35 protein-coding genes and 1 tRNA gene are annotated in these 57,671 nt (G+C 41.4%); 10 read left to right on the forward strand and 26 right to left on the reverse strand.

The window, feature by feature from the left end:
* Positions 1 to 45: 45 nt before the first annotated feature.
* From ACFG4S_RS04985 to ACFG4S_RS05000, 4 genes are all read right to left on the reverse strand, one after another.
* Positions 46 to 1,350 carry a response regulator gene (locus ACFG4S_RS04985; protein WP_392533743.1) on the reverse strand — a complete coding sequence of 435 codons (1,305 nt, stop codon included), beginning with the start codon at positions 1,348 to 1,350 and terminating at the stop codon, positions 46 to 48.
* Positions 1,347 to 4,157 carry a CHASE2 domain-containing protein gene (locus ACFG4S_RS04990; RefSeq protein ID WP_392533744.1) on the reverse strand — a complete coding sequence of 937 codons (2,811 nt, stop codon included), beginning with the start codon at positions 4,155 to 4,157 and terminating at the stop codon, positions 1,347 to 1,349. The genes ACFG4S_RS04985 and ACFG4S_RS04990 overlap by 4 nt, the downstream gene beginning before the upstream one ends.
* Positions 4,158 to 4,548: 391 nt before the next feature.
* Positions 4,549 to 5,469, reverse strand: coding sequence for a DUF928 domain-containing protein (locus ACFG4S_RS04995; RefSeq protein WP_392533745.1), 921 nt, complete (start codon positions 5,467 to 5,469; stop codon positions 4,549 to 4,551).
* A gap of 187 nt (positions 5,470 to 5,656) precedes the next feature.
* Positions 5,657 to 8,203, reverse strand: a complete 2,547-nt coding sequence (locus ACFG4S_RS05000; protein ID WP_392533746.1) for a CHAT domain-containing protein — start codon at positions 8,201 to 8,203, stop codon at positions 5,657 to 5,659.
* A 155-nt stretch (positions 8,204 to 8,358) separates the two neighbouring features.
* Here ACFG4S_RS05000 and ACFG4S_RS05005 point away from each other — a divergent pair, with 155 nt between their 5' ends.
* Entirely contained in the window at positions 8,359 to 9,075 is a 717-nt protein-coding gene (locus ACFG4S_RS05005) for a Uma2 family endonuclease (RefSeq protein WP_392533747.1), read from the forward strand.
* A gap of 11 nt (positions 9,076 to 9,086) precedes the next feature.
* On the opposite strand, the gene ACFG4S_RS05010 is transcribed toward ACFG4S_RS05005, so the two are convergent.
* On the reverse strand, positions 9,087 to 11,507 hold the full coding sequence (locus ACFG4S_RS05010) for a filamentous hemagglutinin N-terminal domain-containing protein (protein ID WP_392535910.1): 2,421 nt from the start codon (positions 11,505 to 11,507) through the stop codon (positions 9,087 to 9,089).
* Positions 11,508 to 11,885: 378 nt separating this feature from the next.
* Positions 11,886 to 13,952, reverse strand: a complete 2,067-nt coding sequence (locus ACFG4S_RS05015; RefSeq protein WP_392533748.1) for a tetratricopeptide repeat protein — start codon at positions 13,950 to 13,952, stop codon at positions 11,886 to 11,888.
* A 476-nt stretch (positions 13,953 to 14,428) separates the two neighbouring features.
* Here ACFG4S_RS05015 and ACFG4S_RS05020 point away from each other — a divergent pair, with 476 nt between their 5' ends.
* Entirely contained in the window at positions 14,429 to 15,307 is an 879-nt protein-coding gene (locus ACFG4S_RS05020; RefSeq protein ID WP_392533749.1) for a hypothetical protein, read from the forward strand.
* Positions 15,308 to 15,396: 89 nt separating this feature from the next.
* Here the strand turns inward: ACFG4S_RS05020 and ACFG4S_RS05025 are convergent, their stop codons facing one another.
* From ACFG4S_RS05025 to ACFG4S_RS05040, 4 genes are all read right to left on the reverse strand, one after another.
* On the reverse strand, positions 15,397 to 20,796 hold the full coding sequence (locus ACFG4S_RS05025) for an AAA family ATPase (protein ID WP_392533750.1): 5,400 nt from the start codon (positions 20,794 to 20,796) through the stop codon (positions 15,397 to 15,399).
* Positions 20,797 to 20,851: 55 nt separating this feature from the next.
* The gene (locus tag ACFG4S_RS05030) at positions 20,852 to 26,737 is read right to left on the reverse strand and encodes an AAA family ATPase (RefSeq protein WP_392533751.1); all 5,886 of its coding nucleotides are present in this window, start codon (positions 26,735 to 26,737) and stop codon (positions 20,852 to 20,854) included.
* A gap of 744 nt (positions 26,738 to 27,481) precedes the next feature.
* Positions 27,482 to 33,778 (reverse strand): AAA family ATPase, encoded by a 6,297-nt coding sequence (locus tag ACFG4S_RS05035; protein ID WP_392533752.1) that lies wholly within the window; start codon positions 33,776 to 33,778, stop codon positions 27,482 to 27,484.
* Positions 33,779 to 33,933: 155 nt separating this feature from the next.
* Positions 33,934 to 34,665, reverse strand: a complete 732-nt coding sequence (locus ACFG4S_RS05040) for an MBL fold metallo-hydrolase (RefSeq protein ID WP_392533753.1) — start codon at positions 34,663 to 34,665, stop codon at positions 33,934 to 33,936.
* A gap of 244 nt (positions 34,666 to 34,909) precedes the next feature.
* Here ACFG4S_RS05040 and ACFG4S_RS05045 point away from each other — a divergent pair, with 244 nt between their 5' ends.
* Positions 34,910 to 36,430, forward strand: coding sequence for a site-2 protease family protein (locus tag ACFG4S_RS05045; RefSeq protein WP_392535911.1), 1,521 nt, complete (start codon positions 34,910 to 34,912; stop codon positions 36,428 to 36,430).
* Positions 36,431 to 36,764: 334 nt separating this feature from the next.
* Here the strand turns inward: ACFG4S_RS05045 and ACFG4S_RS05050 are convergent, their stop codons facing one another.
* Together ACFG4S_RS05050 and ACFG4S_RS05055 are read right to left on the reverse strand one after the other, a co-directional pair.
* Entirely contained in the window at positions 36,765 to 37,331 is a 567-nt protein-coding gene (locus tag ACFG4S_RS05050; RefSeq protein WP_392533754.1) for a phycobiliprotein lyase, read from the reverse strand.
* Between the two features lie 75 nt (positions 37,332 to 37,406).
* Entirely contained in the window at positions 37,407 to 38,087 is a 681-nt protein-coding gene (locus ACFG4S_RS05055) for a HEAT repeat domain-containing protein (RefSeq protein ID WP_392533755.1), read from the reverse strand.
* Between the two features lie 549 nt (positions 38,088 to 38,636).
* Here ACFG4S_RS05055 and xerC point away from each other — a divergent pair.
* On the forward strand, positions 38,637 to 39,806 hold the full coding sequence (gene xerC, locus ACFG4S_RS05060; RefSeq protein WP_392533756.1) for a tyrosine recombinase XerC: 1,170 nt from the start codon (positions 38,637 to 38,639) through the stop codon (positions 39,804 to 39,806).
* 101 nt (positions 39,807 to 39,907) lie between these two features.
* Here xerC and ACFG4S_RS05065 read toward each other — a convergent pair whose 3' ends face one another.
* The 6 genes from ACFG4S_RS05065 to ACFG4S_RS05090 are packed head-to-tail and all read right to left on the reverse strand — an operon-like array spanning position 39,908 to position 45,152.
* Positions 39,908 to 40,849 (reverse strand): hypothetical protein, encoded by a 942-nt coding sequence (locus ACFG4S_RS05065; RefSeq protein WP_392533757.1) that lies wholly within the window; start codon positions 40,847 to 40,849, stop codon positions 39,908 to 39,910.
* Between the two features lie 2 nt (positions 40,850 to 40,851).
* A complete protein-coding gene (locus ACFG4S_RS05070) occupies positions 40,852 to 43,095 on the reverse strand; it encodes a hypothetical protein (protein WP_392533758.1) in 2,244 nt (747 codons plus the stop codon).
* Positions 43,085 to 43,675, reverse strand: coding sequence for a hypothetical protein (locus tag ACFG4S_RS05075; RefSeq protein WP_392533759.1), 591 nt, complete (start codon positions 43,673 to 43,675; stop codon positions 43,085 to 43,087). Before ACFG4S_RS05075 ends, ACFG4S_RS05070 begins: the two co-directional genes overlap by 11 nt.
* A gap of 7 nt (positions 43,676 to 43,682) precedes the next feature.
* Positions 43,683 to 44,474: a LamG-like jellyroll fold domain-containing protein gene (locus ACFG4S_RS05080; protein ID WP_392533760.1), complete on the reverse strand. Its 792-nt coding sequence runs from the start codon at positions 44,472 to 44,474 to the stop codon at positions 43,683 to 43,685.
* Positions 44,458 to 44,826, reverse strand: coding sequence for a hypothetical protein (locus ACFG4S_RS05085; RefSeq protein ID WP_392533761.1), 369 nt, complete (start codon positions 44,824 to 44,826; stop codon positions 44,458 to 44,460). The genes ACFG4S_RS05080 and ACFG4S_RS05085 overlap by 17 nt, the downstream gene beginning before the upstream one ends.
* Positions 44,826 to 45,152, reverse strand: coding sequence for a hypothetical protein (locus ACFG4S_RS05090; RefSeq protein WP_392533762.1), 327 nt, complete (start codon positions 45,150 to 45,152; stop codon positions 44,826 to 44,828). Before ACFG4S_RS05090 ends, ACFG4S_RS05085 begins: the two co-directional genes overlap by 1 nt.
* A 451-nt stretch (positions 45,153 to 45,603) precedes the next feature.
* On the opposite strand from ACFG4S_RS05090, the gene ACFG4S_RS05095 reads away from it, so the two are divergent.
* The 4 genes from ACFG4S_RS05095 to ACFG4S_RS05110 all read left to right on the forward strand — a co-directional run bounded on the left by ACFG4S_RS05095 (position 45,604) and on the right by ACFG4S_RS05110 (position 47,288).
* Positions 45,604 to 45,942, forward strand: coding sequence for a hypothetical protein (locus tag ACFG4S_RS05095; protein ID WP_392533763.1), 339 nt, complete (start codon positions 45,604 to 45,606; stop codon positions 45,940 to 45,942).
* Between the two features lie 74 nt (positions 45,943 to 46,016).
* On the forward strand, positions 46,017 to 46,391 hold the full coding sequence (locus ACFG4S_RS05100; RefSeq protein ID WP_392533764.1) for a hypothetical protein: 375 nt from the start codon (positions 46,017 to 46,019) through the stop codon (positions 46,389 to 46,391).
* A 5-nt stretch (positions 46,392 to 46,396) separates the two neighbouring features.
* Positions 46,397 to 46,801: a hypothetical protein gene (locus ACFG4S_RS05105; protein WP_392533765.1), complete on the forward strand. Its 405-nt coding sequence runs from the start codon at positions 46,397 to 46,399 to the stop codon at positions 46,799 to 46,801.
* A 292-nt stretch (positions 46,802 to 47,093) separates the two neighbouring features.
* On the forward strand, positions 47,094 to 47,288 hold the full coding sequence (locus ACFG4S_RS05110) for a hypothetical protein (RefSeq protein WP_392533766.1): 195 nt from the start codon (positions 47,094 to 47,096) through the stop codon (positions 47,286 to 47,288).
* 57 nt (positions 47,289 to 47,345) lie between these two features.
* Here ACFG4S_RS05110 and ACFG4S_RS05115 read toward each other — a convergent pair whose 3' ends face one another.
* From ACFG4S_RS05115 to ACFG4S_RS05130, 4 genes are all read right to left on the reverse strand, one after another.
* Positions 47,346 to 48,725 carry a DHHA1 domain-containing protein gene (locus ACFG4S_RS05115; protein WP_392533767.1) on the reverse strand — a complete coding sequence of 460 codons (1,380 nt, stop codon included), beginning with the start codon at positions 48,723 to 48,725 and terminating at the stop codon, positions 47,346 to 47,348.
* Between the two features lie 36 nt (positions 48,726 to 48,761).
* Entirely contained in the window at positions 48,762 to 49,499 is a 738-nt protein-coding gene (locus tag ACFG4S_RS05120; RefSeq protein ID WP_392533768.1) for a hypothetical protein, read from the reverse strand.
* Between the two features lie 107 nt (positions 49,500 to 49,606).
* Positions 49,607 to 50,527: a hypothetical protein gene (locus ACFG4S_RS05125; RefSeq protein ID WP_392533769.1), complete on the reverse strand. Its 921-nt coding sequence runs from the start codon at positions 50,525 to 50,527 to the stop codon at positions 49,607 to 49,609.
* 118 nt (positions 50,528 to 50,645) lie between these two features.
* A complete protein-coding gene (locus ACFG4S_RS05130) occupies positions 50,646 to 51,236 on the reverse strand; it encodes a hypothetical protein (RefSeq protein WP_392533770.1) in 591 nt (196 codons plus the stop codon).
* A 698-nt stretch (positions 51,237 to 51,934) separates the two neighbouring features.
* Between ACFG4S_RS05130 and ACFG4S_RS05135 the strand changes: the two genes are divergently transcribed.
* The gene (locus ACFG4S_RS05135) at positions 51,935 to 52,141 is read left to right on the forward strand and encodes a helix-turn-helix domain-containing protein (protein ID WP_392533771.1); all 207 of its coding nucleotides are present in this window, start codon (positions 51,935 to 51,937) and stop codon (positions 52,139 to 52,141) included.
* Between the two features lie 319 nt (positions 52,142 to 52,460).
* On the opposite strand, the gene ACFG4S_RS05140 is transcribed toward ACFG4S_RS05135, so the two are convergent.
* From ACFG4S_RS05140 to ACFG4S_RS05155, 4 genes are all read right to left on the reverse strand, one after another.
* A tRNA-Phe gene (locus ACFG4S_RS05140) sits at positions 52,461 to 52,533 on the reverse strand.
* A gap of 77 nt (positions 52,534 to 52,610) precedes the next feature.
* Positions 52,611 to 53,480, reverse strand: a complete 870-nt coding sequence (locus tag ACFG4S_RS05145; RefSeq protein WP_392533772.1) for a metal ABC transporter permease — start codon at positions 53,478 to 53,480, stop codon at positions 52,611 to 52,613.
* Positions 53,481 to 53,585: 105 nt separating this feature from the next.
* A complete protein-coding gene (locus ACFG4S_RS05150) occupies positions 53,586 to 54,365 on the reverse strand; it encodes a metal ABC transporter ATP-binding protein (protein WP_392533773.1) in 780 nt (259 codons plus the stop codon).
* A 106-nt stretch (positions 54,366 to 54,471) separates the two neighbouring features.
* Positions 54,472 to 55,479 carry a metal ABC transporter substrate-binding protein gene (locus tag ACFG4S_RS05155; protein WP_392533774.1) on the reverse strand — a complete coding sequence of 336 codons (1,008 nt, stop codon included), beginning with the start codon at positions 55,477 to 55,479 and terminating at the stop codon, positions 54,472 to 54,474.
* A gap of 332 nt (positions 55,480 to 55,811) precedes the next feature.
* Between ACFG4S_RS05155 and ACFG4S_RS05160 the strand changes: the two genes are divergently transcribed.
* Complete coding sequence (locus ACFG4S_RS05160) at positions 55,812 to 57,419, forward strand: iron uptake porin (protein ID WP_392533775.1); 1,608 nt, start codon at positions 55,812 to 55,814, stop codon at positions 57,417 to 57,419.
* Positions 57,420 to 57,671 lie beyond the last annotated feature (252 nt).

The following is a 57,671-nucleotide window of genomic DNA, read 5'->3' on the forward strand; positions in this document are numbered from 1 at the left end:
GACTTTATTTGTCTACAATAACCTCTAAAATCAAATTATAATTTTTTATTTATCTCCAATCGGCAGAGAAATAATAAACTTTGTTCCCTCACCTGGACTAGACAAACAATCTATTTGTCCATCGTGCTTATCCATAATAATTTGTTTAGCGATCGCTAATCCTAAGCCTGTACCTTTATTTATTTCTTTGGTGGTGAATAAATGGTCAAAAATCTTCTCCTTGATTTCTTTACTCATGCCTATACCATTATCGGCAATTATAATCTTTACCTGTTTTTCTACTACAAAAGTTGTGATTGTAATTTGGTTTGAATTATCTGTAATTTCCTGAAAACTACGACTATTACTAGACTCGTCTAAGGCATCAATGGCATTTGCCAGAATATTCATAAATACTTGATTTAATTGCCCAGGAAAACACATTATTTGAGGTATATTTCCGTATTCTGTAAATATCTCAATTTCCGGACGTTCTTCGTTTGCTTTCAAGCGATGCTTGAGAATTAAAATTGTGCTATCAATGCCTTCATGTAAATCAAATGGCTGTTTGTAGTCTCGATCCGCCCTAGAAAAAGTTCTTAAACTATTACTAATATTTTTCATGCGATCGCAAGCCATTGTCATCGATTCAATCATTTTTGGTAGATCTTCTATGCTATAATCTAAATCAATTTGCTCCGCATGGTTGATAATTTCTGCACTGGGGTTTGGTAAGCTTTCTTGATAAAGTCTTAAGTGTTCAATAATATCGGCAATATTTGGTTTTGCTTGCTTGAGAGTAGCAAAGATAAACCCAAGAGGATTATTCATTTCGTGAGCTATTCCTGCTACTAAATTACCTAGCGCTGACATTTTCTCGCTCTGAATCATCTGCAATTGTGTTTGCTGTAATTTCTGTAGAGATTGGGTCAATTCTGCGGTACGCTGTTCTACTTTTTCTTCTAAAGTGCGGGTCAGATGGGATAGTTTCAGGTGTAGTTTTAATCTAGCAATGACTTCTTCTTGTTGGAAAGGTTTGGTAATGTAATCAACAGCACCAATTTCCAATCCTTTGACTTTATCCAAAGCATCAGATAAGGCGGTCATAAAAATAACTGGAATATTTTGAGTAATTGAATTAGCTTTTAACCGCTGACAAGTTTCAAAGCCATCAATACCAGGCATCATCACATCTAGGATAATTAAATCGGGGCAAGCATATTCTGCTTGTTCAATGGCTGACTCTCCATCGGTTGCCATCAGTGCTTTCCAGCCATATCCCTGAATTGCTTCTGATAGCACTTTGAGATTATTTGGATTATCATCTACTAAAAGAATATGCATTGGTTGTGTGAGACAATCTTGTATCATTTCAGTGTTTGTTCAGCGAGTAAGGATTTAATGAATTTCCGTATTTTTGCAGTTTGAAAACTGGTAGTAAGTTTAGTTAACTCTCTAACAAAGGGAATTAGTTGTTTGTTTTGGTCTACTTGGGTTTTTAATATTTCTTCGATCGCTAATATATCTCCCATCATTGCTAGGTGATACAGTTGTTGCAAAACATCCTGAGATGGCAAAATTAATTCATCATTGGTAACAGTCTTTTCAGTTTCTAATATAGATTGTTTGCTAGATTCAGTATAAGTCCAATTAATTTTTAGGAGCGATACCAATGCATTAAACAATTCATCTCTCTGAAGGGGTTTTGGGATAAATGCGACTGCACCTGCCTGTAAACTTTGCTGGCGGTTGTCCTCGAATACGTTAGCGCTAGAAACAATGATGGGAATAGAGCTAGTCTGATGATTTTCTTGCAGATGAAGCATTAGCTCAAAGCCATCCATATTAGGCATAGCTAAATCGAGTAAAATCATATCAGGTTGACTTTCAGTTGCTAATTGTAAACCCTCTTTTCCATCGCTAGCTTCTTGAATGCGACAGCCAATTTCTTGCAGTAAATTAGTTAGCACCAAACGGTGATTAACATCATCATCAACAATGAGAATTTGCGGTGCGTTACCTTGAATGCCGATAGTTTTTTCTTGGTTTGATACGCTTCCTTGTAAATAATAATCATGGGAAAGCAATGCTGGCACTATTATATCTAGCCAAAAAACGCTTCCTTCACCTAAAAAACTTTTGACATAAATTTGACTGCCCATCAATGCTGCAATTCTTTGACTAATGGTCAATCCCAACCCAGTACCTTCAGAATGCCGTCCAAGCTCACCTACTTGCTCAAAAGGCAAAAATATTTTTTGGATATGGTCAGGTGACATTCCGACTCCTGTATCTTCTACTTGGAAGCGAATTTTAGCAAGTGGGGATTGAGCCAATTCTTGGTTACTTTCTACTAACTCAACTTTAAACGTGACACCACCACTGTCTGTAAATTTAATTGCATTGCCTAGCAAATTTATTAACACTTGTCGCAATCGTTTTTCATCAGCTTCAATTATCTTTGGGAGGCGATCGCTAATTAAAAGATTAAAGCTAATTCCTTTCTGCTCGGCTCGAATACCACAAATTTTTGTTACCCCATGCAAGAAACTAGATAAATCCACACTATTAGTAACTAATTCGAGTTTACGAGCTTCAATCTTTGACAAATCGAGAATATCATTAATTAACATTAATAAGTGCGAACCGCATTCATAGATAATGCTAACTCCTTCGCGGTTTTTATCCGTCAAATTTGGCGATGCTTCTAATACTTGGGCAAAACCCAAAATACCATTCAATGGTGTACGTAATTCATGGCTCATATTGGCGAGAAACTCGCTTTTTGCTTGGTTAGCCGCATCGGCAGCTTGTTTTGCTTCTAGTAATTCATGAGTTCGTTCTTCAACTTTTGTTTCTAAGTTTTTGGAGTAATCTAATAGTAGTTCGTTTGTTATTTCCAATTGCTGATTAGCTTCTTCTAGCCTCTGCTGTTTATAACCATTTGTTGTAGCGATCGCACTGCTAATAAATACAGCTAAGACGGGTGTTACCGGAATCAGCAGACCAGCTAAAAACATCCCATAGGCACTTCCCATTAATGCCCCACTGATACCCACAGTTGCCCAGAGAATTTTACCACCCGGAATCCTGTTTTTGGTCGGCATACTAGCTAAATACCAACTACCCATAGAACCAATTGCAGACCATAAAACAATCCAGAAATAGAGAAAATTTCCCGAAATGCCGTGCAGATTAGTTTTTCCGGTTTTTGCCCCTTGTACTAGTTGGAGAGCAATATTGGCATGGACAATGACACCAGGAGTCGGTTTTTGAGCCGAAACCAAAGACGAACTGAATGGTGTGCTAAAAAAATCATTGGTACTCGCAGCTGTTGAGCCAATAAATACCATGCGATCGCGCATCAACTCTGGTGGAATTTTTCCCGCTAACACATCCCGCATAGAAACTGTACGAAATTCAGTTTCCGAACCATACCAGTTGAGCAGAATTTGATAACCACCAATATCCCCGTCAGTATAACCAGCTTCTTGATTTTTGAGTGGCTGATAGATTGCCTTACCCAACTGAAATTTTTGCTGCTTTTCGTCGATAGATTGCAAGGTTATTTTTTCCGCTTCGAGATACTTGAGTGCAACAACAGTTGCTAGTCCGGCTTTGATTTTGCCATCTTCTTTAGCATCTTCAGATGTGAGGAGTGCCCGACGCACATGGCGATCGCCATCTAAAACCAAATCAGCTAATCCTACTTGGTCATTTTTTTTCAGTTCCGGTGGAGGATTCACCCGCTCACCAGTGATTTTTTCTACTCCGATCAAATTGGGAGTAGTGCGGAAAATTTGTACAAGTTGCTCGTGACCGGTTCCTTCTGGCAAATCCCGATAGAGATCCAGTCCAATAGAACGAGGTTGTTGCGAGCGAATTTTTGCGAGTAATTGTGCCAACGACGAATCAGGAATAGGCCATTTACCCACTGATTGAATATCCCGTTCATCAATGGTGACAATTACAATTTCGTCAGCTATTCTTTTTGGCGATCGCCCTACAAGGTAGACTCCTCCTGATGAATATACTCGCACCCATTCATCCCGAAGTTTCCATTCAGGTAAATTAAAAAGTCCCAAAGATTGCCCTACAATTACTGTTAAAGCAATGCTGGGAGTAATAATCAAAATCCTGCGAGTACGTTGGATAAAAAATCGTAATTTTTGCCACATACCATACAATTAAAATAATTCGTAATTAGTTGATTTATCTTGGTTAGTTTTGCTGAAGCATTGTCCGGTCATACCGTTTTATTTTAAGATTGAGACAGATTCTTCCAGGAAAAACAGGGGGAGCAATAATAGTGATTCATTTATTTGTATCAATAATTTCGTGAAATGGTATCAACACTTATTTAGGATTAATTTCAACGTAGTTTAGTTAAGACTCGATCCTGTCTATAGCTCCAGAATAAGGAAGAAATTAAGCCCCCAATTTATTTGGGGGTTTGAGAGGATTATCCTGGAAAAATACTGCCAACAACTATCTAGGATTAGTTTTAATACAGCTTTGGTGTCGTTATGGACAATTTAGCCTAACGCACCAAAAATCTGAATATTCTGGCTAGTTTACAGATCCTACTAACGGAACTGTGACAATCTCCTTCAAGCTCACTGAAGAAAGAAGTTCTTCCCACTGCTTGACGATCGTTAGATTGTTGGGTTGGCTCATATGTAGTGCAGCTAATGTTGCCACACAGTCATACCAAACGCCATTTTTACCCAAAGCCTCTGCCTGTTTGAGAGTATCTTGCTGCTGCATAGCCCTTAACAATTCTGAGCTGGGCTGGATGCGTTGAATCCAACCATCAATATAAGGGGTACTTGGACTCAATTGTCCATCTACTTTCAGCGCTAGGAACCATTGGTAGTTCTTATTAACTGCTAAAGCAGGTGCATTGGCGGGTAATTTGACCGCAATTATCCCAGATTTGCCAGCAACAGGAATAGTCATCTGGTGGTACATATTACCAGCTTCATCCTTGATACTGAACACGGCTTCTTCTGCATTAGAAGCAGGAAGATATACCATAACAGTTGGACGCTCAGATAGCGTTGTCCCATAGTAATTTTGTGGCATCAGTCCAATTAAGGCTGCTGGCCCTTTTGCTGCTACCGTTGAAGGATTCAAGTAATAAGTCCCAGTGCGAGAAGCACCCCCACTAGCTTGCTGTGGAGTGGTGTTACCTTTGGCAGGAGTAAACAAATTACCACGGGAAGCTCCGCCCGTTGCTTGTCTAGGTGCGCCATTCCCTTTTTCAGGAGTAAACAAATTGCCTCTGGAAGCTCCGCCCGTTGCTTGTCTAGGTGCGCCATTCCCTTTAGTTGGGGTAAAGAAACTACCACGGGAAGCCCCCCCGGTTGCTTGATTGGGAGCAGCATTTTTAGCCGGTGGCGTAAATGTCACAGCGTAGGCACTACTCCAAAGATTACTAGCAACCAGAGCGATAATGCTCAATGTACTAATTAAATAACGGTGTTTCACGATCTTTCATCCATTTTTGGTAATTCGTGATATAAGATACATTGCTCAGATATCACAAAAAAGTGGTTTTCAACTCTAAAACCCAAGTAAAACAAGGGATATATTAGCTGTTATAAACGACCTAAGAAGAAAATACTACAAAGTAAGGACGTTTTTTTTAACAGCTTTTCTAAACAATATTACTTAGTTAAATCCAGTTTCCAACTAAAACAAAAGCAGACCAAAAGAACGGGTCGCGGAAATCAGTTGTACGAATCAAATTTATTTGTGCCTGACGCAATGCTTCTGCTTTAGTAATTTTAGGTTGTCGTAGTTGTTCGTAAAAGCTAGCCATAAGGATTTCAGCGGCTTTATCCTTGACAGGCCAGAGAGTGGCAACGGTAGAACGGGCACCAGATTTTACAGCTAAACCAGCTAGTCCGAGAACAGCGCGATCGTCTCCGGTTGCAGTATCACATGCACTCAGTACCAATAATTCGATCGCTTTTGATGAATCACCATTACGATTTTTCAGGAGTTCGGACAATTCTTTTACATTAACTTGTCCATCCCACGTAAGTAAGTAAGTATCTTCGAGACGAGAGCTAAACTGTCCGTGGGTTGCGAGGTGGACAATATCAACAGAGCTAGATTTGATGCGATCGCCCAAGGCTTTACTAGTAAACTGCTCGTTAAGTAAGAGCTTTGATGATACAGCCTGGGATATTTTGTTTACTTCCAACTCCACAGCAGGTAAAGCAGCAAAACCAGCACGGGATTGACTAATACCACCAACGATCGCCCTAATTTTATGTTGCTGGAATGATTGAGCAGCCATCAGTTGCAATCCGGGTGATAGAGCAACTGCATATTTCTCAATCAGATATTGCTTCCCGTCATACAAAGCTGCCATTGGAATGTTCCGCAACTTCCCATCCAAAACAAATACTAATGTTTTGCTATCTTTAAAGACTTGTTCTTGTTCCGCAGGACGAATCAGCCAATCATAAATTTGTTTGCTAAATCTCACCCGATCTTGAGAATCGGAAACAGGGTTAATAGCAATTAACAACTTATCCAGAGTTTGTTCAATTTCTGCTTGAGGTTTGGGTGTTACGTAATAACGCAGAGGTTTTCCGCTTTGAGAAATAATCGTAGCCAAGCGATCGGGCAAAATAATTGGGTAAATAACTGCTGCTGTGGGGTCAACTTTGTCTATCTGTTGCGCTTTATCTAAGCAAGCTTCCCGGAAAAAGTTATCAAGTTCGGCGATTTGCAGAGATTCAATCAATTCACGAGCTTGCAACAGTTCTGGCTGACTTGGTTGATCGTTCAGAAGTAAACCCACCAATTCACGGTAAACAGGCTCCACACTTTCGCGGAAGGAAAATTGCACATCCGAGTTAACGGTAGCTAAATCAGAACGCAATGCTTTTAATGACTTAACTGCTTCGATATAAGCGGAAATTGCTTTTGGTCTATTACTTTGTTGCCGATACAATTTTCCCATTTGCCATGCCGCTTGAGCAATGATATCGTCAGCTTGGAGTTCACGGGCAATATTTAGGGATTTCTCTGTTAATTCCTTTGCCTCAGACCACTGTTGTGTGCGACGATAAAGTTGTGCCCACTGATAAAGTGCATGAGCTTCTGCGGTAGCATCTTGAGTTTTTTGGGCAGATTTCACTGTAACTGCCATGAGTTGCGCTAAGTCTTTGATTGGTAAAACTTGATCGGGTTTGGGTAATTTATTCAACGTAGCGGCAAAATTAATCGCGGCATAAAGAGAATTATGGCTGGGGGGTAGTTCTACAAGCTGTTGTTTTAATATAGGTGCCAGAGGAATAGCATATTCCAGCTTGTGGTAATCAACCAACAATTTGAAACGAGCTAAACTTGCTTGCAATTGCTCATTTGGATTAGTAGCAGTTTTTTCTGCATCTTCAAAGTAATTTAATGCTGCTTCTGGGTCTTGCGAATCTGAAGCATTTTTTCCCAAACTGGAAAGGATTGAACTTAATTGGGTTTTGGCTGTAATTTTATTGGCGATCGCTAAACTTTGTTCCAATACTTCCTGGCTTTTACCATCGCCAATGGCGTGCAGAGCCAAACCAAGCGATCGCAACCCACTAACTTTGACTTCCGAATCCGGCATTGCTGCCAATTTTTCTGTTAGCGTCTCTAACTCCTGTTTTGAACGGCGATAAAATCCCAAATTTTGTAAAGCTTGTGCCTGGTTAATTTGACTACCCAGACTGCCCATTGTATCGCCAGCTTGCTCGTAATATTTTTGGGCTTGTTGCCAGTTTTCAATGGCATTTTCCGCTTTACCTGTACGAAGTTGTAAATTTGCTTGGGTATTCAGTATTTGCGCCCAGATAATTGCATCGCCAGAGGGTTTAGCACTTTGCAAAATTTTTACACTTTCCTCAATTGATTGTTTAGCTGCTTCCCATTGATTCAGTTCTTGTTGTGCCAACGATAAGTAACTTAAACTTAAGGCTTCATTAATGCCATCTCCTTGAGTATGATACTGTTGTGCTGCTCTTTGCCAAGCTGTAATAGCTTCTGCAAAACTTCCCAATTGGTAGAATTTTCGTCCTTGTTCTAGCTGGTTGGTAGATTGGGAAGAAGAGAGAACTGGGGTTATTACTGAGGGAGATGCTTTTACAGGTGTCATAGTAAACGCCAAACACAAACTTAGAATACTAAGGCTGAGATATAGCCAATAAGTTTGTTTAATTCGGAAAGCCATAAATCATTACTTAATTTGAGCAGTTTGTTTCAAGATTAGTCACAACAATGATTTTGAGGAAATGACTATATGTATAATTCCCAACTTCTAATGCAAGCTATCAGGGAATCGGCGATCGCATACAATTAAAATACTGTGTCATTCCGGGTTAACCTATGACCACCTTCTTTCGCCACGATGCAGATTTATATTTTCCCGACAGCGACGGCAAGCCAATGGCAGACAATACCGAACAGTTTCGTTGGATTGTTCTAATTAAGGAAAATCTGGAAATTTTGTTTGCTGATGAACCGAACGTGTTTGTGGCGGGAGATTTGCTCTGGTTCCCAGTAAAATCGCGCTTAATCTCACCAGTTGCACCGGATACGATGGTGGTATTTGGTAGACCGAAGGGACGGCGAGGGTCTTACAAACAGTGGCAAGAAGACAACATTGCCCCACAAGTTGTATACGAAATTCTCTCACCCAGCAACAATGCAGAGGAGATGGAACGCAAGCTAGAGTTTTACCAAACCTACGGCGTGGAAGAATACTATCAGTATGACCCAGACCGCTACGAACTCAAAGGTTGGCACCGTCTTGGCGAACAGTTGTTACCAATTGCTCACATAGATGGTTGGACGAGTCCCCGTTTGGGAATTCGGTTTGGTGTGGGTAATCATGAATTGGTGATTTACCGACCAGATGGAAGACAATTCTTGAGTTCTGTGGAGTTGGAGCAACAAGCAGAACAAGAACGCCTACGAGCAGAACAAGAACGCCTACGAGCAGAACAAGAACGCCAAAGGGCAGAAGAGGCAAAGCAACAATTACAAGATATGCAAGCGCTACTTCAGCAGTATCGCGATCGCTTTGGGGAATTAGACCGTTAGCTCTAGAAAAATTAACTCCCCTTCACAACAGCACAGGCTAAAGATCGTTGTCCCTGAGCCAAAGATTGATCTGAAACTAACTCAATTTTTCCTTGGATGTTACGATGCCAACCTGTAGCTTGAACAAGAGTTTCTGGAGATGCTGAGGTCGCCCGGTCTGATTGTTCCAACAAAGAGGGTGATATTTGGGCAGTCATGTTGCCAATGTTGCGATATGCAGAGAGATCGCGGATATCAGACCAAGGGCGATCGCTCCCCACTTCTTGATTTGGATTTTGCGGCACTCCACCCCGTCCCGTGGCGACAAACCGACTACCTTGGTTTGCAGAACAACCACTAGCTATTTGCTGTGATGAATCAGTAACATTCGCTGGTAGTTCCACTAAGCCAGAATTGGGATCGACACCAATATTATTAACTTCAACTGTACCGTTGACCCCAAACTGAGAACTGGCAGTGATATCGTTTTCGGCAGTCAGTTGAGGACGATATTTCAACCCAATAATTCCTTGAGTAGTGATTTGAATATTGCCACCTTTTCCTTGGACTGCATTGGCAATAATGTCACTGTTTTCTAAACCCACGATGTTCGGAGCATTAAGCGTGATATTGCCACCATTACCACTGCCTCCTGCTTCTGCACTGATAAAGCTACCATGACGCATGAGTAGTAAATCTCGCAGTTGTAAATTAGTGTTACCGCCACCGCCTGCTTTTGTGGATGCTGAAATACTGGCCTTATTGTCGAGTCGTAGAGTGTTCGCCTGAATGTTTAGAGTACCAGCTTTACCGGAGCCAAGGTTTTGGACAAAAACTGTTGCACCATTACTGATGTTAAGAACTCGGGTGTTAATCGTGGTGTTACCTGAAGTAGCGCTGGAAACTCCAGAAACAGGACGAACTGCCGTACCGATATAGCTGGGATTTTGTGCATCTTTGACACCATTGACATCAATTGATTCAGACGCATTGATAGTCAGTGAACCTGCATTTCCTAAAATTATGCTAGAAGCTGACACTCTGCCGCCAGCTTGAACCGACAATGTGCGGGTATCGATTTTTAAATCCCCTGCATTACCAGACCCAAATGTGGCAGTAGACAACAGACTAAAATAAAGACCCTTTGGCGCTCCCTCATTTGTCACCTGAATCGTATCTGCCTTCACGATGAGATCGCCGCCATTACCCGAACGGTAGGGTCTTGCTGCTATATTGCCGCCAGCTAAAACAGACAGATTTTTAGTGGAGATGGCAATATTTCCACCTTTTCCACTCCCATAAGTAGCGGCTGATATCTGGCTGACTGATCGAAAAGCATTAGGATCGCCAAATGCAAAACCATTCACTCGCATTTGATCGGCATTGATTGCAATATTGCCACCCGGCGCTGCGCTAAAGGTACGGTTGAAAATATACCCACCCCCATCAACACTCAATTGTGGGGTGGTAATGGTAATATTCCCAGCCGCACCAGAGGATATAGTTTCATTAATTAAACTACTGGAACTCTGAAAATTAGGAGACTTGCCGATAATCTGGAGTGACTGGGTAGCATTGATTGCAATATTACCAGCAGTTTGGTTGCTGCGATTTTGCACTAATATCAGCGAACCATCTCGGATGCTGACCTGTTTCCCCTGAATTTGGATGGCTCCTCCACTTCCCCCACTGAGGTCACGTGTAGATGCTAAAGCTCGTTGGGTGATTTGAATATCGCCAAGACTCGAAGCATTAGGATAACTTAGGGCAAATCCTTGAGGGATGGAATTGAGAGCAACGCTTCCGTTAGTGATGCTACCCAGTTCTATTAGTCCTCCTGGTGCCGAGAGCAACCCTCCATCCAAGGCAACATTCCCACCCAGCAATGCTAACGTTTTTCCAGGTTGCAACTGTAATCCTCTTGTACCGAGGTTCAGTCCAGAAACCTGAAGTGAGTCCCCTAATTGGGCATTGTGTCCTGACCCTTGAACCGTAATGGCTCCCGGATTACTGCCAAATTGCAAGCCAATGGGCACACTTATAGTTAATAAGGGAGATGGTGTGGCATTGGTGGCATTAAACTTAAAGCCGTCCGCAAATACTATGCTGTCGGCAGTTGTACCAACAAATGACCCTCCAATATTCAAACTGGCATTGGGTCCAAATACAATTCCGCTGGGATTGAGCAGAAATAAATTAGCGCTGCCATTGGCCTTAATTAAACCATCAATGTTGGAAATACTCCCGCCAGTTACACGACTGAAGATATTCTGCACATCTACTGCGTTATTGAAGATTGCCGTACCACCTGTGGGTATAGAGAAATTACTGAAACTGTGAAATAAATTATTACCGTTTTGTATACCATTAAGAATATTAAAATTATTACCACTTTGGTTAACGATAGTGTTGGTAGTACCATCGGATGTCACCTGAGCGATCGCCGGTCGCATTATCCCTGGAGTGAATAACCCAGTTGTTAATATAATTAGAAAAGCGTAGACGCTTCGCGGCTTGTTATTAGACATCGCTCTCATCACTAAAAACTTCCTTCGCCTGATTTGTATTTAGAGTTCCCTAAATAACATTGTTGATAACATCATTAAGTTTTGGGAACAGCGGCGCAGCTTAATGGTTGCTCATGCCTAGGGCGGCAAGCTACGCCCAAAAATTGTTAAGTTCTGCCAAAAATTACCTTTGATAGCCTCGATAGTTGGGAATCTATTGCAGATTTACCTAATCAAACCTGTTGATACTGAATCATTGAGAGGGAAACTTTATTTTCTTAATTAATTCGTAATTCATAATGTAATTATGAATTACAAATTTGCTCAATTTTTCACTGTTTTCCCAGATTTAGGGCGAGTAGTTTTTACTGGTAGTGAGTTATTTTCCAGAATGGAAATTTCCCTTTGAGCATCTTGATAGCTATTTTTTTCGCCTTGTAGTTGGAATAGTTTTGCAGCTTTTTTGTAATCTGCGATCGCTCCTTGTTTATTTCTCTGTTTGGCGCGAATTACACCCCGGTTATAGTAGGCTAAGGCATTGTTAGCATCTATGGCGATCGCTCGTGAATAATCCTGATTTGCAGCTTTTTTATTTCCTACTTCAAGATAAGCATTACCACGGTTATTATAAGCTGCTACATTATTAGGATCTAGTTTTAGTGCTTCGGTATAATCTTCAATAGCACCTTTATAATCACCGAAAGAAAAGCGGTGAATACCTCTGTGGATGTAAGCAGCAATAAACTTGGGATCGATTTTTAAAATACTGTTGTAATCTTCACTAGCTTCTAGTTTATCTCCTAGATCGCTATAAACATCACCACGATTAAGATAAGCTTCTATATATTTAGGATTGATGTTGATTGCATCCGTATAATCTTTAAGTGCTGCATATTTTTGGTTATTAATAAATTGAGTTAAACCCCTTTGATAATAAGCTTTGGCGTCACTAGGATTAATCTTAATTATTGCATCAAAATCTTCAATTGCTGCCTGTCTTAGTCTGAGACGACGGCGAAGAATACCTCTTTGTAAATATGCTTCGGTATACTCAGGTTTGATAGCGATCGCTTTGCTAAAATCTGCAAGTGCGCCTTTATTATCCTTAACTTGACTACGCGCTAACCCCCGGCCATAATAAGGATATGCTTCCTGAGAATTTAACTTAATTGCTTGGGTATAGTCGGCGATCGCTTCTTTATACTTGCCTAATTCATACAAAGCAAATCCTCGATCGTAATAGGCATTAGCATCTTGAGGATTGAGCAAAATTGCTTGACTAGAATCTGCTTGTGCTTGTTCGTAATCTCCTAATCGATAATAAGCATCACCTCGCTTATTATAAGCCAAAGAATTTTGCGGTTCTAATTTAATCACCTGATTAAAATCTTCAACTGCTCCTTCATAATTTCCGGCGTCATATTTATTGACTCCATCTTGATATAATTTTTGTTGAGAGTTACTTTCAGATTTTGGCGTTGGAAAAAACCACCAGCCAACCCCAAGTGTGATACAACTAGTTATCACTATCATCAGTAGCAATAACTTTTTTTTAACCTCTATTTGTTGATTTTGATTATGCTGGATACTTGTTAATCTTTTCAGGTCGTCTAAAACTTCCGTTGCATATTGATAACGCTTATGAAAGTCATAAGATACCATTTTGTTAATAATTTTTGCTAGTTTTCTGTTAATTTTAAAACTTTTATTAGGCCAAATAATTTCACCTGTCAGGCGATTTTTCTGAATTCGCAATTGAGATATTTCGTTTGCACTTAAACCCATAAGTGCTGCGATAGCCACTATACCTAAAGCATATATATCGCTGTTGTATCTCAGGTTAGCGTTAACCTGTTCTGTCGGCATATATTCAAGATTGTTATCGGTAGTATTTATGGTCTCATTAAAAGTACTAAAATCAACCAAAACAAATTTTTTATCTGACTCTCGGCGAATAATATTTCCTGGTTTAATATGTCGATGAATTACGCCATAGGTATGTATAGACACCAAAATTTCTAATATTTCTGATAAAAGACTAATTACTTGTTCTTCTCTCAGAGGTTGTCCTGGTAAAATTTCGTCAGTTAAAGGATGACCAGGAATAAACTCTTGGACTATATAAAACTCTTCATTTTCTTCAAAACAAGTAATTAGCTTTTGAATTTTATCTTGTTCTTGTCGTAGTTTTTCTAAAGTTGCTACTTTAGTGATAAACAAGCGGCGTAGAATTGTTAAACTTTGGGAGTTGCTATTAGGAAGATGTAACCGCTTGACGATAAATTTGCTTTCAGGAAGATTAATATCTTCAACTAAATAGGTTTTCGCCTTTTCGTCATCACTTAAAACTTTTAATATTTGGTAACGCCCATCTAATAAATGAATAAGCATCAATATAAATATACTTTGATAAATTGCTGGTTTTTTACTTACGTGTTATTACGGGTAATTCTAAAATAGAATAAATATTTTTGAAAAAAAAATTAAATGTCATTTTGGCAAGTAAAAGTATTAATAATTAGTTAATGCTGCATATTCCTATTATTATTATTCTCTAGCAAAGAAATGTTACATATTTAATATGGTTATATATTACCAGACTTGAGTAAAATTTGTGCATTTAATGATACTTGGGAAGAGAAGTGAGTCCATCGCAGGATTATTGTTATGGGCATTCTTCAGTAATCACACTCATGACAGTAGATACTTGAATGCGGTAAAAAAGTAAAAATTTGAATAATCTATAACTCTATATATAACAATCCGCTTTGATTTGGAGAACTTACTCGGCTTAGTAGACAACAGTCAAGAAGGCTCTTCGAGTTGTACTTAGCTTTGCAAAAATCAAATAGGAGTCCTATACAATATTGAAATTCAACGGATTTTGGAGAAAAAAAGACCGGGTAACTATTGCGAAGCGTCAATTGCTCAAGGCACTGATTCAGCGCAACCTAGTGGCCGTTAATAATTTAATTGTAAAGTGGCAAACGATTTTGGGAGCGGCAAAGTTAACTGATTTGATTGCTAAGGAGGTAATGGTCGAATGCGATTCTGATAGTCACAGTTGGTTTTGTCGAACTTTTCTGGGACAGGCCCAATATGAACAGATGGAGGGCAAAGCTAAAACTAATATCTTTCAAATTTTATTGGGTCAAGGTTTAGAACCGGGAAAAGATTTTAGCTTTGGGTCTGATGGCAGAATTCTTGTAAGCGATCGCGCCAAATACATTTTAGTGGACAAAGTGCCACAGCAGCACCGGGCATCATTTGCAACACAGTTAGAATCCTTCGTAATCCTAGATCCAGTTAGTAGTATCGAATACCAGTTAGGATGTGCATTTTTTAGCAATTTAACTGAGATTGCCATTCAACAGATAGAAATACTGAGTGATTCCCAAGCAGCAGCTTACCTGGGAGTACTCTTGGCTGGATTAGTTTCGCGCCATCCTCAACTTCGGGATGCGGACTTTCCTACACGATTTCTGTTTAATACTCTCCAAGGATGTTCCGATAAACGAGCAATGAGAATCTTGAACGATCCAGAGACAAATCCCCAGTTCGATGAAATGATTATCTTTGGGCATTTATTAGCAGCAATGGGAGATAAACAATATCAATATATTGCAGAGGAGGAAGGTGGTATCACCCTTGAGCAGCTCAAAAAACTTGATTTAGTTTGGTCTGGTGAATCCCGAATTGCGGAAATAATAGCCATGATGGAACAATGCAAGCTCAAAGAAAGATAGTCATTTGTCCTTTGTATTGACAAAGGACAAATGACTCAGCACAACCCTCTATCGACATCAAAAAGGGTGTTGTGGTAAAAACTGAGGAATTAGGAGTTTGGCGGTAGCTGAATGATAAATTCAGTTCCTTTGCCCAGTTGAGAATTCACGGCGATCGCTCCACCATGTTTTTCTACAATAATTTGACGAGCGATCGCCAACCCCAATCCTGTACCTTTACCAACAGATTTCGTAGTAAATAAGTGATCAAATATTTTTGATTTGACTTGTTCGCTCATTCCCTTACCATTATCCAGAATGGCAATTGTAACTAGACTATTTTCGACTGAAGTTGTAATGGTAATGCGGTTAGGATTGGCATTAACTTCTTCAAAGCTTCGCCCAATATTCGACTCCTCTAAAGCATCAATAGCATTTGCCAGAAGATTCATAAATACCTGATTTAATTGACCAGGGAAACATTCAATTTGAGGTAAATTACTATAATTTGTGACAACTTCAATAGCGGGACGTTGTTCATTAGCCTTGAGACGATGTTTCAAAATTAAAATTGTGCTATCAATGCCATCATGAATGTTAAATGGCACTTTGTAGTCTTTATCAGCGCGAGAGAAAGTTCTTAAACTAGTGCTGATATTTTTGAGGCGATCGCACGCCATAGACATGGAATCAATCATCTTGGGCAAGTCTTCTAAGGTATAATCCAAGTCGATTTCTTCAGCATGGTCTATAATTTCATCGGCTGGATTTGGGAGATTTTCTTGATAGAGTTTCAAATGTTTAACAATATCAGTCAGGCTAGGTTTAGCTTGTTTGATACTAGCAGCAATAAAACCGAGGGGATTATTCATTTCGTGAGCCACCCCGGCGACTAAGTTACCCAATGCAGACATCTTTTCACTTTGCACAATTTGTAATTGAGCGCCCTGGAGTTCTTGTAAAGCGGCTTCTAGCTGTTGGGCATATTCTAGCGATCGCTCATAAAGTCGGGCATTTTCCAAAGAAATCGCGGCTTGAGTGCAAAGTAAATTCAGTAGTTCGACGCGATCGCTCGTGAACGCCCCCGTCGCTAGATTATTTTCTAGATATAAAATGCCCATCAGCTTCCCTTGATGCAAAATCGGGCTACACAAGATACTTTTGGGCTGCTGACGGATGATATAGGGGTCATTGGCTAAGGTGCGATCGGCACTTGCATTCACCAGCACAGCAGTTTGCTTTTCATGCAAGACTTTGTAAATCAGTCTATGGGGAATGTCCTGGCTATCTTCAATGGGAATACGCTGCAAGACAACTGGCTTTGAACCTGTGGTAATTGACCCTTTGATTAACAGGCGCGAGTCTCGCAAGAGCATGAACACGCATTTATCAGCCCCCGCATTTTCGATGACGATGGTCAGCAACGATGAAAGTAGATTTTCCAGTTCGATTTCACCGGAAATAGTATGAGAAGCTTTGAGAATAGTAGCTAAATCTAAAGCCACAGAAACATTACTACTGGATGTGGCTGAACTGGTGGAGGTAACACTCCCCAAAGTGAACAGAGTTTCGTGAGTGGAGAGGGTCGAACGGGTTTGCTGTAATATGGGCGCAAGTAATTGGGGATAGCGTTTTTCTAAGTCGGCTACTTTGGCTTTTGCACCCCAACGAGCATAGGCATAGTAAGCTTCAATCATGTAGTCCCCAGCAGTGCGCTGTCTGCCCCAATCTAGGTAGAACTTTGCTGCCAGTTCGTTAGCAAGTGCTTCTTCTTGGGTATATTCGTTAGCTTTGGCTAGAGTTATCGCCTTGTCGTAAAACTCAATTGCTTCGGCTTTTTGTCCTAATACTCGACATTTTTCTGCCGCTACCAAATCAACCTTATGTTGATAATTCATGGGTGCATGATACGCCCATTGCTGTAACTTGGTTTGGTTTTCTGTTACACCCTGCAATGCTTCTGATGTTTCATCTAACTGTGGATTTAATTGTGCCAGAGTTAGCAGAGAATCATAAAGATAAAATACTGGTTCGCTGACTAATCCCGCACCAGCCATAAAATAGCACCTGACTTCAATAGCATGATTTTTCGCTGGCTCAATTTCTCCAAACAAGAAACAAAGCATTAGTTTATACAAATGGAAAATATACAATCCATATCCATCTTTGGCAGACTCTAGCTGCTGGAGAAATTCTGTTTCTTCAAGGGCTTTCCCAGACAAAAAAGTGGTATGTTCTGCAAAACCCAGCAGATTTAAAACAGGTTGCCAATAAATCCGGCAATAATTTGCGGTTGTCAATTGATTTAATTGCATCAAACTATGGCAGTAGGCGCAAATATCCTGTTCTAAGGTAGCCAGGGGTTGACTGCTCCAAAAAGAATTGAGACAAAAACTGTGGCCATTGTACCCAGCAAGTACCAAGTTCCCAAATTCTATGGCAGTGGTATAACCTTCTTGCAACAGAGGTAGTGTTTCTTGAATGTGAGAATTGCGGTGTACAACAAATAACCCCAAGAGCATCAAAACATCTGTTTTACTTGCTTTGGCATCGAGTTTTGAAATAATCTGGAGTGCCAGGGAACCAAACTGTGTTCCTGTATCCACGACTTGGAAGAAATTGCAGAGAATATTGCCATAGTTCGCATAGCCGAAAGCAGAAATCGATGTGTTACCGTACTGAATCGAAAGTTTAACCGACAAAGTATTCAGCAATGGGAACAGCGCAGAGCCAGTGAGGTAAGCTGCTGGGCTGATGATATTGACAATCTTAAGAGTACAAAGTTTTTCTGCATCTGTCATTTCAGGCAAGTGAACCAAATCAGCGATTTCCCGATCTCCAATGAGTTCCTCAATCTGTTGGATTTCCTGTTGAATATCTGATGGTGTCGGTGTTTCAGGAAAGGTGACACCAAGCTGTTGTAAGATTGGTTGGGCGATCGCGATCGCTGAGGTCAATTTACTTTGGGAAATATGAGATTGAATTCTAATGCAGTAAACGTTGACTTTTTCAGGTAAGGAGCGTGCCTGTTGAATGACAATATCAATAAATTGTTCCATCGCCTCAAAGTTACCGTTTAGCATTGCTACTTCCGCAGCTAATTCATATAAGGCGAGGGTCATTTCATACTGCTGCTGCCAAGTATTTTCTGCTAACAAAGACAATCCCACTGTCGCATATTCACGCGCTGCTTGATAGGCGGTTGAAGTTTTAGCTTTGCGACAGGCAATTAAATTAAGCCCAGCTAATTCTTCTCGTTGAGTTGGTTGGGTAATTAAAGCAGTTCCGTGATTTAATTGATTGACGATTTCAAAAATCCGGTCAACTCTAGCTTGTGCGGAAATCTGTTGTAGAAGCAGTTGTCCAATTTGGTAATGGGTAGTTTGTTTTTGGTCATCGGGAATTAGGGAATAGGCTGCTTGTTGAACGCGATCGTGCAAAAATTTGTAGGTAACATTTTGAGACTTTTCTGAAGTAACGGCTTGACTTTCTGCCCCTACATAAAATTTATAAACATCACCAATCGGTAAAATCAAACCTTCTTGCAATGCTTTCCATAAATTGGCTGCGGTTTCTACTTCTGATTGTTCTGAAACAATTGCTAATGTTGTTAGATCGAACTGATTGCCAATACAAGCGGCTAACTTCAGAATATTCTGGGTTGCTAACGGTAACTTCTCTAACTGCAACGCCATAAATTCTACAACATCATCGGTCAAGGCTTGTTGATTAATCTGGGACAGATCGCATTGCCAACAGCCTAACTCCAAGTTAAATTGAATGAGATTTTCTTCGTGTAGGGCTTTGAGAAATTGGGTGGCAAAAAATGGGTTGCCTTTAGTTTTTTGATAGACTAATTGTGAAAGGGGTAATGCCAAATTTTCTGTACTTTTTAGGGTATCAGCGACTAATTGATTGATTTGGGATTGACTCAGGGGTGTTAAAGTAATAGTATTAATGGTTGCTTGTTTTTTTTGGATTTCGCTCAAAGTCAACATTAATGGATGGGCTGGATTGACTTCGTTATCTCGATAAGCACCAACGATCAAAAGATGACCTGTATCAGCCATTAATAGCTGCATCAACTTTAATGATGCTGAATCAGCCCATTGTAAATCATCTAAAAACATCACTAATGGATGTTCGGCACTAGTAAAGACTTGGGTGAATTTTTGAAATAATAAATTAAAGCGATTTTGGGCTGCCGTTCCTGATAATTCTACTGCTGGTGGTTGTTCGCCAATGATTTTTTCTAATTCGGGAATGACTTCAATAATTACCTGACCATTCTCTCCAACAGTTTCTAATATTTGATTTTTCCATTGCTCTAGTTGGACATCATTTTCGGTTAACAATTGCTCCATTAAATCCCGAAATGCTTGTACAAAAGCAAAGAAGGGAATATTGCGTTGAAATTGGTCATATTTCCCTTTGATAAAATAACCGCGTTGCCGAACAATGGGTTTATGCACTTCGTTGACAACGGCGGTTTTCCCAATACCTGAAAAACCTGCTACCAGCATTATTTCTGTTGCACCAAGACTGACTCTTTCAAATGCTTCCAGTAGAGTTGATACTTCGGTTTCTCGTCCGTAGAGTTTGTCGGGAATGATGAAGCGATCGCACACATCCCGTTGCCCAATCTGAAAGTTTTCAATCCTACCAGAAACTTGTAGCTGATGTAAACATTTTTCTAAATCAAACTTCAGTCCCAATGCACTCTGATATCTCTCCTCCGCATTCTTCGCCATCAATTTCATGACGATATCTGAAATCACCTGCGGTATCTCATCTCTAATAACTGAAGGAGGTTGTTTTGCAATATGAGAATGTACTAACTCCATCGGATCGTTTGATTTAAATGGCAAAACTCCAGTCAGTAATTCGTAGAAAGTTACACCCAAAGAATAAAAATCAGTCCGGTAGTCAATTCCCCGATTCATTCTGCCTGTTTGTTCTGGAGAAATATAAGCTAGTGTCCCTTCTAATACATTGGGATTGACTAGTGTTTGTGTTTCTCGTGGTAGCAAAGATGCAATACTAAAGTCAATTAATTTAACTTGTTTGGTTTCAGGATTAATTAAAATATTGGCGGGTTTAATATCTTTATGAATAATTCGTTCTCGATACAATATATCTAAGATATTGGACAGTGCGATCGCTATTTCTAAAAACTGTTGTAGAGACGCTATATATCGCGTCTGGTTAGAGGTAAAATAATTTTTGAGAGAAATTCCCCCAAAGTCTTCCATCACCAACGCATAGCCATTTTGGTAAGGTTCCAGGTTATAAGTTTGGACGATTAGCGGTGAGTTGAGATTTTTGGCAATGGTGTACTGATTGCGAAACTGTAACAATTCATTGAAGCTGGGATAGGGATTTTTCAGTAGTTTTATGACTACTCTTAATGAGTCACTCTCTCGATACCCTCGATAAACTAGAGTTCTGGAAGCATTGTAGACTTCTTCATTGATGCGATATCCGGGAATATTAATAAGAGTGCTAACCATACTGCTAAATTCTTGAGATTTCCAGATTTAGTATTCCCAGATATGTCAATGAATTTTAAAGCACGGGAATTTCAATCACAAATTTTGTTCCCTCTCCTAGCACCGAATAACATATCAGCTTACCACCGTGGGTTTCTTCGACGATTTGACGAGCGATCGCCAACCCCAATCCTGTACCTTTTCCGACAGATTTAGTAGTAAATAAATGGTCAAATATTTTTGATTTGACTTGTTCATTCATCCCTTTACCATTATCTAAAATGGCAATTTTCACTAGATTGCTTTCGATTGAGGTTGTAATTTTAATCAAGTTAGGATTAGCTTGAATTTCCTCAAAACTTCGTCCATGATTAGATTCATCTAAGGCATCAATAGCATTGGCAATAATATTCATAAATACCTGATTTAATTGACCAGGGAAACATTCAATTTGCGGTAAATTACTATAATTTGTGACAACTTCGATAGCAGGGCGTTGTTCATTAGCCTTGAGACGATGTTTCAAAATTAAAATTGTGCTATCAATACCTTGATGAATGTTAAATGGCACTTTGTAATCTCGATCGGCACGAGAGAAAGTACGTAAACTAGTGCTGATGTTTTTTAGTCTGTCACATGCCATACACATAGAATCAATCATCTTGGGCAAGTCGTCTAAGCTATATTCCAAATCAATTTCTTCGGCATGAGCGAGAATTTCCTCACTTTTGTTGGGTAAAGTTTTTTGATAGAGTTTCAAGTGTTCCACAAGATCGGCAAAGGTGGGTTTAGCAAGTTTTAGACTGGAAGAAATAAAACCAAGGGGATTATTCATTTCGTGAGCAACACCAGCAACTAAATTACCCAACGCAGACATTTTTTCGCTTTGCACCATTTGTAATTGTGCTTGTTGCAGGTTTTGTAAAGCAGCTTCTAGCTCTTGTGCTTTTTGTTGAAGTTGGATTTCGGCGACTTGGCGTTCGCGTAGCGCAGCTTGCTGTTCTGTAATATCATCTGCTAGGGAAGCAACTCCGATTAACTCGCCATCTGCATTTACAAGCGGATTGTTATACCAAGCACAAATGATAATTTTACCATCCTTTGTCACATTTTCATTGATACTGTAATTGCCGCCCTCCTGCGATATAATTTCGACGCTGACTCGCTCCATTTCTGCTTGAATCTTTTGAGGAATGATGAATTTGAATCCACAACCCAAAGCCTCTTGTTTGCTGTAGCCAAAGATTCTTTCTGCGGCTGGGTTCCAGTCAGTCACTTGATAATTGGTATCCCACTCTATAACTGCCAGTGGAGTTTGTTCAACTAATAACCGGAGTCGTTGCTGGGATGATTGCAAGACAGACTGTGCAGTGCTTAACTCCTCAAGCGATCGCTCTAACTGTTGGGCATTTTCTAGCGATCGCTCATAAAGTCGAGCATTTTGCAGAGAAATCGCGGCTTGGGTACAAACTAAATTCAGTAGTTCGACGCGATCGCTAGTGAACGCACCCGTTGCTAAATTATTTTCTAGATATAAAATGCCCATCAATTTACCTTGATGCAAAATCGGGCTACACAACACACTCTTGGGCTGCTGACGTATGATATAGGGATCGCTAGCTAAGGTTGCATCCTCACTTGCATCCAGTATCACAGTAGTGTGCATATCGTGCTTGACTTTGTAAATCAGCTTTAGGGGAATGTCTTGGCTATCCTCAACGGGAATGCGCTGTAAGACGACTGGCTCCATCCCTGCGGTAATTGACCCTTTAATTAGCAAGCGTTTAGCTTTGGTATCGCCTAGTGAATCTTCCCGTAACAACATGAACACGCATTTATCAGCTCCAGCATTTTCGATGACAATAGAAAGCAACGATGAAAGCAATTTTTCTAATTCGATTTCGCTTGAGATCCTTTGAGAAGCTTTGAGAATAGTCGCTAAATCTAAAGGAACAGAGATACTGCTATTGTGGGAAGTAGGGGAATTAGTGGATGTAATACTTGCAGAGAAGATTGTGTCGGTAGTGGAGAAGGGAGTATGGGTTTGTTGAAGGATAGGGGCAAGTAATTGGGGATAGCGTCTTTCCAAGTCAGCAACCTTAGCTTTTGCCCCCCAACGTGCGTAACAGTAATATGCTTCTTGCATATATCCTTGGGCGACTTTTTCTTTGCCCCAGTTGAGGTAAAATTTGCCAGCAAGTTCATTTGCTAGTGCTTGTTCTTGGATATATGTGTTTTCTTTTGCAGAAGCGATCGCGCGATCGTAGTAATCCATTGCTTCATACATCTGCCCCAACACCCGATACTTTTCTGCTTCAACCAAATAAAATTTGTGTAAATGGTTGCTGGGTGCATGGTTTGCCCATTGTTCTAGCTTTTTCTGGTTACTAACAACTTCTTGAGGGAGGCGATCGCCTTCTCTACTTTGAGCGTTGGGTAACATCGCCAGATGAGTCAATGAATCGTAAAAGTGAAACACCGGAACCATAAAACAGCCGGATACTCCACTTAAATATTGTTTGGCATCAGCCGCCACTTTGATTGCTTGCTCCCACTCATAAAACAAGTAACAAAGAATTAATTTATTGATATACAATGTTCCCATTGCATAAAGATCGTTGGCTTGCTGATGCAAAGGCAACATCATTTTTTCATCATAGATTACACCTTGAATTTGCCACGTACACTTGCTCTGAGCGACTAAATTTAAAACCGATTGGTAAAAGACTCTCAGATAGTTATGAGCAACTTCTTGTTTGAGTTGAGCCAATGCCTGATTGTAAACCTTCATCTCCGGTTCTAGGATTGACAAATCTTTTCCGAGAAAAAAGGACAGCGAACAGTAATTGTAAGCACAGTAGGCAGCATATTCTAAAGTACCCATCTCTAGCCCGCTGTGGTATCCGTCGAGTAAAGGAGTGAGTGAATTTTGAATATGATGTTTCCAAGGCTTGACGAAAGGATAAACCATATTGATGGTGCTGGCTTTAAATTCTCTACTGTGGAAGCGTGATAATAGTTCCATTGCCAGTTGACCAACGCGATCGCCTAAATCTATTTCTCCAATAATGCACAGAATTACTCCATACCAAGCATAAGCCTGTGCTGATACCGCAGCATTACCATATTCAACTGATAACCTAACTTGCTTGCAGACAATTAATGGCAGTAGTTCGGGAACGGCTTGATAAACTGCTGCTGTCACGGTTGCTAAAATTCGCATCACTGCCAGAGCTTGAAAATCTTTCATCTCAGGCAATTCCAGCAAATCTCTAAAATCTTTGTCTTTTAATATATCTTGAGTCTGTTGCAAACTTTGAGTTATATCTGCTTCCGTGGGTTCCTCTGGAAACAATATTCCAAATAATTTCAAAACAGAAAGAGCAGTTTTAATGGCTTTGGGCTGTTGGCTCTGGGCTACCTCAGCCAGAATTGTGACTTCATAGACCTTAACTTTATCTAGTAATTGACGAGCATTTTGCACTACCTCATCAACGATCTGCTCCATCTGCTGAAAGTCACCACTCAGACAAGTTACTTCTGCGGCTAAATCATGCAGAGCCAAAGTGATGTCATAACATTTCTGCCAACAAGTTGCTTGGAGAAGTTGTATTCCTTTAGTGGCGTATTCAATTGCGGCGATGTAAGCGGTTGCAGATTTTGCTCTTTGTGCAGCCACGAGATTTAGTTTTGCTAATTCTTCACGTTCAGTTTCTGAGACAATTAAATCGGCTCCTTTATTTAATTGATTGACAATTTCAAAGATTTTTTCCTCTTTTTCTGTCTCGCTTATCACACTTAAAAGCAATTGCCCAATTTTTAAATGCGTCAGTTGTTTTTGATTATCGGGAATCAAGGAATAAGCAGCTTGTTGGACGCGATCGTGTAAAAATTTGTATGTAACAGTCTCTTGATTTTCGGATGTACCTGTTAGAGTTTCAGTCCCGATATAAAACTTATAAACATCTCCAATCGGTAAAATTAGTCCTTCTTGTAATGCTTTCCACAAAGCTGTAGCTGTTTCGATTTCTGATTGTTGGGAAACAATTGCTAAATTTGCTAACTCAAAGGAGTTGCCAATACAAGCTGCTAGCTGCAAAACTTTTTGAGTTGATGGGGGTAGTTTTCGCAATTGAAAACTCATAAAAGACACAACATCATCTGTAATCGCTTGAGTTTTAACTTGCGCTATGTCACATTGCCAACAGCTTAACTCAAAATCAAATTGAATTAATCCATCATGATGTAGTGACTTGAGGAACTGTGTCGTAAAAAATGGATTACCTTGAGTTTTTTGATAGATTAATTGAGAAAGAGACCATGCCAAAGTTTCCGGATATTTGAGCGTGTCAGCAACTAATTGATTTACTTGTAATTGACTGAGAGGTGTTAAATTAATTGTATTAATCGTTGCTTGATTTTTTTGAATATCACTCAAGTTCAACATTAATAGATGTCCTGAGTGGACTTCGTTATCACGGTATGCACCAATTAATAAAAGATGACCTGTATCAGTCATTAATAACTGCATTAAATGCAATGATGCCGAATCTGCCCATTGCAAATCATCTAAAAATATTACTAATGGATGTTCAACACAAGTAAAGACTTGAGTAAATTTTTGAAACAATAAATTAAATCGATTTTGTGCCGCTGCTCCTGATAACTCTATCGCTGGTGGTTGTTCGCCAATAATTGTTGAAAGTTCAGGAATGACTTCAATAATTACCTGTCCATTTTCTCCAACAGCATCTAATATTTGGTTTTTCCATTGTTGGATTTGAGCATCGCTTTCTCTCAATAATTGATCCATTAAATCCCGAAATGCTTGCACAAATGCACTGAAGGGAATATTCCGTTGAAATTGATCGTATTTGCCTTTAATAAAATAACCGCGTTGTCTAACAATCGGTTTATGAACTTCGTTGACAACTACTGTTTTTCCAATTCCCGAAAACCCCGCTACTAACATCATCTCCGTTGCACCAAGACTGACTCGCTCAAATGCTTGGAGTAAAGTTTCTACTTCGGCTTCTCTACCATAGAGTTTGTCGGGAATAATGAAGCGATCGCACACATCCTTCTGGCCAATTTCAAAACTCTGAATTTCATCAGTTTCTTGTAATTGATGTAAACAATTTTCTAAATCAAACTTCAGTCCCAATGCACTCTGATATCTGTCCTCGGCATTTTTCGCCATCAATTTCATCACAATATTGCAGAGTACTTGGGGAATCTTTTCTCTCAATCCTAATGCCATAGGCATTTTAGCAATATGAGAATGTACCAACTCCATCGGATCGTTAGATACAAAAGGTAAATTTCCTGTAAGTAACTCGTAAAATGTTACACCGACTGAATAAAAATCAGTTCGATAGTCAATCCCCCGATTCATTCTTCCTGTTTGTTCTGGAGAAATATAAGCGAGCGTCCCTTCTAACACATTGGGATTGATTAGGATTTGGGTTTCCCGAGGTAGTAAAGATGCAATACTAAAGTCAATTAATTTAACTTCTTTTGTTTGGGGATTAATTAAAATATTGGCGGGTTTAATATCTTTATGAATAATTCGCTCTCGATACAATATATCTAAGATATTGCACAGCGCGATCGCTATTTCTAAAAACTCTTGTAGAGACGCGACATATCCTGTCTCTGGTGAGGTGAAATATTCCTTGAGGGAAATCCCCCCAAAGTCTTCCATCACCAATGCATAGCCATTTTCATATGGTTCTAGACTATAGGTTTGTATTATCAGCGATGAGTTGAGATTTTTAGCAATACTATACTGATTACGAAAGGATAACAGTTCGCTGAAACTCGGATAAGGATTTTTCAGCAGTTTAATCACAACGGGTAATGAGTCAGTTTCTCGATATCCTCGATAAACTAGGGTTCTGGAACCATTGTAAAGTTCTTCACTGATGCGATATCCGGGAATACTGACAATATTGTTAAGCATATAGTATACTTTTAAATCTTTAAGATTTCCAGATTTATTATTCCCAGATATCGGAAGCTGGTTAACAGTATGAACTGTTATACCAATTTTTTATGAAGCTGCATATAATTCAATTCGATCCCCCTTAGCCCCCCTTAAGAAGGGGGGAACCAAAAAAAGCTCTATTAAAGTCCCCCTTTTTAAGGGGGATTTAGGGGGATCAAGATATGTGCAACTTCACGTTAAATTGGTATTACACAAAATTATTGGGAAGATGCATGAAACTGTAGAAGGCTGGAATGATTGCCAAGCAAAGTTTTTAGCTTTATGCAACCTTATACAAAATTGGTATTACCCCTCTTTTGTTACTCTGAGAAAATAAAAATAAGAGCCAAATTTTCAACTGTAGATATAACGGGCATTTGAGCGTTTATTTTCTAACACAATGCCTGAAATCAAGGTTTTTGGTAAAAGTCTTATGCTGTAAGCATTCAAGATTATTCTCTCCCGAAAGTGAAAAAAGAGGGATTACACATTTAACTTTTACATTTGGCTGATGACTAATAACTCTCAACCATCAACAATTAGGGACTTACAAATCAAAAATATCCCACTGTTCATAGTCAACACTTCGGCTCATTTCGACTACGCTCAATGACCAACGCTCAAATCGAGCGACTTGCACTGAGCGGCGTCGAAATGAGTCGAGATTCAGTGACCACAGTCAGCAACTTCAAGCCATTGTTTTTATTTTTTGGAGTTCCTTTATAAAGAATGTTCATACAAAATTGATACTGGAATTTCAATAATAAATTCTGTACCCTCACCCAGAACTGAGTTAAAACTCAATTTTCCATCGTGGGTTTCTTCAACGATTTGCCGAGCGATCGCTAACCCTAATCCTGTACCTTTACCGACAGGTTTGGTAGTAAATAAATGGTCAAATATTTTCTGCTTAACTTCTTCATTCATTCCCTTAGCATTATCAGCAATTGTAATTGTTATGCTGTTATTTTCTATGGAAGTGGTAATTCTAATGCAGTTAGGATTGGCTTGAATTTCTTCAAAACTTCGTCCAATATTAGATTCATCTAAGGCATCAATAGCATTGGCTATTATATTCATAAATACCTGATTTAATTGTCCAGGAAAACATTCTACTTCAGGTAAGTTACCGTAATTTGTGACAACTTTTATAGCTGGACGTTGTTCATTAGACTTCAGACGATGTTTCAAAATTAAAATTGTGCTATCGATTCCTTGGTGGAGATTGAAAGGTACTTTGTAATCTTGATCGGCACGAGAGAAAGTTCTCAAACTAGTACTGATATTTTTTAGCCTGTCGCACGCCATTGTCATAGAATCAATCATCTTGGGCAAGTCTTCTAAGCTATATTCCAAGTCGATTTCTGCGGCGTGGTATTTGATTTGATCGCTTCCATTGGGAAAGCTTTCTTGATAGAGTTTTAAATGTTCAACAAGATCGGCAATGGTAGGTTTAGCAAGTTTGAGACTCACAGCAATAAAACCAAGGGGATTATTCATTTCATGAGCGACTCCAGCAACTAAGTTACCCAATGCAGACATTTTTTCACTTTGGACAATTTGTAATTGGGCATTTTGCAGATCGGTTAGTGCTTGTGCTAAGTCAAGTGATTTTTGCTGCAAGGCAAGTTCAGCAAGTTTGCGATCGCTAATATCTCGCATCACAACCACGGCACCGAGTTTATTGCCCGAAGAATCGAAGATTGCTTGTCCGCTAGCTAACAAAATTCTCCTCAAACCATGCTTTGGTGCAATTATCATTTCGGCATTTTCGACGATTTCCCCTTGCAAGGCGCGAAATAAAGGAATTTCCGTGGTTGATAGACGTGTTTGCCCATCCGGTTGATAGAGATCGAAATGTTCTGCCCATTGTTCTGCTGCTAATGATTCTACTGGTAAGCCATGAAATTCACGAGTTGCTTTGTTAAATAGAGTCAATTTGCCACTAGCATCACAAACAACAATTCCATCGGTAATATTGTGAATTATGGCATTCAAAAACTCTCGTTCTTTGGCTAGAGATGCTTCGGCCTCTTTGGCATTGCTAATATCAATCATCACCCCATCCCATAGGATGGCGCCATCAGGTTGTCGTTCTGGCCGAGCAGTAGATCGAACCCATTTTACTGTTTCTGGAGGTAAAATAATCCGACATTGTACTTCAAATGGTGTCAGAGTTTGGGCTGAATAGGCGATCGCTTGGGCAATAGCCGATTGATCGTCAGGATGATTCATCTTGTAAAGGCTATGCGTCCCTGCCATCACCTGCTCTGGCGCTAACCCATATAATTCCAAACAGCCAGAGCTAACATAGGGTGTTGAAGTTGAACCGTCAGCAGCTAGACGAAATTGGTACACCATACCAGGAATATTATTGGCCAAATTTTGGAAACGAATTTCATTAGCCTGTAATTTCCCCAGAGATTGTTTCAACTGTTGAGCATAGTTCTGGGAATGTCGATAAAGTCGGGCATTTTCTAGAGAAATTGCAGCTTGAGCGCAAAGTAAATTCAGTAGTTGGACGCGATCGCTTGTAAAGGCTCCAGTTACCAAATTATTTTCCAGATATAATATACCTAGCAACTTACCCTGATGTAAAATCGGACTACACAAGATACTCTTGGGCTGCTGTTGCTGAATATACGAGTCATTGATTAATTGCGGATCTCTCGTGGCATCAATAATCACCACTGATTGTAAGCTGCGTTTGACGATATTAATTAAGCCAATTGGCACATCAATAGAGTCTTCAACAGACTGTGGGTTGAGCAACATCGGGTAAAAATCGACTTTAGCAGTCTGGTTTTGGACAACGCTTGCGGAAAGCTGTGCTAGCGCCTGAACCAGTAAACGTCCTGACTCCAAAAGCATGAACGCACACTTATCAGCTCCCGCATTTTCAATGACGATATGCAGTAATGCTGAGAGCAGTTTTTCGAGTTCGATTTCCCCAGAAAGGGTTTGGGATGCTTTGAGAATGGTAGCCAAATCTAAAGCAACAGAGACGCTACTGCTGGAAGTGGCGGAAGTGACTGAGGTGACACTCCCCAATGTAAAGATAGTTTCGTTAGTTGAAAGGTGAGCACGGGTTTGCTCTAAGATAGGGGTGAGAAGTTGGGGATAGCGTCGTTCCAAGTCGGCGACTTTGGCTTTAGCACCCCAACGAGCATAGCCGTAGTAGGCTTGGGTTATGTATTCCTGGGCAATCCGTTGTTTACCCCAGTCGAGGTAAAATTTAGCTGCCAGTTCATTGGCCAGCGCTTCTTCTTGGATGTAATGGTTTTTTTTGGCTTCGGTAATGGCGCGATCGTACAAATCTATTGCCTCGACTTTATTGCCTTGCACTCGCTCTCGTTCCGCCTCGACTAGATGAAACTTGTGCAAGAAATTCATCGGGGCATGAATTGCCCAATATTTGAGTTTTTCTTGGTTGACAGCGATGCATTCCTTTGCCTGCTGCTGTTCTGGGGTTGGAAGTCGCTCAAACCATGCTAGTTGAGCTAAAGACTCATAAAAATGAAAGCTCGGTACATATACGAAACCAAGGACAGCATCCAAATACTGTCTTGCCTGCCTAGCCTGTTCTACGGCTTGTTCAAAGTCTGAAAACAGATAGGACACAACCAGTTTATGAATCCCCAGCAATGCTAATCCGCTGCGATCGCCTGCTGCTTCATGTAATGGAAGTTGATGCTGTTCATTGTAGGCTGCACCGTTCAACACCAACACGTTATCTGCATCGCCCATTAAATTGAGCAAAACTTGTCGAATCAACTGGGAATAAGTCAGACTTAGATTTTGCTTGAGATGCTTGAGTGCTTCACAATATCCAGCAATATCAGACTCCAGTTGCGTTAAATTCTGTCCGGCAAAAAAGGAGTAAAAACCGTAGTTATACGCAGAGAAGCCCGCGAAAGCCAAATCACCCACATCTAAACAACTACAATAGGTCATCTGCAAGGGATTTAATATCTCACCCAGGTGCATTTTCCAATGTCTTGTGTACAAATACACTAGTAATAAAGTTTTCCCTTTTAATTCAGAATTTTGATAACGTGAAAGTAGGTCGAGGGCTAACTGACCGAATTCATAACCTAATTCGACGTTTCCGACCACACCACACATCAATATCCCATAAGAGGCATAGCTAAAAGTCGAGGTTGAATCATTGCCATACACGACAGACAGATAAACCTTTTTTAAAATCACCAGTAAATACAGGGGTGGCACAGCCACATAAGCGCCGGGTGCTACCGATGTCAAAATTCGAGCCGCCGCCAGGATGTTCGCATCCCTTGCTTGGCTGAGGTTGAGTAACTCGGCAGGTAACCGCTCTCCAATCGCATCTGAAACGATACTAAAGGCAGTTGCCACATCATCCTGGGTAGGCGCTGCGGGCAGTTCCACTCCCAATTGCTTTAAAATCGCAAGTGCTGCTGCGATCGCCTCGGTAAATTCACCCTGAGCGATGAATGCCTCAATCTTCACCTCATAAACGCTGATTCGATCTAATGGGGTTTTGGCGTGGTTTAGGACAAGGTTCGCAAAGACTGCCATCTGCTCTAAATTACCGCTCAGATAGGCGGCTTCTGTGGCAACTTGATGTAGTGTTAGGGTTAACTCATACTGATGCTGCCAACTGTTTTGGGCAAGTAACCCAATGCCTACTTGAGCATATTTGCAGGCGGCAGCATAGGCAGTCGCCGCTTTTGCCTTGCGACTTGCCATCAGGTTAAATTGCGCCAATTCTCGACGTTCTGCTGATTGAGCGATCGAGTCAACTGCAACATTGAGTTGACTGACGATTTCAAAAATGCGTTCTTCCCGATTGCTTTCCGGAGTGTTATTCAGGAGTAACTGTCCAATTTTCAGGTGAACGGGTTGTTTTTCATCGCCAGGAATTAGGGAGTATGCCGCTTGTTGCACCCGGTCATGTAAAAATCTATATGCAACAATCTCAGAATTTTGTTGGGTAACTGGTTGATGTTCTCCCCCAACATAAAACTTATAAATTTCACTTTGGGGTAAAATCAAACCTTCCTGTAAGGCTTTCCATAAACTTGCAGCCGCTTCTATCTGCGACTTTTCAGAAACGATCGCCAACGTCGCCAAATCGAATTGATTGCCGATACAGGCTGCCAGTTTTAGAACATTTTGTGTGATGTCAGGCAATTTTTGAAGTTGTTGTGCCATAAATTCCACCACATCATCGGTGAGAGCAAGCAATTGCACTTGCGCCACATCACACTGCCAAAAACCTGCCTCCCAATCAAAGCTAATTAACCCATCCTCATACAGCGCTTTTAGAAACTGAGTCGTGAAAAAGGGATTGCCTTTGGCTTTTTGATAAACCAACTCTGTCAACGGCAATGCCTGTTCAGTTGGGCAACTGAGAGAGTCGGCGATTAAATGGTTCACATCTGCTATCTTCAACGCAGCTAAAATCAAAGTATTGACGCCAGAAGATGCCTTTTCAATTTCATCTAACGTCAACATCAGTGGATGAGCTGCAAATACCTCGTTATCGCGGTATGCACCAATAATGAATAGATAGCTGCAATCATTCTGAGCCATTAACAGCTTCAGCAAATTCAGCGATGCCGAATCTGCCCACTGCAAGTCATCGAGAAACATTACCAACGGATGCTCTCTTGTGGTGAAGACTTGAATGAATTTTTGGAACAGCAGATTGAAGCGGTTCTGTGCCGCACTACCCGATAGTTCTGCGATCGGAGGCTGTTTGCCGATCAGCTGCTCTAGTTCCGGAATCACCTCGATTAGAAGTTGCCCGTTCTCTCCAACTGCCGCTAAAATCTTACTCTGCCATTGCTCTAGCTGAGTATCGCTTTCACTGAGCAACTGTCCCATCAAGTCACGAAAGGCTTGGACAAAGGCAGACAGAGGAATATTGCGGTTGAATTGGTCATATTTGCCCTTGATGAAATAGCCGTTCCACCGGATGATCGGCTTATGCACTTCATTAACAACTGCGGTTTTACCGATGCCAGAGAAACCTGCCACCAACATCAGTTGGGAACCACCATTGGCAACATGACCAAATGCCTCTAGTAAGGTCTGTACTTCCGATTCCCGTCCGTAGAGTTTTTCTCTGATGAGAAAGCGATCGCTAATATCTCGCTGTCCCAACTCAAACCAGGTATGTTTGCCTGTTTCTCGCCACTGTTCTAAACAGGTCACTAGGTCATGTTTAAGTCCCAACGCACTCTGATAGCGGTCTTCAGCGTTCTTTGCCATCAGTTTGCGGATAATCTCTCCTAGCATCAAGGGCAAATCCGGGTTGAAATCGCAGACTAAGGGTGGAAGTTTGGCAATGTGGCAATGCACCAACTCCATCGGTTCATAAGACTCAAAGGGCAATTGTCCACTCAGTAGTTCAAAGAAAGTCACACCTAATGAATAGAAGTCGCTGCGGTAGTCAATGCCTCTGTTCATCCGCCCAGTTTGCTCTGGCGACAGATACGCTAGCGTTCCCTCCAGTCCGTTGAGACTTTGGAGCTCCTGAGTTTCTCGTGGTAAGAGCGAGGCAATACTGAAGTCAATCAGCTTGATTTGTCTGCTGTCAGGGTGAATCAGAATGTTGGCTGGTTTAATGTCTTTATGAATGACCCGATGATGATGTAACTGGTGTAAGCTGTCTAGCAGTTGCAAAGCTATGGGTTGAAATTGCTCTAGTGTTAGTGTTTTTCCTTGAGTAAATTGCCGTAAGGAAATGCCACCAAAGTCTTCCATGACTAGGGCATAGCCATTGTAATAAGCTTCCAGGCTGTAGGGTTTGATAATGCCGGGAATATCTAGGTTTTTGGCGATGGTATATTGGTTGCGAAACTGTACTAGTTCGCTGAAGGTAGGGTATTCTCGTTTTAAGAGCTTGATGACAACTGGTAGGCGATCGCATTCTCGTATTGCTCGGTATACTTGGGTACGAGAACCTGAATAAAGTTGCTCTATAACTTGGTAGCCAGCAAACCTGACATCCCCATCAACTTTTTCGCTCATAAATTTTTACGAGAATTTCTTTATACTAGCGTTATAATTCCCAGGACAATATCTTGGTTAACAAACGTTAGAAAAGTTAAATTGGGCGTTGGGCATTGGGAGTGCTGATTTAAGAGTTTTTTTTCTCTCGTTGTCCTGCCTCCTACCCCCTGCCTCTAAACGGATGGTATCCGCAGCAAAGCTTGTAAATCCAGAGATGCCAGATGATTATAAGCTTGATCTATCATGCGTTTGCCTCTAAGAAAGCCTGTGTTAGCTCCGGGACAAATGTACTGGAGAGTTTCTGGTGTAAAACGTTCTAATAAGAACCGAATACTATTAATTTGTCGAGGCCAATGAAAGGTTTTCGCTGTGCGTAATGGTACTGGTTTACTCTCCTCACTAGGGACTAAATGGCGACCAGAAAATAATATACCTCCCAGCTTACTATAGTATAGGCAAGATGAGCCGGGAGAATGACCTGGTGTCCAAATGACTTGGACTGCTGCATCGAGAGTAAATTCCTGATTAAAGGTAGTTACCGCTAAACCTGGTAATAAATAAGCTTCTTGCTCTTGAATCAGCACTTTGCAGCCATAGATTTGCTGAAATTCAGCAGTCTTACCAATAGCGCCGCGATGGGTGAGAAATAACCAACCAACGCCTCCATGTGCTGCTAAAAAATCTTGATTTGTTTGGTCTAGGTTAGGACAATCTATGAGGATATTACTTTCATTTCTTACAATAAAATAAGAAGTTCCCCCTAATGTATCCCGATTGGGTGGAAAAGCAAAAATGCTTTGTTGTGCGAAGTCTGATTGCAGAGAATCTCTGCTAGGAATTTCGTCAGGAAAAACAGCCCGTGGTGGCTTAGTTGTCTGACTTGGCTGTTGAGGTAAAGGGAACATAATAAAATAACCGACTAGGGACTGGGGACTAGGAACTGGGGATAAGAGGTAATGGGGACACTTCGACGACAAGCTCAGTGCATCGCTGGGGACTGGGGAAGATTTGTATGAAGATTAGTACGCCAAGCAAATCTTAAAAGAATTTCTTTCCCAATACCCAATTCCCTTTGAGGTCTGCCTTGTAGTTAATGCTATGGTGCTAAAGCTACTGGTGGGGCGTTCTGTCAAAATTAGTGAAGATAATATGGCATTTTGGTTTTTGTTTCTCCTCCTACTAGGGCTAGCTACTTATCTAATGGTGCAGCACAGCGTCGCTCAGATCACCAGGACGCCAGTATGGTTATTGTGGTTGGTTTTAATGACACCAGCATTTATTTTGACTGGATGGACGGCGATATATGGGGTGAAACAACCTCCGCCACCAGGGCTGTTCATGTGGTCTTTATTTGTCTGCATACTCTTATACTCAATATTGTTTAAATGGGGGCGTCGATCGCCTAGAGATACACAGAACCCACCCCAAGCCCAAGCCTCAGAATCAGCGCTGACTATGCAACCTACCCCAGAACCAACAACCCGTCCCATTGAACCAAGGGAAGAAACCCAACTGCGAAATTGTTTTCCTTGGTCTGTATACTACGTTCAAAATATTGAGTATCGACCACAAGCGGTCATTTGTCGTGGTCAGTTGCGAACTAAAGCCAGCAATGCTTACCAGCAGATTAAGACTAATATTGAAGCACAATTTGGCGATCGCTTTCTGTTGATTTTTCAAGAAGGTTTCAATGGTAAACCTTTCTTTGTACTAGTTCCCAATACTCAAGCTGCTAAACAGACAAATACACCACGACGCGACCAGGAACAGCTAACTAGACCGAGATTAGCTCTTTTACTACTAGTAGTTACTTTGCTAACTACTACTTTGGTGGGAGTACAAATTGCTGGTGTTTCCCTCCCACCAACAAGAGAAATGGGATCTTTCCTCAAAGTTTTATTTAGCCCAAATGTTCTGCTCAAGGGTTTACCCTATGCCTTAGGACTAATGAGTATTTTGGGTACTCATGAACTTGGGCATTATCTAACAGCTAAATTTTACAATATTCGCTCTACGTTGCCTTACTTTATTCCCATACCTTTATTTTTGGGAACTTTTGGCGCATTCATTCAAATGCGTAGTCCTATTCCCAACCGCAAGGCTTTATTTGACATTAGCATTGCTGGCCCACTTGCGGGCTTTGTTATCACCTTACCCTTACTAATCTGGGGCTTGGCTCATTCTGATGTGGTTTCCTTAACAGAAAAAACCCAAGTTTTCGATTTTGATGCCCTCAATCCCAAGTATTCTATCTTATTAGCGCTACTCTCAAAGTTAGCCTTGGGAAGTCAGTTAACAGCAAAATCTGCTCTTGACTTGCATCCAGTTGCAGTAGCTGGCTTTTTAGGATTAGTTGTCACGGCGTTGAATTTAATGCCTGTAGGACAATTAGATGGAGGTCACATTGTTCATGCAATGTTTGGACAGCGAACCGCAATTGTAATTGGTCAAATAGCTCGTGTGTTGTTACTATTACTTTCTTTGATTCGGGAAGAACTTTTGTTGTGGGCGATTATTTTATTATTTATGCCGTTGATTGATGAACCTGCACTAAATGATGTCACTGAATTGGATAATGGTCGTGACATTTGGGGATTACTAGCAATGGCTTTGTTGGTTATTATTGTTTTGCCGTTACCCCAAGCGATCGCCAATTTTTTGCAAATTTAACAACTATCAACACAGCGAAACAAAATTATATAAACACTCTTTATAATCGTTGACGTTTGACGGTTATCGGTTATCGGTCAACCGTCAACCATCATCACATAAATGTACAAGCTAAATGCATAATAGCTTATTTGATGTTTGAAAAGATACGTAGAGGGTGTTATCTACTGCGTAACGCTAACTACCAAATTAAATAACTGTATGGGTAATGGATGAATTACCCTTACCCATACAGTTATTGTTTGTGTAAGCCTTATTAAAGCTAATGTGGTTCAGTTTTTTTGACTTGCGTATACACAGTAAGGTTTTTTGGAGGCAATATTTTGTATTAAAACTAGCTTGATACTGAATTAGCTGCTTCGGAGGCCTTCGCCGCAGGTGGAAAACCACCCATACGAATCTCAGAAGTAAAGGAAGTGATACTAAACCCACCAAAGCGCTTTAAGACATTCACCCGCATTCGCAGATTCGGGCTAGCAAACCACAGACGCTCCTCAGATTTCATGGTTTCATCTTCTGTAGTTAGGGTTAAAGCACCATCACTATCTATCTGATAGCGTCCAGCAACTGGAATTTTCTTGTGATTAACTATTTCCCGCAGTAACTTGCCTTGGGTGGGATTATTAGCATCAGGTATTGAAACTAATACAGTTGAACCACTATCTTTTGCTTGATTCAGTTCCATCGTAGTGTTCCAGCTGACTTTCAGGGCACAGGAGGCCGAACTAGGATTAATTTCGTACTGCTGGCACAATTTGCTTACTTCTGGATGATCTGTTGCCAGTGTCTCAATGATGATATCTGACTTGCCATTTTCAGATTGATTAAAAGCCAGATGATGAATAGTACGATGGGAAAACCATTTACCAGCACTTAACTGAAAAAACTCTTCAATATTCATGAATCAAATTACCCTGCATTAAAATGCTAAAATTCCCACTTAATTATTATTAAAAGGTAAAACGAGGCTTTAATATTAAGCTTGATTGCCTATTTCCTCAAGCCTCTTGAGGCTAATTCTCGCTGCCTCAGCAACGTTGAAATGATTGTCTTTTTCCAGATATTTCAAAGCTGAGACGCTCTTGGGAGTGGGAAGATTGCCCAAGGCTTCTGCCAAACGTTGCCTGATTAACCAATCATCTGATTGGGCAAATCGCAGGATACTATCCACAGACTGAATATCTTTAATTTCTCCCAGCGCAGAGATTGCAGCCTCTTGCAATACTATTTCTTTGCTATCAAGGGCTTGAAGCAGAACTTCACGGGCGCGGGGGTCTTTAATGTTACCTAGAGAAACGGCTGCACTAAAGCGTACTAACCAATCAGTATCTTCGTAAAATGCCCGTGAGAGTGCCTCAAAAGCTCTAGCATCACCCAAATATCCTAAGGCACCAGCGGCATCAGCACGAATGCCATAATCTGGGTCAGTTTCCAGAATTCTCACCAAAATTGAATAACATTCTGGCGTGGGCTTGACTCCAAGGGCAAATATTGCCATTGATCGCAGTTGCAAAGATTCGTCGTCTAGTACCTTCTTAATCAAAGGCACTGCATCCTCTGCGGCAATATGACGCAGATTAGCAAGGGCTACCATGCGATCGCGTAAATTCGGACTTTCTAACTGAGTAGAAATTTCTTCTAAGCTTAAAGCTGTCATTTACTTCAAAACGTTTTCTTTACTTATCTTAATTTATCCGATTCCTTTATTATGCTGTCGCCATAGTTAAGTAGGATTTTGGCGACTTTACAAAATGACTCAATTATGAGTGAAAACTAAATAAATGTTACTTTCCATCCTGGCAAAATCTATCTGGCATCTTTGCGAGGGTTTCCCATCACTCGATCAAAATCATTCAAATTCCATCCCGCATCTCCCATTTTCTGCGTCGTCGGGTCTTTCTGAGGCTAAGGATTATGGAACTTCAAGGCAGATTAGCTTATTTTGTCGTTACCTTACTAGGGACAGACTGATATAGTCTTTCTCACCGTTTGCAAGTTTATACAATAATATGCAAGTTCTATTTTTGTGTGTAACCTATGCCAGGAACGAGACTTGAACTCGTGACACGAGGATTTTCAGTCCTAGCTCAACTTTTAAAAAAACTCATATATACCAAGCATTCCACACTCAGCAACCAGGTTCATCTCTCGACTGGATGCAAGTTTACTGCGAAAATAGTAATGTAGACACGCAAAAGAGGACAGTGTGAGAGAAATTACGCCAAGAAATAATAAAGGTGCTATCATCATTCGCTTCACTTTTAGCGGCAAGGAATACTGCTTTAGTCCGATACCTGGTAGCAAGTATTCAGATCCGCTAGCACTCGCAAAAGCTGAGGAGATCGCTAACCGTATCCGTCAAGACTGTATAACTGGATACTTTGACCCCACACTGACAAAGTACAAGCCAAATGCTCTACAAGGTAGAACAAAGGAAGCAGCCATTAGAGACGCTGAGGAGGCTAAAGCTGAGGTTGCTGCACGGATGTCAGTGAACGCAATCGATCTATTGCAATTATTTAATGACTTCACTAAGTTCAAATCTAAAACTTTGGCATCAAACAGCATGATTGATTACAACCGTATTCAGAACAAGCTAAGGAAGTGTCCTCACAAACTAGTACGAGACGCTGTTTATGTCATGCAATGGCTAGTATCAGATCATGAGGGCACTTCCACAAGTAGCATTGAGAAGCAATGGAAGCTGATAAATGCTTGCTGTAAATGGGGTGTATCCACTAATAAACTGCAATCAAATCCCTTTGAAGGTCTAAGGAATCTTATTCCGACGACAAAACACACGGATACCCAGGATGACATCAACCCGTTTACTGATAACGAGCGCAAACAGATAATACAAGCGTTCTATGCTAGCGATCGTTATAAACACTACGCTCCTTTAGTAGAATTCTTGTTTGGCACTGGTTGCCGTCCAGAGGAAGCCCTAGCACTTCAATGGAAACACGTCAAGGAGGGGAAGATAACTTTTTGTCAAAGACTGACAGCAAGTGGTGTTATCGAGCCAGGTACAAAGACACAGCAAAGACGCTCTATTACGGTAAATGTTGCCATGCAGTCTGTCCTCAGTGAGATAAAGACCGATAGTGCGTTACCGAACGATTATTTGTTTCCAGCAAAAAAGGGAGGGCTTATAGACTGGCATAACTTCTCTAACCGTGCATGGAAATCAGTACTCAACAGTTTGCCGAATATCGAGTATAGAAACCCTTACCAAATGAGACATACGGCGATAACAGCAATGGTCAAGAGTGGGTCTGACAGTACAATTGTTGCGAGATGGGTGGGGAACTCACCGAACATGATCTCTAAAAAATATTTGGGTGATGTTAGTGACATTGTGATGCCAGAGAGTTAGTCACTCTTTAGTGAGCGTATACCCTATATTCTATAAACGACGTGTAACAACGTCGTTTTTTACGTCGTTTAAAACGTCGTTCAAGTACGACGTTGTGGAAATTACGCTGCCACCAATGCAGTATGACGATGTGTTGTATCCACAAGGAAGATATTATTCTTTAACCCTGGAACTTCAACATACGCATATCTGAAGTGAAGTGTCGCTGTAGGTCTAAATCGTGGTTTCTTTATCGTCTTCCCGTACACTGTGTGCGTCGTTGGCGTCGTAGTATTGCTTTTCTTAGGTTCACTAACTGATAACCTATTTTCGTCAAACGCTACCTCTTGAATGCGTAATAGACGTTGAATAAGGTCGATGCTATCCGCTTCCGTACTGCCACGAATTAAAAGCCTGTACCCCTTTTCTTCGTGCTTGTAGTTGTAGATGTTCTTGCCCTTGATGAACGTTATACCTTTTCCACCCGTCGTCATTTCCGTTTTCACCTGGTTAGCGATCGCTAAAGCATTCTCCTTTGTAAAAGTCTCTGGTGTCTCAGTCATCAACCTAAAGGAACATTCCATATCAACGAATTGCTCGTCTACTCCGACATCTGCCTTATTTTGAGAGAAGTAAAACACTACTTTTGGGTGTCCATCGACAGGTTGAGTGAGTGAATCTACAGCGCCATGATAAACAATAAGGTCTTTTCTCCCATACCCCAATAAATCGAAAAACAGGCTACTCCTGAGGTACATCATTGCGTGGTTATCCTCATTCAGCATTGTACAAGCCACACGAAGACTACTTCGAGCCGTTGCGATATTCGGCTTCCAGTCATCCGGTAGATCGCCAAAAAAACGACGTACAAGAACATTGAACTGTGGAATATACACTGCTTGTAAGTGGTCGAATGGCTTGAAGTCATCGGGCAGGGAATCGACTGGTGGTGTATTCGCTACGACAGACGGCGTACTCGCATCTAACGGCTCACCCGTTGGTATATTAGATGTTGGTGGTAGTTGCTTTCCTTGTTCGTCTCTTGGTGGAATGTAATTACCCATAATCAATCACCTGCGTCCAGTAAATCTGCTAACGTTGCCTCTAAAATATTCCTACTATCCGCCTTTGATTGCTCTTGTGACAACACCGTTTTTGTTGGCGATGGTATCGTCGTTCCCGGCTCGTACTTGAGCGGATTACCGAGTGCATCCTCCCGTGGATTGCCGTGATCATCTTTCGGATCTTCCTGTGTAAGGTCTTTTTGTAACGCTGTTCTTGCATCATTGACACCGACCACAGCGTCTTTAATCGATAAGGGAACCTGGACGACTGTTTGTATGGTATTAGCACTTTCCTGAGCCGTCGTTAAGAAGGTGAAAAACCTACCATGCAGGTTCGGCTGTGGGTTCATCCATCCATACGCCTTTTCACCGATCACGCCCCATATCTTAAGTGCGTTTCCGATTTTGCTGACATTACCGCCGATCATCTCCATACCAGCCTGAATCGCAGCAGTAGCGTTTGTAATCGAATTGAAAACGTTTTGCGTTGACTGATAAATCCTGTTCGCTAATGCCCATTCTTCTGAAATCTTGGCGTAATTCGTCTCACCGATCGTATCTGCAATCAACTCATGCGTTGCCTTACCAATCACGTTACTGATACTAATCGGAGTACCGTCAATTCCTTTTGGAAGAATCAACCCCAATACCTGATCGATGACAGTACCGAGCGTTTGTGCAAGATTATTTGAGAGCATAAAAGCGTTGTGGACTGTCGCTGCGAACGTAAGAACAGATAACGCTTTCTCCACATAAGTGTTATTAGCGATCGCCGTTATCAGTGCCGTTATTGCCGCTAGCTGCGTCGTAAAGAATGCTTTCACCCCTCCCACTAAACCACGTGACACGCTGTTGATATTCGTTCGCGTTTGTGCATGTTGTTGAATAATTAATGCCCTTAAACCTGCCACGTCTGCTGGATTCACGTCCTTGCCATCCTTACCCGGTACTCCCGGTACGCCTTGTATTCCCTGTCTTCCTGGTATACCCGGCAATCCTTGTACACCTCTATCGCCTTTGTCTCCCTTCTGCCCTGGAACGCCTGGGATTTGTATTACCGTCGTTATACCGTCTTTTCCTGGTACACCTTGTACACCCGGATCACCTTTATCACCTTTTCTGCCAGGTAATCCCGGTATCCCTGGGTCGCCCTTCAGTCCTCTGAGAGATTTAATACCTTGGTACAAAGCGATCGCCGTTAATGCCGTCGTCAATGCTGTACCCGCCTTCTCTAGCGCCTGTCCGCCGATCTGCCTTGCTTGTTCAGCAATGCCTTGAGCTTGTCCAGCTTTGTTGAATGCCGTCGTAGCGTTACTGTTTGCCGTCTCGGCGTTGCGTTCAGCACCGTCAGCCGTCGTTTGTGCCTGTTGTGCTTCCTGTCGGGCAATACCTGCGGCTTGCAAAGCGTTTCTACCAATACTTTCAGCGCTTCTTCCGATAAGTAATGCCGTACTTGCGAGATCTTCTATTCCCGGCAACCTTGATTCAACGCCTGTAATACGTACCTGTAGTCCAAGTAATTTACCAAGTACTCGTGAGATATCACCCCCAAGCGCTACTATTTGTGATTCCAGGGCATCAATTCTTGCGCCCAGTGTTTCAAGTACTGCAAGTTGTTCGAGTAGAGTGAAGATTGTTGCTACGGTATTAAAAAGTGTCGCAACCGTTGAAGCAAGTCCAAGTACTTTTCCCAACGCTTGTTCGCTTATACCGATCGACTTAGCCGCTTGTACAAGTGCGTTACCTGCTACCGCTTCAACCCTAGAGATTAACCCACCAAGGGCATTCACCTTGCTACCGATACCATTTACGAGTCCTTTTAGACCGGACACAGATGTCGAAGCTCTTACCGCTTCTTCTGACGCCGACACCGCCCTGCCTAACGCTATACCTGCTTTCGCATCTGCAACAACAGCGTTGCCGTTTGCAAGGTTAGCGCGTGCTTTTGAGAGTTCGGCCGCAATAGAAGCATCCGACGCCTTTGAGAAACTTTGATCAGCACGAGAGAACGCACTACTAGCACGATCGAATGCGCTTTGAATCTGTGGCTTCAGTGGATTAATTAGTGCTGTAGCAATACCAGTCGCTACGCCTGAAGCAATACCAGGGATCTGTGGAATGATGGTCGCTTCTGATGCCGATACAGCGCGTCTTACGATAGCGTTTTCGTCCGTCTTTTTGATGTTCGCTATTTCTGCTCGCAGCAAAGCCAATTCCCTTGCCAGTGATTCACAATCATTTGCCATTTATCCCCCTTACTTGTTCTGTTAGGGCGTGTATTCTTGATGCCGTGTCATTGCAGTCGTTGCAGCAGTATCCTGGGTATCCATCTGCTTTGCACTCACAATACCCCTCTGGACAATGCTGACGGATGCACTTCACTTCATACGTCATTGGACTAGCACCGTAATCCTTGAAAAGCAGTGTACCTTGTGAGTTACGAACACGAATAAAATCAACGTCAGCGACGTAATTTACGGTAAACGTCATGTCTCCGGTATTGTCGCCGTAGTTGCTGTCGTAGTCGCTAGTAAAGACGTTATCGGAAGTTGATCCATGAGACAAAACGTATTCACATGGTAATTCTGTTGACGGATCGCTACCAATTTGACGGAACTTTCCAGTACACGTAACAAGCGTTATAGCGCCCGGCGCAACGTAGGTGATAAGAGCGTTTCCGCTACTATGAAATTGCTTTTTACCGATGCTGTCTATCGTTACCGTTATCGGGTTTTGTCCTTCAATGAGAACGTTTTTTTTTACACCGTTGGCATCGGTATAAAATACTTGTGCTTTGTTGTCGTCAATACTGCAATAATTCGCCATTCATCCCTTACACCGTGAACGGTAATGTTGGTACTCTGTAGATCGTTGATTGAATGCGTAAACCAGCGAAATATACCCCAGTCGGTAAAGTGTACCCCGATATATTGCCGACGTAGATCGTAGGGTTGGTTATAGTGTTTGGAAGTGATGAATACATTGAACTGTTTTGATGTACACCGTTCACGAAGTAATAAAGTACGTTACCTGTTTTTACCGCTGCCAAATGATTCCATTGATCGAAAATAGTGGCGGTTTTAGAGTTACAAACAACGGTGATACTGCTGTTTATTCCGAGTGCTGCCGTCTGGTTGAAAACGCCATTGTTGTTGTAACCGCTTCGTGTTTTTTGGAAGAAGATATTGAATGGGGCATCTATAGACAGAAGTGGTAAATCGATGTCATTTGTAGCATATGTAGACGGTATCCAAGTAAAGAATTCTATCGCCCAGTCAGCGTTTAATCTGAAGTCAGTATTAGCATTGTACTGCACATACGAACCACCAGGAAGGTACAAGCTGCTACCACTACTGTAGGGGCTTTTGCTGTTACTTATAGACGGTGATCCGACTGCCGTGAATGGGTGTCCTTTTGCGTCTACCAAATCTGTTTGATAATTCGCCACCACAATATTATTTGTTGTAAGTAGAGAATTATCAGCAACACCCGAAGCAAGTCCACTAAAGAGATTGTGTTTAGTGATCTTGTAAGTAACGCCATTGCTTGGATCGTCACCGATAAAGTAATCAGCATCATCAGCGGTATCCTTTTCTATCGATAAATTTCTAATCTTCGTACTCATTTCCTGACGCCTCAAAACGTCGATAAACGATCTGTTTTACTTCCACGAAATCGGTCTTGTTCAGCGCCTTGTAAAACGGCTTCCATTGAAACACTTTTAAGAACTCAAAAGCATCAGAGTTATCAAAGCCCAAATCCGTATCACCCAAATCAATCTTGTTGCCATCGTGTGTGATTATATCCCCGGAGAAACTGTTTAACGTTTGAATAAGTATCGCCGTCAAAAGTTGCTCAGCGTGATTATTTTCGTTCGGTGTTAGCGTCGGTAAATTCGACTTTGCGATAGTGATTTTGGTAGCGTCCTGTGAAGAATCACCACCAAAAATACTACTGAATGGCAGTTGATATAGCATTAGTAATCATCGGCATCTAGGGCGGTACTACCAGCGGCTTTCTGTAGCGACACAGTGAGGTCGTCTTGACGGTACGTGACGTTATTCCGAATCGTGAAAGACGGTACAAAACCATCAGAGATTGTCACCGATTGATCGGCATTTGCGTCCTGGTTGGCGGTAGTAAGATAACTTTTAGCGGTTAGAAGTATCGCTGTCAGAAGTGATTCTGCGGTATTACCTGACGAAGCGGTAAGTGTTAGTAAATCTGCTTTTGTGATCGTAAGTGTAGTGCTGTTTTGAGTAGCGTTTGCACCGAAAACTTGTTGTAAAGTAGGTTCTGCCATTTGTTGTTATTCCTTGATGTGTGTTTGTTTGATGTCGTAGGTCGAACGTATACCCTTTGTCTAAAAAAAAACGTCGTTTACATACGACGTTATAAAACGTCGTTCACGAATTGCAGGTACATCGATAAAACATTGGTAGCGCATACCAGTGCTGTGCAAAGCGGACGATTGAAGTAGGGATGAATTACAAAATCGCTATAACGTGCGTAGTGTAAGTGTCGTGGCGTTTTACATAAAACCTGTAATCGGATGTTTTTGCGTCATCCGGGAATCATCGCTTCTAAAACAGGTACACGTCGTTTACGTTTGCTGGAATCGACGCAAAAATAACGTCATTCGTGAGGCATGCGTACCCTGGAAACCTATAGGTATCGAAGTGAAGCGTGCATCAACCGTAGATATTATTGTGTGTCGATCTCAGGCGATTAACTGTAGTAAGTAAGGACAGATTATGGCAGTAACAAGAAAGAGTTACATTTTTGGACAATCCCCAGACCAGTTCATCATGGTATTACCAGTAGCGTTCGATGATATCGCATCCGCTTGCGGTGCGTCCGAGCTTACAGGTGCAGCCCCAGCAGGTGTAGACAAACTGTCACTAAAACAGGTGTTGACCTCAGGTAAAGGTTTCCACGTTCGGATCTCATACTTGAACGGCACTAAACGCAAGACTGCAAAAGTGATCTGCGATAGGAATCACATCGGTGGTGCTTTAGGTTTGGTAGGGAAAAAATACAAGACATTTGACATCCTTGGTGCGACCATTCCTCAACATCTGACATTCGGTTGATCGTTGATACTTAAAGCAACGAATCACCTCGTATCCGTTTTATCTCAGTAAACATCAGGAAATAAGGAAAGGAAATGGCTGGATTATACGACCTAGCAAAGATCGTCGTCGATACTCAAGAGTACGTTTTTAGAGTAACAAAGGGGTTTTACACTGGCGCGATCGCAACCGCGACAGGCGTCACTGTTACGACTTCCGATGCAGATCTAGCGTTACCTGTTATCCCTGTTGAGTCATTATTGCGTGCTGGTGTCCTAAGGACTGCTTATATCACATCCAAGCTGGGTACGAAGAAATTCCGGATCAAAGTTCATTACACTGCTGCCAAGGCTGCGACTGTTGAAGCCGCTCTCGTTGGCGCTACTGTTCCAACCGTCGCCGGACGCGCCAACAGTGCATCTACTATTGCTACGTTCGATAACCCATTGAAAGTTACTTCACGGAGTTAATCGTTATGTCTTTATCGTTAGGGAATACTGCAAATTGGTCGCTCTTTTACAGTGAGACGTTTACCAGACGGTACGATATACCAATCGTTCATCCAGACTATGGGTATATCGGTGAGTTGGTAATCCCAGTACTCTTTGACAGCCCGTACCTAACGGTAAAGGCATCCACGAGTGACGGTAAACCAAATTGGAAGCAGCTAGGGTATGTCAAGCAGAAGATTCGTGTAGGTATTCAAGAGGGCGGTACAGTAGACGCATTTTTAAATAGACGTTACTTGTTGTCGCTGAATCAACCAACGTTACTGACATTTGACCCCAATATCGCTGCTACTTATACTCTGTGGTTTAGACCGTTCAATTGGTTCAAAGACGTAACGATCGAGATCTACGAATACACAGGTACTTTGTAAAAAGGGTGAACAGGAATGAAGTTAAACGTTGCATCAATTGTCAACCTTCTGAACGCATTACAGTCTCTACTGTCTAGCATTGGTCTATTCGCGAAACAAGTGAAGAGTAACGATAAACCAGCGTTACCAGAAGATAAGCAACAGTAAACAGATATAGGGTGTAATCGATAACGTATACACCCTATAAAAGAAACGACATATACGAACGTCGTTTTCAACGACGTTTTTAACGTCGTTGGTAAACGTCGTTGTAGAAAATAGGGGTGTATATACAATGGTGCAGTGAATGAAAATGACAAGTGAATTTTATATGGGGCTTGCAATTCCTGCGGCGATCGCAATTGGTATAAAAGTTTGGGACAATGCATCAGCAGGGACATCAAGGAATCGTGACCTCATGCAAAAAATCCTTCTGCAACTCGAACGACACGAGGTACTGTTTCAAGAAATACAAAAGGATATACACGAAGTACGTGAAAAGATTTGAGTTTTGAGTGTGTGTTTTAGGGTGTTAACCGTCATGGCTAGCACCTTTTTCTTTTGTCTATTTGGTGGTAGGTTTAAAACCGATTACTTCAATCTCTATTGACCGTTCGTCACGGAACCACTTATGTCGTACTTTGAATACGATGTCACAGTACTCTAGCAACGGTGCATACTCGCCAAGGTTCCACGAAATACCCTTGAATGTCCTCGTGTATCTATCGCCGTCCTCGCATAGGTTGAACTTCAGTCCCTTGTCACCAATGCCCTTGCAGTCCATTATATGAATATCGTTTGCTCTAAAAATCGGTTCACTGTTAACGCCGAACGGTTGCAATGTACTCACTTGCGTCACGAATTCGTCGCTGATATCCGACAATTTTACAATCGCATCGATGTACACCTGTTGACCTAGCTGCGATGGCTTGAGCGATCGATGAGCAAAACCTACGCATGATTCAACGAAGTATTTCCAATTCTCAGACGGTAACGAGAAACCACCTGCCATTGGGTGACCACCGTGTTTCCCGATAACATCGCTACAACACTGCAAGCATTCAAACACGTTAAACCCTGGAATACCTCTAGCACTACCACGAATACTCTTACCGTCGTCGTGATACGTTGCAATGAACACGGGAACACCGTAATTACTGTTCGCTACGAGTAGGTCATCCGTTGACGAGTACTGGTTGACTTTTGCTACGACGACAGTATTACCGACGTGAACGGTAAGCTTTTCTGGGATATTCTGACGTTTGATATATGACGGGTAATTGATGTCCTTATCTTTGATATTTCCTTCCAGGAATCCTGCGATCGCTGACAGTTGCTGCAAAATGCCGATAACAGACTCGTGTTTTGATAGCCCTTGCTTCATGTCGATACAACCATCATGCTTCTGGTATTGGGATATCTCAGCAAGTCCTACACGTGCATTGTTGTCAACGCTTCTGATTGTCTTCTGTAGTTTACCGAGCCAATATCCGTAGTCCGTTACTGGGGGAACAATCGCTTGTCCTACGCCATTGGAAATAAGATATTCACTGGCGATGCAGCGTACTTCCGGTTGAGAGAGTGAATGTGCGTCGTGGTGCAAGCCAATGGCATTGATAGCGCCTTTCATGCCGAGGATGTCGTCGGCAATGTACGTGCAATGCAACCAGTGCTTATTGTGTGGTTCCGGCTTTGCATTGTCTACAGCAGCGATCGCATCGAGTGTCGTGGCTTCCAGTTGACCACCGTTGTCAGTTACTTCGATATTCCATTGCGACAATTTCCAAGCCTTATTGATTTCGTCGGCAGCGAACGTTTTATTGACGATGAGACGTAGATTTAGTCCATCCAGATTGATGCCGTATTGACCAGCATATTCCCGAAGTATCGCAGCAGGTGTACTGGGAGTCACTTCCGATGTTTGAGTAATTGTCGTCGTTGTCATTGTCTTGTACCGTGTGTGTTTATTTGTCGCAGGAAATTAAACGGAAACCTTTGTATCTTTGATGGCGCGAATGATGCGATTACAGATACTGCCTTTCGCGTAACGTGCGAACTGTATCTTCACTTTGGCGATCGCTACGAGTACCACGTTGTCAGCGATGTGATTTAAGCCGATACTACTCCTGCCCTCAATAACCTCAAGTTCTCGTAACTGCGCGGCAGTTTTCCCGCAAACAGCAAGCGTGATTTCGTCATGAGCCATCGCGCAGTTGAACTTAAAACGGATACATGCATTAGTAAAAGCAGAATGTGCATCCTTTAAGAATTCGCGATCCTGTTCCCATTGCTTACGAGTGTCAATCGCTTGTCGTTCGTACTGCTGTTCTGTTACTGCGGCGTTAAAGACGGTATCGCAACGACGTTGTAAAGCCTCTTGCATACATGCTACTACGAGTGCTTGTGCCTTGACATTGCCGGTAAATGCCTTCTCTGTCCAATATTCGGATGCCACGTCAATAGAGAACGACTGGATCGTTTGTCTGTTGCCACGGCTGCACCAATCCTTTTCTATGGGAGTTTTGGCGGATTCATAACGCTCACTGGTAAAGGGTTTTAGGCGTTTTTCGCCCAAAAATCGGCGAATTGAACTATCGTGATTCCCAATAATTTCAGCAGCTTGCGTCTGACTCATGACATAACCGCCAGTCGGTAACTGAAATACTTCTACTTCAATCCCAGCGATGCTAATCACCGCTCGTTTTGCTTTATCTGACATATTGTCCTTACTTCGATGTGTGTGGTGTAAATCGTAAACGTCGTTTTACTACGTCGTTAATAACGTCGTTCAATAACGACGTTTTTTATTCGTGGGGTTACCGTCTTTTATTTACGAATACCCAGCCTACGATGTCGTACACCCGATATCTCACAAATACGCTTCCATGCAATACCAAAGCTGATTGACATTTCTTTAGGTGTTTTGTCATCTGACAGGATAAACACTCTACCGCTGGTATTTGTAGACGGGTTGGATATCATTAGTAACAGAAGTGTTTTTAACTTAGATGGCATGGATACCATCGTCCCATCGGTCTTTCTATATTCATCCCTGCGAGGAAGTGTTACAAACTGATTCCTGATATCAATGTCATCCCATTTCACCGTCAAGGCTTCCTGAATCGTGCAGTGCGAGAGCATCGCAAAAGATACTACATCCTTCCATCCTTTATATATTCCATTTCTATTGATCGTCTCAAGTATGAGGGCTTGCTCCTCATCAGTAAAATCGTCACCTTCTTTTGTCCGATTGTTGGTATCCCAAGTTCCGCTTATCGCTTTACGCCAAGGGTTTATCTTAGCTTCTACGTCTGGTTGCATCCAATCCCAGAATAAACACAAAACTTGAAATTTGTTCCTCATTGAAGTAGGTCTAAGTCGCTCTTTTAACGTATCAGCGATCGATTGTGTGTTTGTTGTATTGAAGTCGGATAAAAGGAATGAATCGCCAAGAATAGTTTTTACCCATTTCCTGTGTGCAACATATTTGCATTGAAAAGTCGTAGCCTGTAATTCCGTTGACCTTTGTTCTAAGAACCTCTCAAAATGAACCGATAGAAGCCGATCGCGCTCAAGACCTTGAGGTACAACGCTAGTTACGCTCGATTCATTGACGACATGTTGTCGTGACAATTCGTCTATTCGTGTCTGCAATAGTTGTATTTTTTGCGATAACCTCTCACTCTCGACCTTGAGCGCGATTAATTCTACTTCGTAGTTATTAATGTCAATTAATGAATTTTCCATGTTTCGCATCCAGTGTGTATAGTGTGTTAAAAAAAAACGACGTTCCGTAACGTCGTTGAATAACGACGTTTCTATGCGTCGTTAAACTTAAATAGAGCGTGCGTTACCATCGGTCGGTTTATTTTACGAAACGCGCATATGGATCGTCTTCCCCTTGCTCATCTCTCTCCACTTCGGACATTACCTTCAAGGCTTCTGCATTTTCCCTGACGGCATCGCTTGTCTTGCTGACTATTAATCGCGCCTTTTCAAGCCTGACTGCGTTGTACTCTCTTTTAATGGTATTCAACTGTAACAAGAGTGTCACTTCTTTCTCAGTAAGGACTTTTATCTGTACATCGACATCAGATAGCGTTGGTAACAATGTTTGTTGTGTGGATAGACAAGCCCTTTTTTCCTTTGCTATGCGTTCGCACTCAATAAAATACTTACGGATGGTTTTACCCTGCTGTGTACCTGCCATCATACCGAGCATTTTAAAGCATTCCACACTGAGTAATAAAACCTCAGAAGGTCTGCCACCACTGCTTTTGATACCTGACCGTAAAAAGTCTTCACCTTCCACAAAATTAGATTTTAGTGTGTCGCTAGCGGTCTGTTTTTTACCCCACCCTATCCATTGCCACGCATCATCCAAATCAATTGGGAACATGTCATCTGATTCATATAGGGAGTTTGCCAGAGTCTTGTTAAACATCAAATTTGTCATTTTTTTCGTGTTTTGTTAGTAGACTTTTTTCTTGAACGTCGTTACGGAACGTCGTTAAAAACGACGTTTTTTACGTCGTGTGTAAACGTCGTTTTTGTTATTCGTCATCACATATGTATGTGCATATGTCGGTACGAAGTTCGTTGACTGTATACTTTATCTCCCGTCCAATCCATGCTCTTATGACCAAGTCAACGTAATTACTCGTGTCCCGTCCTTCATCCTGGATGCTCTTGAAAACGTCGTAGTCACTCCCATCAAGCGGAATTGAGAGAATGATTTTATTGCCAGCTATAAACACCGTTGCTTCGATTGAAATACACTCTTCTTCGTACTGGACTACTTCTTTTACCGATAGTAATTGCATGATTTTGACGCCATATTTTATGTACTAATTGCCGTTTACGCTTAATCAGTTCGATGTCCCTCACCCTTCTCTGACTGTTGACGTAATGCGTATTAGACAGTAGCAGTACAGCGCTAATGGGAATGGTGCTTCTCTAGACCCCTTGCTGTGACTGCCTTTGCTTTTACGTTTCCACCTTGGCTTGGTGGCATGTATTTAAAGTAACCCAATGCTAGATGGTATGGCAATAGATAGACTAATAATACTTGTCTATCCAATACCTGGTTTCCATAACACACAGTGATGGTTAGACTATTGAGATTGGGATACAATCGCAGTAGGTATAGAGGATATGGTGGTGGAAGTAAGACTTAAGCAGTTGAGAGAAAGCAAAGGGTTATCCCAAAATGCACTCGCGAGAGAGCTAGGGATGTCGTTAGGGAACGTTCAGAATATTGAATACAACAAAGCTAAGTCAATCCCCCTTGATACGCTGGAGAGATTATGCTTGGTGCTTGAATGTGAGATAGGTGACTTGCTGGTGCTGGTTAAAAGTTAAAAACAAACTAATTTAGTGGACAGAAAAACAGGAGTAGAGATACCCTGTTTTTTTTAACGTCGTATACAAACGACGTTTTAAACGACGTTTTTATTGACGTTCATAAACGTCGTTCAGGGAATGTATGTTGTGTATATGAATCCAGAGATGATCACGAGTCGCAGTAAACTTGCATCCATATAACCATTTTCGGAAAAATGTCAACAGTACCAATAAGCCTTGTGAGTGAAAGCATTACTACCAAATGCTTGTCCGATCCTGGATGCAAGTTTACTGCGAGTGGAAGCAGGATGCAAGTTCTATTTTTGTGTGTAACCTATGCCAGGAACGAGACTTGAACTCGTGACACGAGGATTTTCAGTCCTCTGCTCTACCAACTGAGCTATCCCGGCTTTGACTCTTATTTGAGCCACGATTAATAAATGTAGCAAACATCCAAGAATATAGCAAGGCCTTCGATAAAAAAGATTTATGCAGCCTTCAATGTCAACTTAAACCAGATGAAAACGGCTAGAAAAAAGAGAAACTGGACAAGAACAATACTTGGGCCAGAAGCAAAGTTGAAAATACCTGAGAAAATGATGCCAGCAATACTGCTGATGGAACCGACTATTACCGACATGACTAGAAAGCGGCTAAAGTGGTGACTCATGAGTTTGGCGGTGGAGGCGGGAATCACCAAGAAGGCATTTACCAGTAAAACGCCAACAGCTTTAATCGCTACAGCGACGGCAAGTGACAGCAAGACCACAAAGGCATAGCGGTACAATTGCACAGGAATACCTTGAACCTTCGCCACATCGGGGTTAAGTGTCAATAAAATTTGCTGTTGCAGGGTTGATAGTAAAAATATGCTACCTCCCACCAGTATCAGTAGGGTCAAAATCAAATCTGTAGTATCGATCGCCAGAATATCGCCAAACAGCACAGCCATCAAGTTGCCGCGATATCCTTTAATCATGCTCGTCATAATCACACCGATCGCCAATGCCCCAGATAGCACTATACTAAGCACGCTATCGCTAGCTAAATCGGTTTTGTCGATGAAGTAAAGGACAATAACGCCAAAAACTAACGTAAAAGGTAACAGCATCCAAGTAGGATTTACCTGTAACAGCACACCTAACGCTACACCTACTAATGCTGCATGACCAACGGCGTGGCTGAAAAAAGACAGTTGGCGCAAGGTGACAAAACTACCCAACATTCCTCCAAGGATGCCCATCAACATCGCACCTGCGATCGCCCGTTGCATAAAAGGGAATTGTAACAAGCTTACCAAGTCAGTAGTATTGGCGATCGCTAACCAAGCTATCTGGCAATTATTGAAGAAATCCATACTTATGGGCGATGCCCTAAATAACTAATCATACGCAGGTTCGTAATGTATTCTACATTATGAAACCAAGTCAAGTTTTGAAACTCCAAATTACCAACGACAAACTCAATTATGATCGTGCTGGTAGCGACTGAAACCCGGACCGTATGTTGCTAAGAGATTTTGTGGTGAAAGGGCAATTTCCGGTTTGCCAGTGCAAATAATGCTTTGATTGAGACAAAGCACGCGATCGCAATGACGGCTTACCATATCAATATCATGGGAAACTTGCAATACTGTCCAACCTTCTTCCCGCTTTAATTCATTTAGCAAAGCGTAAAAATCTTCGGCACCTTGTACATCAACCCCAGCAAAGGCTTCATCTAATACCAAAAGTTTGCGCTGCATTACTAAACAATAAGCTAACAATACCCGCTTCAACTGACCACCGCTAAGAGTACCAATAGCTTGATGCTGTAAATGATAAGCATCAGTTCGCCGTAAAGCTTCTGTTATTGCTATCGATTTTTTATGGTCTTGTTTCCACAATTGTGAGAAAAATAAATCTCCCTTTTTCCCTTCACTTGTCCATCCTAGTCCTACTAATTCACGGACAGAAATCGGAAAAGTGCGGTCAAAAATGAAGTTTTGCGGCATATACCCCAATAGGTGACGTAAACGCCCTAGTTTGGCAATTGGACGATCTAGTATTTCAATACTACCTGCACTTCGAGGTATCAAATCTAAAACCGCTTTTACCAGAGTACTTTTACCTGCACCATTAGGACCAACTATAGCTGTATCTGTTCCTGGCAACAATTCAAAGGAAACATCTCGAACTGCTAAATAACTGCCTTGATAAACAGTTAATCCTTCTACTTTTAAAATAGCAATGTTATTAGTCATTGGTCATTAGTCATTAGTTATTAGTCATTGGTCATTAGTCATTAGTTATTAGTCATTGGTCATTAGGCATTTGCAAAGGACAAATGACAACTGACGAAGAACAATCTTATTGACATGAGGTTTCTAAAATTTTTAAATTAGCTTTCATGGCTTGAAAATAATGCTGTGGATCTGTTTCTCCAGTTTCCAAAGAATCGAGAGGACGCAAAGTTAACTTCAAATCTTTTGAGAGACTAGTTAGCAATTTATTATCTACTCCTGGTTCGCTAAATAAGGCTTTAACTTTATATTTTTTGACGGCATTAATTGCATTTTGGACATCCGTTGGTGAAAGTTGATCCTCAGGAATTTCTACCACAGCAACCTGCTTGAGTTTATAGCGTTGCGCTAAGTAGGGAAATGCATCATGAAACGTGATAAAGGTACAACTTGGAGTTTTTTGCAAAGTCTGCTGAAATTCGCTATTTAAACTTTCTAATTCTTTAATATAAGCCGCAGCATTAGCTTCATAAGTCATTTTATTCGCTGGATCGGCTCTAATTAAGCCATCTCGAATATTAGTGACCTGCTGTTTTGCCAAAACTGGATCTAACCAAACATGAGGATTGCCTTCAGTATGTTCGTGGTCTTCTTCTGCTTTTGCCGTTTTTACAACAGGTGAAATTTCATTTAAGGGTTTAATACCAATACTTGCATCAATTTCAGTTAATTTGGAATTTTGGGCATTCTTGATAGTATTTTGCAAAAATTTTTCTAATCCTAAACCATTTTTAACTAACACATTTGCAGTGGCGATCGCTTTGACGTTTTCTGGTGTCGCTTGGTATTCATGTACCTCAGTACCAGGTGGCACTAAAATTTCTACGTCTGCAACATTCCCCGCTACTGCTTTGGTAAACAAATATATCGGCAAAAATGTCGTCACTACTTTAGTTTTTCCCACCTGCGCTACTGGGGTAGATGCAGCCTCCTGTGCTTGCGGCAACTTTTCAGCAATTCCCTGATTCTGATTCGATTGGCTACAGCCACTAGCCATTGACAACACTAACAGACCAATTAATGACATAATGCCGCTTCCTTGTCTGCGTGTTTGAAATCCTCTGCAATTCCCCATCACGGTGTTTTTCCCCCAAAACAGATGCTTGGTCTGCTTTTGCCACAATTTTTTTGACAATGATACTTATTCTATATCTACTAATATAATAATTCTCATTCTCAATCAAAGCAAACATACTATTTCAGTAATTAATGTCTAAAAAGTCACAATATAATTCTTTTTCGGTACACCCTCTGCAATTAAGTTTTCCCAAAATAATTAGAGTTTATTGACATACTTTATTAAAAAGATGGCATCTTTCTGATAAGATTACTGACAAGTTTTTAATAAAGTGTGCTTTCAAAAAGCGCGGTGTGAGTGCGAATTCTAGATTAAGTGTGAGGAGAAAAATGCGAAAATTTTGTAAGTACCTGCTAGTTAGTCCAGCAGTATGCAGTGCAATGGTATTTATAAGTACTGCTGCATTTGCAGGTGAATTATCCAACACTTCTGAAATAAATCAACCGCAAATTATAGCTAGTCCAAGCACAAAAGATCCGGCAATGGCACAAGTTACCTCAGTGTCCCAATTGTCAGATGTGCAAACTACAGATTGGGCGTTTCAAGCCTTACAATCGTTGGTAGAACGCTATGGTTGTATTGCAGGTTACCCAAATAGCACTTATCGCGGTAATCGGGCACTGACGCGATATGAGTTTGCTGCCGGTTTGAATGCTTGTCTCGATCGCGTTAACGAACTAATCGCTACAGCCACAGGTGATTTAGTTAAAAAAGAAGATTTAGCCACATTACAAAGGCTGCAAGAAAACTTTTCGGCGGAACTGGCGACACTCCGAGGTCGTGTGGATGCAGTAGAAGTGCGATCTGCTGAAGTGGAAGCGAATCAGTTTTCGACCACAACTAAACTGAATGGGGAAGTCGTAATTGCGATCGCTAGTGTCATAAGTGGAAATACAGTTAGCGATCAAAAAGTCAACCAAAATACTGTCCTTGGAGATCGAGTACGTCTAAACCTCGATACCAGTTTTACTGGTCAAGATTTACTTAGAACGAGACTTCAAGCAACAAATCTAGACCCCTTCTCTCAGACTGCTACCTTTACACCAGAAGGCGACTTCCGATTTGCTGGTGGTAACAACAATAATGGAGTTGTGATAGACGCGCTGTTGTATCAGTTTCCTCTCGGTAAGAAAACAGGCATCAGCTTGGAAGCAAATGCAGGTGCAATTGATGATTTCACTAACACAGTCAACCCCTACTTAGATGGGGACGGTGGTAGCGGTGCCCTTTCCCATTTTGGGACTCGTAACCCAATTTACTATCTCGTTAATGGTACTGGTATCGGAATCAAACACGAGTTTAGCGATCGCCTGGAACTAAGCTTAGGGTATTTAGCGACGAGTGATACTGGTAACCCTCAGCCTGGTTTTGGTCTGTTCAACGGTGCTTATGGTGCTATGGCGCAGTTAACTGTTAAGCCTACCAATCAAATTACCCTTGGTTTGACTTACATTAACGCCTACAACAATAACTTTTTTGCTAATGGTAGTGGTGGTAGCAACAACGCTAATAACATATTGGCAAATGCTTCTAGCAACTCCTACGGCATAGAAGCATCCTTCCAACCTAGCTCCAAATTTGTCATCGGTGGTTGGGCTGGCTTGACCAAAGCTCGCGTCCTTTCAGATACTCCTGGGGATGCTGATATCTGGAACTATGCCGTCACACTGGCTTTCCCCGATCTTGGTAAACAAGGTAATATTGCAGGGATTATTGTCGGTATGGAACCTAAAGTTACTAGTGTGAGTAGTTCTCTGAGCAATGCAGGTATCAACAAAGATCCAGACACTTCATATCACATTGAAGGTTTCTATCAATATAAGCTGAGTGAGAATATCAGCATTACTCCTGGAATTATCTGGCTGACAGCACCAGATCATAACAATCAAAACGACGATATCGTGATTGGTACAGTTAGAACCACATTCACTTTCTAATTTTCATATTTTGTCTGAAGATGCAAATAATAACTTTGTATCTTCATTCAATTTTTACCAAAAAAAATGTAGTGTATTGAAGGAATAAAAAGTTTGTGAACCATAACAAAAAGACCAGCCTCCCACAGCTGGTCTAAAAATTTTTTTGCGTTGTCTTCTCAAGAGAGTTAAAACCCAATTGCGCGTTCCCAAAATGCAACGGGCAACTTTTCTTAACAATATTGTAACAGCCAACACAGATTTTTCAGAAAT

The sequence above is a fragment of the Nostoc sp. C117 genome, assembly GCF_043099735.1.
Lineage (GTDB): Bacteria > Cyanobacteriota > Cyanobacteriia > Cyanobacteriales > Nostocaceae > Nostoc.

Bases quoted from the DNA above. Each gene is read 5' to 3' on its own strand.
- ACFG4S_RS04985 (WP_392533743.1), bottom strand. From the start codon at position 1,350: ATGATACAAGATTGTCTCACACAACCAATGCATATTCTTTTAGTAGAT.
- ACFG4S_RS04990 (WP_392533744.1), bottom strand. From the start codon at position 4,157: ATGTGGCAAAAATTACGATTTTTTATCCAACGTACTCGCAGGATTTTG.
- ACFG4S_RS05000 (WP_392533746.1), bottom strand. From the start codon at position 8,203: ATGGCTTTCCGAATTAAACAAACTTATTGGCTATATCTCAGCCTTAGT.
- ACFG4S_RS05005 (WP_392533747.1), top strand. From the start codon at position 8,359: ATGACCACCTTCTTTCGCCACGATGCAGATTTATATTTTCCCGACAGC.
- ACFG4S_RS05010 (WP_392535910.1), bottom strand. From the start codon at position 11,507: ATGCGACCGGCGATCGCTCAGGTGACATCCGATGGTACTACCAACACT.
- ACFG4S_RS05015 (WP_392533748.1), bottom strand. From the start codon at position 13,952: ATGCTTATTCATTTATTAGATGGGCGTTACCAAATATTAAAAGTTTTA.
- ACFG4S_RS05025 (WP_392533750.1), bottom strand. From the start codon at position 20,796: ATGGTTAGCACTCTTATTAATATTCCCGGATATCGCATCAATGAAGAA.
- ACFG4S_RS05030 (WP_392533751.1), bottom strand. From the start codon at position 26,737: ATGCTTAACAATATTGTCAGTATTCCCGGATATCGCATCAGTGAAGAA.
- ACFG4S_RS05035 (WP_392533752.1), bottom strand. From the start codon at position 33,778: ATGAGCGAAAAAGTTGATGGGGATGTCAGGTTTGCTGGCTACCAAGTT.
- ACFG4S_RS05040 (WP_392533753.1), bottom strand. From the start codon at position 34,665: ATGTTCCCTTTACCTCAACAGCCAAGTCAGACAACTAAGCCACCACGG.
- ACFG4S_RS05045 (WP_392535911.1), top strand. From the start codon at position 34,910: ATGGCATTTTGGTTTTTGTTTCTCCTCCTACTAGGGCTAGCTACTTAT.
- ACFG4S_RS05050 (WP_392533754.1), bottom strand. From the start codon at position 37,331: ATGAATATTGAAGAGTTTTTTCAGTTAAGTGCTGGTAAATGGTTTTCC.
- ACFG4S_RS05055 (WP_392533755.1), bottom strand. From the start codon at position 38,087: ATGACAGCTTTAAGCTTAGAAGAAATTTCTACTCAGTTAGAAAGTCCG.
- ACFG4S_RS05065 (WP_392533757.1), bottom strand. From the start codon at position 40,849: ATGGGTAATTACATTCCACCAAGAGACGAACAAGGAAAGCAACTACCA.
- ACFG4S_RS05070 (WP_392533758.1), bottom strand. From the start codon at position 43,095: ATGGCAAATGATTGTGAATCACTGGCAAGGGAATTGGCTTTGCTGCGA.
- ACFG4S_RS05075 (WP_392533759.1), bottom strand. From the start codon at position 43,675: ATGGCGAATTATTGCAGTATTGACGACAACAAAGCACAAGTATTTTAT.
- ACFG4S_RS05080 (WP_392533760.1), bottom strand. From the start codon at position 44,474: ATGAGTACGAAGATTAGAAATTTATCGATAGAAAAGGATACCGCTGAT.
- ACFG4S_RS05085 (WP_392533761.1), bottom strand. From the start codon at position 44,826: ATGCTATATCAACTGCCATTCAGTAGTATTTTTGGTGGTGATTCTTCA.
- ACFG4S_RS05090 (WP_392533762.1), bottom strand. From the start codon at position 45,152: ATGGCAGAACCTACTTTACAACAAGTTTTCGGTGCAAACGCTACTCAA.
- ACFG4S_RS05095 (WP_392533763.1), top strand. From the start codon at position 45,604: ATGGCAGTAACAAGAAAGAGTTACATTTTTGGACAATCCCCAGACCAG.
- ACFG4S_RS05100 (WP_392533764.1), top strand. From the start codon at position 46,017: ATGGCTGGATTATACGACCTAGCAAAGATCGTCGTCGATACTCAAGAG.
- ACFG4S_RS05105 (WP_392533765.1), top strand. From the start codon at position 46,397: ATGTCTTTATCGTTAGGGAATACTGCAAATTGGTCGCTCTTTTACAGT.
- ACFG4S_RS05110 (WP_392533766.1), top strand. From the start codon at position 47,094: ATGACAAGTGAATTTTATATGGGGCTTGCAATTCCTGCGGCGATCGCA.
- ACFG4S_RS05115 (WP_392533767.1), bottom strand. From the start codon at position 48,725: ATGACAACGACGACAATTACTCAAACATCGGAAGTGACTCCCAGTACA.
- ACFG4S_RS05120 (WP_392533768.1), bottom strand. From the start codon at position 49,499: ATGTCAGATAAAGCAAAACGAGCGGTGATTAGCATCGCTGGGATTGAA.
- ACFG4S_RS05125 (WP_392533769.1), bottom strand. From the start codon at position 50,527: ATGGAAAATTCATTAATTGACATTAATAACTACGAAGTAGAATTAATC.
- ACFG4S_RS05130 (WP_392533770.1), bottom strand. From the start codon at position 51,236: ATGACAAATTTGATGTTTAACAAGACTCTGGCAAACTCCCTATATGAA.
- ACFG4S_RS05135 (WP_392533771.1), top strand. From the start codon at position 51,935: ATGGTGGTGGAAGTAAGACTTAAGCAGTTGAGAGAAAGCAAAGGGTTA.
- ACFG4S_RS05145 (WP_392533772.1), bottom strand. From the start codon at position 53,480: ATGGATTTCTTCAATAATTGCCAGATAGCTTGGTTAGCGATCGCCAAT.
- ACFG4S_RS05150 (WP_392533773.1), bottom strand. From the start codon at position 54,365: ATGACTAATAACATTGCTATTTTAAAAGTAGAAGGATTAACTGTTTAT.
- ACFG4S_RS05155 (WP_392533774.1), bottom strand. From the start codon at position 55,479: ATGGGGAATTGCAGAGGATTTCAAACACGCAGACAAGGAAGCGGCATT.
- ACFG4S_RS05160 (WP_392533775.1), top strand. From the start codon at position 55,812: ATGCGAAAATTTTGTAAGTACCTGCTAGTTAGTCCAGCAGTATGCAGT.